The organism is Vibrio sp. 2096, assembly GCF_033339595.1.
Taxonomy (GTDB): Bacteria; Pseudomonadota; Gammaproteobacteria; order Enterobacterales; family Vibrionaceae; genus Vibrio; species Vibrio alginolyticus.
Genome location: NZ_JAWOUX010000002.1, coordinates 634,388 through 691,870, shown reverse-complemented (window position 1 = coordinate 691,870; position 57,483 = coordinate 634,388). Strand labels below are relative to the sequence as shown.

At 44.0% G+C, this 57,483-nt stretch carries 54 protein-coding genes (1 of these 54 running past the window's edge); 25 read left to right on the top strand and 29 right to left on the bottom strand.

What is annotated here, in order from left to right; translation table 11 throughout:
• Positions 1-187: 187 nt before the first annotated feature.
• Complete coding sequence (locus tag R7Q41_RS06375; RefSeq protein ID WP_031817143.1) at positions 188-556, top strand: DUF3693 domain-containing protein; 369 nt, start codon at positions 188-190, stop codon at positions 554-556.
• Positions 557-729: 173 nt separating this feature from the next.
• Here the strand turns inward: R7Q41_RS06375 and R7Q41_RS06370 are convergent, their stop codons facing one another.
• From R7Q41_RS06370 to R7Q41_RS06360, 3 genes are all read right to left on the bottom strand, one after another.
• The gene (locus R7Q41_RS06370; RefSeq protein WP_064377240.1) at positions 730-2,451 is read right to left on the bottom strand and encodes an ATP-binding protein; all 1,722 of its coding nucleotides are present in this window, start codon (positions 2,449-2,451) and stop codon (positions 730-732) included.
• Complete coding sequence (locus tag R7Q41_RS06365; protein ID WP_206959236.1) at positions 2,441-3,622, bottom strand: FIST signal transduction protein; 1,182 nt, start codon at positions 3,620-3,622, stop codon at positions 2,441-2,443. The genes R7Q41_RS06370 and R7Q41_RS06365 overlap by 11 nt, the downstream gene beginning before the upstream one ends.
• Before the next feature lie 113 nt (positions 3,623-3,735).
• Positions 3,736-4,092, bottom strand: a complete 357-nt coding sequence (locus R7Q41_RS06360; RefSeq protein ID WP_206959234.1) for a hypothetical protein — start codon at positions 4,090-4,092, stop codon at positions 3,736-3,738.
• Positions 4,093-4,349: 257 nt separating this feature from the next.
• On the opposite strand from R7Q41_RS06360, the gene ccoN reads away from it, so the two are divergent.
• The 10 genes from ccoN to uspE all read left to right on the top strand — a co-directional run bounded on the left by ccoN (position 4,350) and on the right by uspE (position 13,351).
• Positions 4,350-5,777, top strand: coding sequence for a cytochrome-c oxidase, cbb3-type subunit I (gene ccoN, locus R7Q41_RS06355; RefSeq protein WP_005396488.1), 1,428 nt, complete (start codon positions 4,350-4,352; stop codon positions 5,775-5,777).
• Between the two features lie 12 nt (positions 5,778-5,789).
• The gene (gene ccoO, locus R7Q41_RS06350; RefSeq protein ID WP_005377475.1) at positions 5,790-6,410 is read left to right on the top strand and encodes a cytochrome-c oxidase, cbb3-type subunit II; all 621 of its coding nucleotides are present in this window, start codon (positions 5,790-5,792) and stop codon (positions 6,408-6,410) included.
• A 9-nt stretch (positions 6,411-6,419) separates the two neighbouring features.
• Positions 6,420-6,593, top strand: coding sequence for a cbb3-type cytochrome oxidase subunit 3 (locus R7Q41_RS06345; protein WP_005377485.1), 174 nt, complete (start codon positions 6,420-6,422; stop codon positions 6,591-6,593).
• Positions 6,593-7,567 (top strand): cytochrome-c oxidase, cbb3-type subunit III, encoded by a 975-nt coding sequence (ccoP, locus tag R7Q41_RS06340; protein WP_005377487.1) that lies wholly within the window; start codon positions 6,593-6,595, stop codon positions 7,565-7,567. The genes R7Q41_RS06345 and ccoP overlap by 1 nt, the downstream gene beginning before the upstream one ends.
• A 105-nt stretch (positions 7,568-7,672) precedes the next feature.
• A complete protein-coding gene (locus tag R7Q41_RS06335) occupies positions 7,673-8,149 on the top strand; it encodes a FixH family protein (RefSeq protein WP_005377489.1) in 477 nt (158 codons plus the stop codon).
• 4 nt (positions 8,150-8,153) lie between these two features.
• Entirely contained in the window at positions 8,154-10,517 is a 2,364-nt protein-coding gene (locus R7Q41_RS06330; RefSeq protein WP_318144422.1) for a heavy metal translocating P-type ATPase, read from the top strand.
• A 15-nt stretch (positions 10,518-10,532) separates the two neighbouring features.
• Positions 10,533-10,697: a cbb3-type cytochrome oxidase assembly protein CcoS gene (gene ccoS / locus R7Q41_RS06325; protein ID WP_005377493.1), complete on the top strand. Its 165-nt coding sequence runs from the start codon at positions 10,533-10,535 to the stop codon at positions 10,695-10,697.
• Between the two features lie 8 nt (positions 10,698-10,705).
• Complete coding sequence (locus R7Q41_RS06320) at positions 10,706-11,386, top strand: sulfite exporter TauE/SafE family protein (protein WP_017634899.1); 681 nt, start codon at positions 10,706-10,708, stop codon at positions 11,384-11,386.
• Between the two features lie 90 nt (positions 11,387-11,476).
• On the top strand, positions 11,477-12,223 hold the full coding sequence (locus tag R7Q41_RS06315; protein WP_005377497.1) for an FNR family transcription factor: 747 nt from the start codon (positions 11,477-11,479) through the stop codon (positions 12,221-12,223).
• Between the two features lie 180 nt (positions 12,224-12,403).
• A complete protein-coding gene (gene uspE / locus R7Q41_RS06310) occupies positions 12,404-13,351 on the top strand; it encodes a universal stress protein UspE (protein ID WP_005377500.1) in 948 nt (315 codons plus the stop codon).
• Positions 13,352-13,491: 140 nt separating this feature from the next.
• Here the strand turns inward: uspE and ttcA are convergent, their stop codons facing one another.
• The 4 genes from ttcA to R7Q41_RS06290 form a co-directional block, all read right to left on the bottom strand.
• On the bottom strand, positions 13,492-14,385 hold the full coding sequence (ttcA, locus tag R7Q41_RS06305; protein WP_005377502.1) for a tRNA 2-thiocytidine(32) synthetase TtcA: 894 nt from the start codon (positions 14,383-14,385) through the stop codon (positions 13,492-13,494).
• A gap of 199 nt (positions 14,386-14,584) precedes the next feature.
• Positions 14,585-15,247, bottom strand: coding sequence for a DUF2987 domain-containing protein (locus R7Q41_RS06300; protein ID WP_042522976.1), 663 nt, complete (start codon positions 15,245-15,247; stop codon positions 14,585-14,587).
• Positions 15,248-15,260: 13 nt separating this feature from the next.
• Positions 15,261-16,097, bottom strand: a complete 837-nt coding sequence (locus R7Q41_RS06295; protein WP_017634900.1) for a glucosaminidase domain-containing protein — start codon at positions 16,095-16,097, stop codon at positions 15,261-15,263.
• Positions 16,090-16,887, bottom strand: a complete 798-nt coding sequence (locus tag R7Q41_RS06290; RefSeq protein WP_005389175.1) for a hypothetical protein — start codon at positions 16,885-16,887, stop codon at positions 16,090-16,092. The genes R7Q41_RS06295 and R7Q41_RS06290 overlap by 8 nt, the downstream gene beginning before the upstream one ends.
• Before the next feature lie 400 nt (positions 16,888-17,287).
• On the opposite strand from R7Q41_RS06290, the gene potA reads away from it, so the two are divergent.
• From potA to R7Q41_RS06265, 5 genes are all read left to right on the top strand, one after another.
• Entirely contained in the window at positions 17,288-18,403 is a 1,116-nt protein-coding gene (gene potA / locus R7Q41_RS06285) for a spermidine/putrescine ABC transporter ATP-binding protein PotA (protein WP_047102297.1), read from the top strand.
• A complete protein-coding gene (potB, locus tag R7Q41_RS06280) occupies positions 18,384-19,244 on the top strand; it encodes a spermidine/putrescine ABC transporter permease PotB (protein WP_005377512.1) in 861 nt (286 codons plus the stop codon). Before potA ends, potB begins: the two co-directional genes overlap by 20 nt.
• Positions 19,244-20,014 carry a spermidine/putrescine ABC transporter permease PotC gene (gene potC, locus R7Q41_RS06275; RefSeq protein WP_005389180.1) on the top strand — a complete coding sequence of 257 codons (771 nt, stop codon included), beginning with the start codon at positions 19,244-19,246 and terminating at the stop codon, positions 20,012-20,014. The genes potB and potC overlap by 1 nt, the downstream gene beginning before the upstream one ends.
• A gap of 102 nt (positions 20,015-20,116) precedes the next feature.
• Positions 20,117-21,148, top strand: a complete 1,032-nt coding sequence (locus R7Q41_RS06270) for an extracellular solute-binding protein (protein ID WP_017634902.1) — start codon at positions 20,117-20,119, stop codon at positions 21,146-21,148.
• A gap of 249 nt (positions 21,149-21,397) precedes the next feature.
• Positions 21,398-22,435, top strand: a complete 1,038-nt coding sequence (locus R7Q41_RS06265; RefSeq protein WP_033905298.1) for an extracellular solute-binding protein — start codon at positions 21,398-21,400, stop codon at positions 22,433-22,435.
• An 88-nt stretch (positions 22,436-22,523) separates the two neighbouring features.
• On the opposite strand, the gene cobB is transcribed toward R7Q41_RS06265, so the two are convergent.
• Complete coding sequence (gene cobB, locus R7Q41_RS06260; RefSeq protein WP_005377522.1) at positions 22,524-23,255, bottom strand: Sir2 family NAD+-dependent deacetylase; 732 nt, start codon at positions 23,253-23,255, stop codon at positions 22,524-22,526.
• A 118-nt stretch (positions 23,256-23,373) separates the two neighbouring features.
• Here cobB and R7Q41_RS06255 point away from each other — a divergent pair, with 118 nt between their 5' ends.
• Complete coding sequence (locus tag R7Q41_RS06255; protein ID WP_005377524.1) at positions 23,374-23,547, top strand: hypothetical protein; 174 nt, start codon at positions 23,374-23,376, stop codon at positions 23,545-23,547.
• A 32-nt stretch (positions 23,548-23,579) separates the two neighbouring features.
• Here R7Q41_RS06255 and R7Q41_RS06250 read toward each other — a convergent pair whose 3' ends face one another.
• From R7Q41_RS06250 to R7Q41_RS06195, 12 genes are all read right to left on the bottom strand, one after another.
• Positions 23,580-24,800: an ammonium transporter gene (locus R7Q41_RS06250; protein ID WP_258476649.1), complete on the bottom strand. Its 1,221-nt coding sequence runs from the start codon at positions 24,798-24,800 to the stop codon at positions 23,580-23,582.
• A 342-nt stretch (positions 24,801-25,142) separates the two neighbouring features.
• Positions 25,143-26,024: an immunity 49 family protein gene (locus tag R7Q41_RS06245; protein WP_318144421.1), complete on the bottom strand. Its 882-nt coding sequence runs from the start codon at positions 26,022-26,024 to the stop codon at positions 25,143-25,145.
• A 16-nt stretch (positions 26,025-26,040) separates the two neighbouring features.
• Positions 26,041-30,420, bottom strand: a complete 4,380-nt coding sequence (locus R7Q41_RS06240) for an RHS repeat-associated core domain-containing protein (RefSeq protein ID WP_318144420.1) — start codon at positions 30,418-30,420, stop codon at positions 26,041-26,043.
• A 423-nt stretch (positions 30,421-30,843) separates the two neighbouring features.
• Positions 30,844-31,260 carry a membrane protein gene (locus R7Q41_RS06235; protein WP_005377532.1) on the bottom strand — a complete coding sequence of 139 codons (417 nt, stop codon included), beginning with the start codon at positions 31,258-31,260 and terminating at the stop codon, positions 30,844-30,846.
• On the bottom strand, positions 31,244-32,296 hold the full coding sequence (locus R7Q41_RS06230) for a formate dehydrogenase subunit gamma (RefSeq protein ID WP_086046761.1): 1,053 nt from the start codon (positions 32,294-32,296) through the stop codon (positions 31,244-31,246). Before R7Q41_RS06230 ends, R7Q41_RS06235 begins: the two co-directional genes overlap by 17 nt.
• Before the next feature lie 14 nt (positions 32,297-32,310).
• On the bottom strand, positions 32,311-32,919 hold the full coding sequence (gene fdh3B / locus R7Q41_RS06225) for a formate dehydrogenase FDH3 subunit beta (protein WP_005377536.1): 609 nt from the start codon (positions 32,917-32,919) through the stop codon (positions 32,311-32,313).
• A gap of 11 nt (positions 32,920-32,930) precedes the next feature.
• Positions 32,931-35,786, bottom strand: a complete 2,856-nt coding sequence (locus R7Q41_RS06220; RefSeq protein ID WP_005377539.1) for a formate dehydrogenase subunit alpha — start codon at positions 35,784-35,786, stop codon at positions 32,931-32,933.
• A 10-nt stretch (positions 35,787-35,796) separates the two neighbouring features.
• Positions 35,797-35,997 carry a twin-arginine translocation signal domain-containing protein gene (locus tag R7Q41_RS06215; protein ID WP_005377542.1) on the bottom strand — a complete coding sequence of 67 codons (201 nt, stop codon included), beginning with the start codon at positions 35,995-35,997 and terminating at the stop codon, positions 35,797-35,799.
• 73 nt (positions 35,998-36,070) lie between these two features.
• Complete coding sequence (locus tag R7Q41_RS06210; RefSeq protein WP_017820684.1) at positions 36,071-36,697, bottom strand: molecular chaperone; 627 nt, start codon at positions 36,695-36,697, stop codon at positions 36,071-36,073.
• Positions 36,698-36,706: 9 nt separating this feature from the next.
• The gene (locus R7Q41_RS06205) at positions 36,707-38,368 is read right to left on the bottom strand and encodes a 4Fe-4S dicluster domain-containing protein (protein ID WP_017634908.1); all 1,662 of its coding nucleotides are present in this window, start codon (positions 38,366-38,368) and stop codon (positions 36,707-36,709) included.
• Between the two features lie 308 nt (positions 38,369-38,676).
• On the bottom strand, positions 38,677-39,306 hold the full coding sequence (locus R7Q41_RS06200) for a DUF3306 domain-containing protein (protein ID WP_318144419.1): 630 nt from the start codon (positions 39,304-39,306) through the stop codon (positions 38,677-38,679).
• Positions 39,296-39,760, bottom strand: coding sequence for a DUF3305 domain-containing protein (locus tag R7Q41_RS06195; RefSeq protein WP_005389514.1), 465 nt, complete (start codon positions 39,758-39,760; stop codon positions 39,296-39,298). Before R7Q41_RS06195 ends, R7Q41_RS06200 begins: the two co-directional genes overlap by 11 nt.
• Before the next feature lie 323 nt (positions 39,761-40,083).
• Between R7Q41_RS06195 and R7Q41_RS06190 the strand changes: the two genes are divergently transcribed.
• The gene (locus R7Q41_RS06190; protein ID WP_005377552.1) at positions 40,084-40,908 is read left to right on the top strand and encodes a formate dehydrogenase accessory sulfurtransferase FdhD; all 825 of its coding nucleotides are present in this window, start codon (positions 40,084-40,086) and stop codon (positions 40,906-40,908) included.
• 240 nt (positions 40,909-41,148) lie between these two features.
• Here R7Q41_RS06190 and R7Q41_RS06185 read toward each other — a convergent pair whose 3' ends face one another.
• From R7Q41_RS06185 to R7Q41_RS06175, 3 genes are all read right to left on the bottom strand, one after another.
• The gene (locus R7Q41_RS06185; protein ID WP_222716689.1) at positions 41,149-42,741 is read right to left on the bottom strand and encodes an ABC-F family ATPase; all 1,593 of its coding nucleotides are present in this window, start codon (positions 42,739-42,741) and stop codon (positions 41,149-41,151) included.
• Positions 42,742-42,957: 216 nt separating this feature from the next.
• A complete protein-coding gene (locus R7Q41_RS06180; protein ID WP_005377562.1) occupies positions 42,958-44,997 on the bottom strand; it encodes a cache domain-containing protein in 2,040 nt (679 codons plus the stop codon).
• On the bottom strand, positions 44,987-46,438 hold the full coding sequence (locus R7Q41_RS06175; RefSeq protein WP_017820677.1) for a sigma-54-dependent transcriptional regulator: 1,452 nt from the start codon (positions 46,436-46,438) through the stop codon (positions 44,987-44,989). Before R7Q41_RS06175 ends, R7Q41_RS06180 begins: the two co-directional genes overlap by 11 nt.
• A 334-nt stretch (positions 46,439-46,772) precedes the next feature.
• On the opposite strand from R7Q41_RS06175, the gene R7Q41_RS06170 reads away from it, so the two are divergent.
• The 6 genes from R7Q41_RS06170 (at position 46,773) to R7Q41_RS06145 (ending at position 51,747) form a co-directional block, all read left to right on the top strand.
• On the top strand, positions 46,773-47,591 hold the full coding sequence (locus R7Q41_RS06170) for a substrate-binding domain-containing protein (protein ID WP_005389522.1): 819 nt from the start codon (positions 46,773-46,775) through the stop codon (positions 47,589-47,591).
• Between the two features lie 6 nt (positions 47,592-47,597).
• Complete coding sequence (locus R7Q41_RS06165) at positions 47,598-48,296, top strand: ABC transporter permease (RefSeq protein WP_318144418.1); 699 nt, start codon at positions 47,598-47,600, stop codon at positions 48,294-48,296.
• A 50-nt stretch (positions 48,297-48,346) separates the two neighbouring features.
• On the top strand, positions 48,347-49,066 hold the full coding sequence (locus R7Q41_RS06160) for an energy-coupling factor ABC transporter ATP-binding protein (RefSeq protein ID WP_025766658.1): 720 nt from the start codon (positions 48,347-48,349) through the stop codon (positions 49,064-49,066).
• On the top strand, positions 49,044-49,631 hold the full coding sequence (gene mobA, locus R7Q41_RS06155) for a molybdenum cofactor guanylyltransferase MobA (protein ID WP_005389527.1): 588 nt from the start codon (positions 49,044-49,046) through the stop codon (positions 49,629-49,631). Before R7Q41_RS06160 ends, mobA begins: the two co-directional genes overlap by 23 nt.
• Entirely contained in the window at positions 49,628-51,406 is a 1,779-nt protein-coding gene (locus R7Q41_RS06150) for a bifunctional molybdopterin-guanine dinucleotide biosynthesis adaptor protein MobB/molybdopterin molybdotransferase MoeA (RefSeq protein ID WP_086046757.1), read from the top strand. Before mobA ends, R7Q41_RS06150 begins: the two co-directional genes overlap by 4 nt.
• Before the next feature lie 74 nt (positions 51,407-51,480).
• Positions 51,481-51,747, top strand: a complete 267-nt coding sequence (locus R7Q41_RS06145) for a DUF2960 domain-containing protein (protein WP_005377584.1) — start codon at positions 51,481-51,483, stop codon at positions 51,745-51,747.
• 185 nt (positions 51,748-51,932) lie between these two features.
• Here the strand turns inward: R7Q41_RS06145 and nagK are convergent, their stop codons facing one another.
• Together nagK and R7Q41_RS06135 are read right to left on the bottom strand one after the other, a co-directional pair.
• On the bottom strand, positions 51,933-52,841 hold the full coding sequence (gene nagK, locus R7Q41_RS06140) for an N-acetylglucosamine kinase (protein ID WP_005377586.1): 909 nt from the start codon (positions 52,839-52,841) through the stop codon (positions 51,933-51,935).
• A gap of 175 nt (positions 52,842-53,016) precedes the next feature.
• Positions 53,017-53,766 carry a tRNA-uridine aminocarboxypropyltransferase gene (locus R7Q41_RS06135; protein WP_054730066.1) on the bottom strand — a complete coding sequence of 250 codons (750 nt, stop codon included), beginning with the start codon at positions 53,764-53,766 and terminating at the stop codon, positions 53,017-53,019.
• Between the two features lie 136 nt (positions 53,767-53,902).
• Here R7Q41_RS06135 and R7Q41_RS06130 point away from each other — a divergent pair, with 136 nt between their 5' ends.
• The gene (locus R7Q41_RS06130) at positions 53,903-54,718 is read left to right on the top strand and encodes a sterol desaturase family protein (protein WP_031781345.1); all 816 of its coding nucleotides are present in this window, start codon (positions 53,903-53,905) and stop codon (positions 54,716-54,718) included.
• 103 nt (positions 54,719-54,821) lie between these two features.
• Here the strand turns inward: R7Q41_RS06130 and R7Q41_RS06125 are convergent, their stop codons facing one another.
• From R7Q41_RS06125 to R7Q41_RS06110, 4 genes are all read right to left on the bottom strand, one after another.
• Positions 54,822-55,040 (bottom strand): hypothetical protein, encoded by a 219-nt coding sequence (locus R7Q41_RS06125; protein WP_005389537.1) that lies wholly within the window; start codon positions 55,038-55,040, stop codon positions 54,822-54,824.
• A 48-nt stretch (positions 55,041-55,088) separates the two neighbouring features.
• A complete protein-coding gene (locus tag R7Q41_RS06120) occupies positions 55,089-55,469 on the bottom strand; it encodes a hypothetical protein (RefSeq protein ID WP_005377611.1) in 381 nt (126 codons plus the stop codon).
• Positions 55,470-55,667: 198 nt separating this feature from the next.
• Positions 55,668-56,081 carry an NUDIX hydrolase gene (locus R7Q41_RS06115; protein WP_053307087.1) on the bottom strand — a complete coding sequence of 138 codons (414 nt, stop codon included), beginning with the start codon at positions 56,079-56,081 and terminating at the stop codon, positions 55,668-55,670.
• 270 nt (positions 56,082-56,351) lie between these two features.
• Positions 56,352-57,483, bottom strand: the 3' portion of a protein-coding gene (locus tag R7Q41_RS06110) for a methyl-accepting chemotaxis protein (RefSeq protein ID WP_005377618.1). Its footprint extends 887 nt past the window's final position; only the last 1,132 of its 2,019 coding nucleotides appear in the window; its start codon lies beyond the right edge, outside the window — the gene reads right to left on this strand; it ends in the stop codon at positions 56,352-56,354.

The following is a 57,483-nucleotide window of genomic DNA, read 5'->3' as shown; positions in this document are numbered from 1 at the left end:
GAAGAACACGCCAGTAAGTCGAGGACTAAGCGCACATTCATTTTCGATAAGGGATTTGATTTGTTCCGTAAGCATAATGACACCTGACCAATTGCGATTTATGGCAATCGTAGTTGCGAAGAATGGCAACTGCAAGATGCGATTTATGGCAACTTTGTGGCTACAATGAGAAGAAATGGAGGTTCTTATGTACACAGCTGAACTAATTAACGCCTACAAAAAGGCGAAAAACTACGTACAAGATAAGCAGGTTGCGCACGATTTGAATCTAGACCCGCCGAAGATTAGTAAAATTCGCAAAGGTGTTAGACAACTTACTGATGAAGAAGCAGTTTTTCTAGCACACGGCGCAGGTATAGACCCGGAGATTGCGTTGCTAGGATGTCACGCTGATCGCAATGAAAACCCAGCTATAAAAAGCATGTGGGAAAGCATTGCAAAAAAGTATAACGGACTTGGATTATCAAGCATTTCAATGGTTTGTGCCGGATTGGCTTTAGTGATTGCAAGTCCACAGGAATCACTATTACAGTGCGCATTATATGTGTTATGTTAAATTGTATATCGCCGTACGCCAAATGTTGTCTGAGTATGCTCCTATTCCCCTGCAGATTTTAAATTTAAGGGCCTTACTGTGAGCATTAAACATAATGGTTATTTACCATAAAATACTTAATATAGATCTTAATAATCTATCGATTGTTAAGATCTATATTAACGCCTTTTTACTTATTGAAATGACTGTATAGCTTCAAAGATATCTTGTCTTCTAACTGGCTTGGAAATGAACCCGTCCATACCGGCATCCAGGCATTTATCTCTATCGCTTTCTAACGCATGTGCAGTTAACGCTATAATTGGGGTCCTGAGACCTTTATCTCGAATAAGTCTTGTTGCGGTAATTCCATCCATCACTGGCATCGAGACATCCATGAGAATCAAATCGATTAAATCCTCATTCTCTTCTAAAAATGTTAATGCCTCTGCTCCATGGCTTGCGATATGAACATTATGGCCAAGCTTATTTAAGATAAGCTTTATTACGAACTGATTCGACTCGGTATCTTCTACGACGAGAAGTTCCATTGCTTTTGTCGGTTGATTGGTTTCGATTCTAACTGGACGATTTTGATTACAACGAGTCAAAACTGGAATCGAAATCGTAAAGGTTGAACCAACATGCTCATCACTTTTAACGGCAATCTTTCCACGCATCATTTCAACTAAATGCTTGGTTATTGCGAGCCCCAGTCCTGTACCACCGAAGCGTCTCGTGATGGAACGGTCTCCTTGATGAAATGCCGTAAACAAGTGCTCTTGCTTTGCTTTAGATATACCAATTCCAGTGTCAGATATTGAGATCACAAGTTCAGCATCTTGCTCAGATACAGAAACTTTTACTTCACCTTCGTCTGTAAACTTTATTGCATTCCCTATTAGATTAAACAGAATTTGAGATAACCGCGTGGAGTCAATCCAAAATTGTTTGTCATTAGTGACAGTACAGTTGAGTTTAAATTGGAGATTTTTCTTCTTAGCTATTTGTTTTTGCTGAGAAATGACAAAAGTGACAGTGTCTCTTAAATTAATCCATTGTTCATTGAGCTGAAAGCGACCTGACTCGATTTTAGAGAGATCAAGAATGTCACTGATTATCGCGAGAAGTAACTCTGCAGAGCACTCCATTTGGCTCAACGCATCAATTTGTTCTTCTGACAAGGTTGATTGCTTCAGTATATCTAGCATTCCAAGAACGGAATTTAAAGGGGTTCTTATTTCATGGCTCATCATCGCTAAGAACTCCGACTTAGAGCGGTTCGCAAGCTCTGCTTCTTCTCTTGCTTTAGCGAGCTGAGTTGTTCTTACCTCAACGATACGTTGTAACTTCTCTTTGGTCTCGATATCAATGACCGCCCTTTCAATTAAGGGACGAAACCGCCTCAAGGTTTCCTTATTCTCTATGCTAAAGTGCCCTTTCTGAGCTCCAATAAGTAGGATTACGGTTTGCGTTACTTCTGAACGTATACCAGTTAAAACGACCGAGTTTACATGGCTTTTTATAAAGCTGTTTAAGTTAACAAACTCAGCGAGTTTATCTGGCTCGAACAGTAGAATGCATTCACCATTGAGAGCTCTTTGATAGGTGTTACCGTGTAACCAGGATACATTATCAAATACGCTATTAGTTGATATCAATGTCTTGAAGGGATATCGTTCACCATCACGAGTCAGTACAATAAAATCATCGAAGTTGATGTACTTTTTGAGGACATTGTTTAATCCCGTAAATATCTCATGCCGATTCTTTGCCTCACTCATCGCAGATATCGCGGAAAGAATGGCCTTGTTTTCATCGGCGAGTAGTCGTTCTCTTTGTCTAGCCTGCTTTAGCTCAACTAACGCTTCTTGAAGCGCTTCCTGTTGATATATGTCTAAGTATTTATCTTTCATAAGGTTTATGGAATATAGCCGATGAAATCATCAGGTTTCCATGTCCATTCTCACCACCAATAAATCTACCTTGCTCGCCGAAAGTAAAAGGGCAAATAAAAGGCAAATGTTCTAGTTCTTGGTTAATTTGTTCACAAACGCTATTCATGTCTTGCATTAAGTGCAACATGGGACCTGCGCAAAAGATATTTATCACTCCAATTTTTCGAGACTCTTCTAATTTTTGGTTAAAAGCGGCATTGACGACTTTTGCAGCGCGCGCAACGAGATGCTCACGACTTCCTTTCATTAATGTGAGCTCGTCACCCTCTTCTATTCGTGTAAACAACTCGATTCCACCATCTGGCGTCTCACGGATCGGATGGGATAATTTGTAATATGGGCGATCATAGAGATGACCTGCGATCCGCCCTAATGGATAAGCACTCGAGTTTGTAAACAGCATATTATCTTTACCTACTTGGTTATCCTGGTGATTTGTCCACCTTCTATAAACATTGAGCGCAGGTTCGTTATCAATTTCAAGTAAGCATCTATCGTTGGTCTTGGTTGCAACACCTTTGATATTAGTTGGTGTATGTCCAGCGCTAAAAGCGATATCAACAGGTTGAGAGGAGTAAAAGAGAGTTAAGCTTAAACCTGAAGTTTGAGAGCCTTGGGCGGTTATCACAGACCATTTCCCAGCGATGTTATTATCAGCGGCCGAACCACCAATAATTGGAATTAGAGTTCCAAATCTTTCATCTATAGACGCAATGATTGATTCCTCTTGCCCTGGTGTGGCATGAAGTAGAATTAAGTTTGGTACCTCTCCTACACGGTTAGCGCTCTCAAGGGCCATATCCAAAGCCTTGGTGACGCTGTCACCTGAGTTGTGATTAGAAATACCAGTACCATAAGCATGAGGACCTGTATCATAAACAGCAAGTGCCGCAATTACTGGGCCTGTATGAAAGCCCTGATCTGTCATTACGGCTTGACATGAACTGGCTCCATGAAAAGGCACACCAGGAAAATGCGCAAGAAACGCTTCTCGAATCAACTCGAAATTGTATTCTTCCGTGTAGTAACACATCACGTAAGACAAGTTCTGTTGTGTCAATTCGGACCTGAGCGTTTTTATCGCTGAGTCTTCATCTTTAATATGAGTAAAAACTGATTGGCAATGCATACGATTTTATAATTGGATATCACTCTGCTGTTATACCATTCCAACCAATTTTCTCTAGGTAAGAAGGTGTTAATTTCATTAATAAGTTACGATTATCTCGTGATAGATCGTATTTATAATTGAACTACAACAATGTTTTCACCTTTTTTAAAGGTGATTTTTTTCGATTCAGGCATGATGTCCCATTCTACTGACTTATGCTTCTCGTTGAAGTTGATAAAATTACCAGATTGATTTAGATCAATTTTTAGAGTGCTACTTTCTATCGTTTCGAGCGAAATTCCCATTGAGTCACGATTAATCGTGATTATTTCTCCTTCAATTGTTACATCGCATCGTTCTTTTTGTGAACAGTCAACGCTATTAACACTCTCGTGTGTAAAGGTACGCCAGAAAAATGCGCCTATTAAAACACTGAGCATGATTAAGATTTGTGCAAGTCGCGCCTTTGTTAACTTTTGTGCAGGCATAATTACTAATATCCTTGTTACAAACTTCAAACTTTTTAAATAAAAAATGATTTCCAGAGGTCCAGTAAGGTTACTACCCTGTCATTGAATTGTTAATTCAAGTATAGTGTCACGCTGAAAATGCCACTTTTTATTAAAGTCAGCAATGGAAATAAGGTGATGATAACACTTGAATTCTAGAGTTTACTTGGGTGGTGTTACGACGCAAGTCGTGTTGGAAGTAAAAGTGTAGTTAATTAGAAATTGGAAGCATGCAAATGAGCCAAGTAAAGCAGCTTGAACAAAACTACAACTATACAGTCGTTCGCCAATTTACCCTTGTGACCATTTTATGGGGCATAGTTGGTATGGCTGTTGGTGTTTTGATTGCCGCTCAATTAGTTTGGCCACAGCTAAACTTTGATACGCCGTGGTTGACGTACAGTCGCTTACGTCCACTGCATACTAATGCGGTAATTTTTGCGTTTGGTACCAGTGCTCTGTTCGCAACGTCTTATTATGTTGTACAGCGCACATGTCAAACACGTCTTTTTGGTGGCCCACTCGTTGCCTTCACCTTTTGGGGTTGGCAAGCAATCATCCTGGCAGCAGCCATTACTTTGCCTCTCGGTTTAACATCGGGTAAAGAGTATGCTGAGCTAGAATGGCCTATTGATATCGCAATTGCGCTAGTATGGGTATCATATGCGGTGGTGTTCTTCGGCACACTAGTGAAGCGAAACACGTCACATATTTATGTGGCAAACTGGTTCTTCGGGGCCTTTATTATCACAGTAGCAGTACTTCACATCGTGAACAGCATGGCTATTCCTGTGTCACTTGGTAAATCTTACTCGATTTACTCGGGCGCAGTGGATGCGATGGTTCAGTGGTGGTATGGACACAATGCGGTAGGTTTCCTACTGACCGCCGGTTTCCTAGGTATGATGTACTACTTCGTTCCTAAACAAGCTGAACGTCCTGTTTATTCTTACCGTCTATCTATCGTTCACTTCTGGGCACTTATTTCTCTATATATTTGGGCAGGCCCTCACCACCTTCATTATACAGCGCTACCAGACTGGACTCAGTCTCTAGGTATGGTTATGTCGCTGGTTCTATTTGCTCCTTCTTGGGGTGGTATGATCAACGGTATTATGACGTTATCTGGTGCATGGCATAAGCTTCGTTATGACCCTATCCTACGTTTCCTAATCGTTTCACTGTCGTTCTACGGTATGTCTACCTTTGAAGGCCCGATGATGTCGATTAAGACGGTTAACGCACTTTCTCACTACACCGACTGGACCATTGGTCACGTTCACTCTGGTGCGTTAGGTTGGGTTGCGATGGTTTCTATCGGCTCTGTATATCACTTGGTACCTCGCCTATTTGGCCAAGAGCGTATGTACTCTGTTGGTCTAGTTAATGTGCATTTCTGGCTAGCAACAATCGGTACCGTTCTTTACATCGTTGCGATGTGGATCTCTGGTGTAATGCAAGGTCTTATGTGGCGCGCGGTTAACTCTGACGGTACGCTAACTTACAGCTTTGTTGAGTCTGTAGAAGCGTCTTATCCGTTCTACTTTGTACGTTTCCTAGGCGGATTTATCTTCCTATCTGGTATGTTCCTAATGGCATACAACACGTACAAAACGGTAAGTGCACCTAAAGAAAGCCTAAAAGCTATCCCACATCCGGCATAAGGAGATTTAAGAATGAGTAATAATTCTAATAATCGCCATGAAATCTTAGAACGTAATGTCGGTTTGTTGGCTATTTTTATCGTGTTTGCTATCAGTTGGGGTGCTCTTGTAGAGATCACGCCTCTGATTTTCCAAAAGCAAACGACTGAACCTGTAGAAAATCTGCGCGCTTACACTCCTTTGGAGATGGAAGGCCGTGATATCTACATCCGTGAAGGTTGTAACGTCTGTCACAGCCAGATGGTTCGTCCTTTCCGCTCAGAGACTGAACGTTACGGTCACTACTCTGTTGCTGGTGAGAGTGTTTGGGAACACCCATTCCTTTGGGGCTCTAAGCGTACAGGCCCGGATTTAGCTCGTGTTGGTGGTCGTTATTCTGACGAATGGCACCGTGTTCACCTGTTAGATCCTCGTGAGCTTGTACCTGAGTCAAACATGCCAGGTTTCCCGTGGCTAGCTGAAAACGTTTTAGACGGTAAGCTAACTCAGAAGAAACTTGAGCTATTTCGTGATCAGTTCGGCGTTCCATACACTGATGAAGAGATCGCGAATTCGGCTAAAGAAGTAGAAGGTAAAACAGAGATGGATGCAATCATCGCTTACCTTCAGTCTCTTGGTCATGCAATGAAGTAAGGGGATCATATGGATTTCGGTACAATTCATAGTATTTATACCGTTGTACTCTTCGCTAGTTTTATTGGCATCGTATGGTGGGCATTTAGTAAAAAGCGTAAAGCACGCTTTGAAGAAGATGCCAACTTGGTGTTTGCTGACGAAGAACAAAAGACCCCTAATAACCAAGGAGTGAAGAAGTAATGACTACATTCTGGAGTCTCTGGATTATCGTGATTACTGTCGGTACGCTAGTAGGCTGTGCGATTCTCCTGACTTGGTGCGCTAAAGATAAAATGGGCGTCGAGGAAGGGGAAGACATGGGCCACGAGTACGATGGTATTCGCGAGCTAAACAACCCTCTACCAAAGTGGTGGACTTACCTGTTTGTAAGCACATTTGTGTTCGCAGCAGTTTACCTTGCCCTATTCCCAGGTCTAGGTAGCTTCAAGGGCTTTTTAAACTGGCAGAGTTCGGCTCAAACCGTTCGCTCACTAGAAGAGTCAAAAGAAGCCATCGCTGCAGCACAAGAGAACAAGCAACTAAACCAATATGCAAAAGAACTGGATGATGCCGACGCTTACTTCGGCGAAGCATTCCGTAAACTTGCGCACAATGACAGTGGTCTACGCCCAATTCCTGAAATTGCGCAAGATCCTGAAGCATTAAAAGTTGGTCAGCGTTTGTTTTTGCAAAACTGTTCTCAATGCCATGGCTCTGATGCACGTGGTCAGAAAGGCTTCCCTAACCTGACTGATGATGCATGGCTATATGGTGGCGAGCCAGCAGCGATCGTTACAACCATCATGCACGGCCGTATTGGTCAAATGCCAGCATGGAAAGATGCCCTTGGTGAGCAAGGTGTTCAAGAAGTTGTAAGTTACACACTTAGTTTATCTGGTCGTAAAGTAAATGCTCGTGAAGCCGCGGCAGGTAAAGCACGCTTCGTAGTGTGTGCAGCTTGTCATGGTACCGATGGTAAGGGTAACCCTGCAGTCGGTGCGCCTGACCTTACAGACCAAGACTGGTTATTTGGTGACTCTCGTGCAGCTGTAACAGAAACCGTAATGAACGGACGCTCAGGCGTAATGCCTGCGTGGAAAGACATTTTGGGTGAAGATAAAGTTCAGCTCGTTGCCTCATATGTCTGGAGTTTAAGTAACTCAGAGAGTAAGTAACTGAGATATTACGTAACATAGCAATAACAGCCCCTTTCATAGGGGCTGTCTTTCCTTTAAATTTAACGCCTTACATTTTTTCATTTAGCTGTTGAGAACTTTTTTATGGTAAAGCCTTGGTATAAACAATTTTGGCCGTGGTTCCTAATCATCCTTCCTCTTACTGTCGTAGTTTGGACTGTGATTACTGTGGTCGTTTTCTCGAACAACTCTGTTTCTTTAGTCGCCGAGGATTACTATAAAAAAGGCAAAGGCATTAATATCGACATTAGTAAAATGAATGTCGCTCGTGACCTAGGTCTTAACGCTGAGATTTCCTCTGAAAATAACAATGTTGTGATTGTTTTCGCTAAAGGGAAGCTACCTCATTACCCTGCTCTAACGGCCACTTTCACTCATCGTACTCTTCCTGATCGTGACTTCACAAAGCTTGTAACAGCGGATGCATCTGGTAATTACCGACTAAAAGCTGAGGAATCTATTCAAGGACCATGGTTTGTTGAACTACAACCACACGACAAGCAATGGATGATCCAAGGTAAAGTTGAGTTTCCTGCCTCTTCAACACCGTTAATGAAGTAAGCATATGTGTAAATCCTGTTATCACTGCGGTGAAGATGTACCAGCCAACACGGATTTCAAAGTAGAAATATTGGGTGAAATTCGCGACATGTGTTGTCCGGGCTGCGAAACTGTGGCGCAGACTATTGTAGATAGTGGTCTTGTATCATATTACCAATACCGCACTGCGCCTGCAGAAAAGGCAGACCTAGTACCAGAGCAACTCCAAGCTTTAATTCATTATGACAATGCGGATGTACAATCTGAATTCGTACGAAATCGCGAAAATGTTTCTGAAGTAACCCTTTCTTTGGAAGGCGTTTCATGTGCCGCTTGTGCGTGGTTAATCGAAAAGCAAGTTTCTAATACGGCCGGGTTGGTATCTATCCGTGTTAATACAACCACCAATCGAGCGTTACTAGCCTGGGATAAAACTCAGGTACGGTTAAGCGAGCTCCTTTCCGTTATTCATAAACTTGGTTACAAAGCTGCACCTTTTGAAGCAGATAAGCAAGAAGCCTCTTACCATCGAATGATGAAGCAATATCTATATCGACTAGGTATTGCAGGTTTAGCAACCATGCAGGTCATGATGCTCGCCGTTGCACTGTATCTCGAAGTCTTTGGTGATTTAGAGCCAGAGTTTAAAAGTTACTTTCGTTGGGTAAGTTTGATTTTTGCTACTCCTGTTTTGCTTTATTCCGCTCTTCCATTTTACTTAAACGCATGGCGTAGTATCAAAGGTCGAACCCTTGGTATGGATGTCCCGGTTTCTATCGCGTTGATCTTTGCCTATGTTGCAAGTTTAGTTGCAACAGTAACTGAACAAGGCGAAGTCTTCTTTGAATCTATCTCGATGTTTACCTTCTTTTTGTTAGTAGGTCGATTCTTAGAGATGCGCGCTCGTCGCAAAGCTGCTGCAGCGAGTGGTAACCTTCTTAAGTTGATTCCTGCAATTGCTACAACGCTGGACGGTGATCAGATCCCCGTGAAGACGCTAAAAGTTGGCGATCGTATTCGCGTTCTACCTGGTGAACATATCCCCGCTGACGGTAAAGTTATTTCAGGCCGTATTCATATTGATGAATCCATGTTAACGGGTGAGTCAGTGCACGTTGTGAAACGAGAAGGCTATGTCGTCTATGCGGGAACACTAAACGGAGACGAATCATTTGAACTTGAGGTAGTAAGCTCAAAGGCCGATTCAATGATTTCTAACATCGTGCGTTTACAAGATGAAGCTCAACACTCCAAACCTAAAATTGCGGAAATTGCAGACATTGTCGCCCGTTACTTTGTTGGTGTGATTCTTATTATCTCTGCTGGTACTTGGTTTTACTGGCATCAAACAAAACCAGATGATGCGTTTTGGATCATGCTGTCTGTGTTAGTCGCTACATGCCCATGTGCGCTATCTCTGGCTACTCCGACCGCTCTCACTTGTGCTACCTCTAGAATGGGTAATTTTGGCATTTTGCTTCGTAAAGGCCATGTGTTTGAGACACTATGTAAGATCAACCACTTAGTTGTAGATAAAACAGGCACTCTAACGAAAGGTGATATTGAGATCTGTGAAACAAAGGTACTTAGTGATCTCCCACAGAAAGATTGTCTATCACTAGCTGCAGCTTTAGAGGCTCATGCAAACCACCCTATCGCTCGTTCTTTTGCAACTTACACCAATGATGACTTTATCGTGTCTGACGTGCAAAACGTGATTGGTTCAGGGATTGAGGGTATGTGGAATGGCAAAATCGTTAAGATAGGTAGTGCTGCTTTTGTTCAAGGCAAAGAAAGTGGTGAAAGCCAGGCGGTCTATCTGTCGGTTGATGGCAAGCATGCCGCTAGCTTTTACTACCGCGACCCTATCCGAAAAGAAAGCAAAGCCTTTATTCAACGTTTTGCTGACGCTGGAATTAAGACAACCCTGCTAACTGGTGATTCTCTCTCAAACGCCCAACCAGTGGCGAATGAAATTGGTATCGATCACATCGTCGCGTCAGCAAAGCCAGAAGATAAGCTTGCATACCTTAAGAGCTTGGACGAAAACAGTATCACTATGATGGTTGGTGATGGAATCAATGACGCGCCGACTCTCGCCGGAGCTCACCTTTCTGTCGCAATGGGCGGTGGTACAGATGTCGCTAAAGCTTCTGCAGATATGACGTTACTTGGGGATAATCTCGAAAAGCTACTAGAAGCACGTTTGCTTGCACTGCGTACAAGAAAGATTATTCGAGAAAACTTGGCTTGGTCTTTGGGTTACAACCTGTTAATTTTGCCTTTGGCGGTCGCAGGTTTAGTGGCTCCCTACATTGCAGTAGTTGGCATGTCTGCAAGCTCAATTATCGTTGTATCTAACTCTTTGCGCCTGCTCAAAGAGAAATAAGTAGAGAAAGCAAACATGGAAAGTCTTTATATATTGATTCCCATCGCTATCGTTCTCGTTTGTGTTGCTGTCGCCGTTTTTCTTTGGGCAGTAAGAAGCGATCAGTTTGAAGATCTTGAACGGCAAGGGCACAACATTCTTCTCGACGAAGAAGACCAATCTAATAGTGATAAAAAGTAGCGACCTTTATGACTCCTGATTTTATCGGTGCGTTGATGATCGGCTTAGTAGGAGCCGGTCATTGTATGGGTATGTGTGGTGGTATCGCGTCTCTGCTTACCATGGGCTCTTCTGCTAAAAATAAAACTACCCCTCTTATCCCCCTCTTCTACAACCTCGGACGATTGATCAGTTATACCTTAATAGGAGCATTAGTCGGTGGTGCTATATCAGGTTTATCTGAACTTAGTGGGTTAACGCACTCTCTTGCTTGGTTAAGGCTGATTGCGGCCTTATTCATGATTCTGGTCGCGCTGTATATTGCTAAATGGTGGCAAGGCTTACTTTTAATAGAAAAGCTAGGGCAGTATATCTGGCGCTTTATCTCGCCGGCAGGGAAGAATCTGTTGCCACTAAAGCATCCTCTTCACGCGTTGCCATTTGGCTTTATTTGGGGTTGGTTACCATGTGGCTTAGTTTATTCAGCGCTTACTTGGTCGGCGGTTTCTGGTAGTGCGATGAACGGCGGCCTAATTATGCTTGCGTTTGGGCTCGGAACACTACCTGCAATGCTTATTATTGGATACGGTGCCAATCATTTTCAGAAATTACAAAAATCATTAATATTTAGAAATATTTCAGCATTAATCCTTATTGGCTATGGTACGTATACCGCTGTAGGAGCCTTAGCGTTACTCGGTTTCATATAACGTTAAACTCTATTGAGGTGACATTTTTGCTACCCTTTAAGATTAAGCGATGCTAAAATATTGATGTATATCAAATAGTGAAAGGTTGTTATGATTTCTGAAAAACCTGCAACAAAGCGTATCCAATCAGGCGGTTGCGCCATTCATTGCCAAGATTGTAGCATTAGTCAACTGTGTATCCCGTTCACTCTAAATGAGGCAGAACTTGACCAGCTTGACCAAATCATCGAACGTAAGAAGCCTATTCAAAAAGGACAAGAGCTTTTTAAGGCCGGTGATGAGCTAAAATCGCTATACGCTATCCGCTCTGGTACCATCAAGAGCTATACGATCACAGAGCAAGGTGATGAGCAAATCACAGCGTTTCACTTAGCTGGAGACTTAGTCGGTTTCGATGCTATCACTGGTGACTCCCACCCTAGCTTTGCTCAAGCACTCGAAACGTCAATGGTATGTGAAATCCCATACGAAATTTTAGACGATCTATCGGGTAAAATGCCTAAGCTTCGCCAGCAAATCATGCGTTTGATGAGTAACGAAATTAAAGGTGATCAGGAAATGATTTTGCTTCTTTCTAAAAAGAACGCAGAAGAGCGACTAGCTGCTTTCCTTTACAACCTATCAACGCGTTTTTCTCAGCGTGGCTTCAGCCCTAGAGAGTTTCGTTTAACTATGACTCGTGGTGATATTGGCAACTACCTTGGTCTTACAGTCGAAACGATCAGTCGTTTGTTAGGTCGTTTCCAGAAATCTGAGATCCTAAGCGTAAAAGGTAAATATATCACTATCTTAGACCACGATGCATTGATGGAACTTGCTGGTGTAACTAAAGAATAATACACCCTAATTATTGATGTAGCTCGAAAATGAGCTACATCATATTTCTCATAAATTCCTTTCGAAAGTCCTCAAAAAGTTCTCCAAACTAAGCTACAGTAAAAATGTACGGTGAGTACTCCAAAATACTGATTTAATTTACATTCAGTATCTGGTTTTGCAATAGAAGTGGGCTTAGTTATGAGTATATACAGTAAGATCCTTGTTGTAGCTGACATCAATAATGATGAGCAGCCCGCACTTGCAAGAGCTGTTCAATTAGCTCAGAAAAGTGTATCTAGAAGCCGAATCACTTTCTTTTTATCCATTTACGATTTCTCGTATGACATGACGTCAATGCTATCAGTGGATGAAAGAGATGCTATGCGTCGAGGTGTCATTCATCAGCGTGAGCAGTGGATGCGTAAAATTGCTCAACCATACCTAAACGATGGCTTCGACTTTGATGTTTGTGTTGTCTGGCACAACCGCCCTTATGAGGCGATTATTGCTGAAGTCTATGCAGGCAATCATGACCTAGTCATCAAAGGCACACGTAAGCATGATGTTTTAGAGTCTGTCATTTTCACACCGACAGATTGGCACTTGTTGCGAAAATGCCCTATTCCAGTGCTTCTTATTAAGAATGCTGCTTGGCCGGAACAAGCAAGTATCCTTGCCTCAGTACATGTGGGCTCAGAAAACCCGACTCATATTGATCTCAACGATACGATGGTCGAGCGATTAAAAGAAATCACCACTCGGCTTGAGGCCAAGCCATATCTTGTTAACGCCTACCCCGTTACACCGGCGAACATTACGATTGAACTTCCTGAATTTGACCCAACGACTTATACCGATGCGGTGCGAGGTCATCATTTAACGGCTATGAAAGCACTACGCCAAAAACATGGTCTTGATGAAGAACAAACGATAGTTGAGCAAGGTTTACCTGAAGATGTCATTCCGGCAGCTGCAGAGCGCTTGAACGCAGCAATGGTTATTTTAGGTACCACAGGGCGAACAGGGCTTTCTGCTGTCTTTATTGGTAATACAGCGGAGCACGTAATTGATAAAATAAATTGCGATGTGTTGGCTCTAAAACCAAAAGGCTACATTAGTCCTCTCGATCCAAATACAGCAACCTAATCTCTCTTTAGTATTGTTATGTATTGAGCGCTTTCAAATAAGCGCTAATAAATCCCCCCAATACAGGGGGATTTTTGTTTGGGAACAGTTAAAGCATTGGGTACAAAAAAGGAGGTCTAATTGACCTCCTTTTTTACGAGTTAGATGTTCGTAACATCGATGAACATTGATTCATCAATATTCGTCGAAGAAACGACAGCCTCATTAAATTCATACTCTTCGCGGTTACCTTCACGATCTAGCGGTAAGTTAACAAAGTCGAACAATTCGCGGTCTGCTAGTTGGCTTGGGCTTACGTTTTGAATTGATTTAAAAATTGCTTCCACACGCCCTGGCGTCTTCTTATCCCATTCAATCAACATTGCTTTTATAGATTGACGCTGAAGGTTCTCTTGAGAGCCACAAAGGTTACACGGAATTATTGGGAAATCCTTGTGCTCAGCGTATTTGATCAAATCTTTTTCACGACAGTAAGTCAATGGACGAATGACCACGTTACGACCATCATCAGAGCGTAGCTTTGGTGGCATCGCTTTAAGGCGAGAGCCGTGGAACATGTTCAAGAACATTGTTTCGACGATGTCATCCATGTGATGACCTAGCGCAAGCTTAGTTGCACCAATCTTCTCTGCAAATGAATACAGCGTACCACGTCGCAGGCGTGAACAAAGACCACAAGTGGTTTTGCCTTCTGGTACCTTCTCTTTTACGACGGAATACGTGTCCTTATCGACAATATAGTAAGGGATATTCAGTGTTTCGAAATACTCTGGCAGAATGTGCTCAGGGAAGCCCGGTTGTTTTTGGTCTAGGTTTACTGCAACCACTTCAAATTTGATTGGCGCAGCTTTTTGAAGATTCAACAGGATATCAAGCATCGCGAATGAATCTTTACCACCGCTAATACATGCCATCACAACATCGCCTTCTTCGATCATGTTGTAATCAGTAATGGCATTTCCAACATGTCTTCTCAGGCGTTTCTGAAGCTTGTTGAATTCTAGGGTTTCTTTTCTTGTATCTATTTGGTTCATTGCGGGCTCTCACATCGCCGATAAATCGACTAGGACTTCCTAACATGGGTTTCTTTGGGGCGTGGATTATACGAGCTTTTTACACAGGATTAAATGCTTGTCTTATTGAGTCTTTAAGAAAAGAGTGTGAAAGATACTTTAGTTACGGTCACAAATGAAAAAAGAGCTGCGATTGCAGCCCTTTCTAAACGTTCAGTGTTCATTTCTTTGCGTTAGGTAGATAAGGTAACACTCGCATCGTCGGTTCTGGTAGTGTCATTGTGCCACCTTGCCCTATTTCACTTAGTGCGACTTGTATCTTGCCATTGACAATTGGCTTTTCGGTTCCGTTTGAGAAAATCACTTTATCATTCAGTTGATTTGCAAACTCCATCGTCACACCTTGAACTTCCGGTGTAAACCAACCCGCAAACATACCGCCTAAATCTTCCAGCATCGTCTGCATTTGAGGTAGAAGAGGCTTAAGTTGCTCGTAAGAAACGTTACCCTGTAATGGTTCTTTGGTCATCACGACAAGTGAGTAATCGCAACGTGTATCTTTTGGGGTATCGATAAAAACCAACGGATTCGCTGACTTTAAGTTTTTATCAACAGGTAAAGGCAACTCTTGTGAAGCAGGGATAACAAACTCTTCATAGTGCTCTTCTTTTTCCATCCAAGCTTTTTCTATCGTACAAATTTGTTTAGTTTTTGCGTCCACAAAAAAGACACCAACTTTCACATCGTCATGCCCTTCTTTATTGTTGTTTTTTAGTTGAGTGTATAACTTTGAGTACGTGAACATGTACTCTTGAGCTTGGGTTATCGGCGATACAAGAATTAGCGCCGCACTTCCCAATAGACTTAGGCTTAACTTTTTCATTTTATCCGTTATTTTATTGCGTCCAGTAGGCGTTGTTATGACGAATCATAGCGCGAAGATCGTGTACATAGGCGATGCCACGTTCAGAATAGGCTAGCAACCCATGCGTTAACTCTGACGCGGTTGCAACCGTTAACAAGCCCTTGTTCTTTTCAGCCAGAGATGTTCTGATTTCACGCAGGTCTGCATACGCTGGGTTTCGATTAACATTCATAAAGTAGCCATGAACAGACTGTTGTACAGAATCGAATTTTTCAACTTCATGAACTTTGTTAGCGCCACGTTGCGCTGGAACAATTCCACAGCCCTTTTTATAACACCATTGGCCGAACAAGTTGTTTGCTTGAGTAGCAAAACGAGAAGTGCCCCACGCAGATTCATTTGCCGCTTGAGTTAGAACCAAGGCTTCAGGTAAGACGTTCACTCGCACAAGCATCTCGTCTAGCCATGCTTGATCAATCTTATCGTTACTCAAGGGCAACGAATACAGAGATGATAACCGCTGAGCATACTCTTGTTGTTCTTGCGTCACTTGTCCCACCTTTAAAGAGGTAAGAAAGGCCCGCTCATGACGAATTCGTTGATTCTCAAGAGCAATTTTAGGCCTTAAAAAATCAAAAAAAGCAGCTTTTTTCTCTTTCGTATCTTTTATTGAATTGAAGTCTGGGATATCACCGATGTATGGCAAGTGTGATAAATCGACATGCTTAATCTTGCCAGAGAGTACGTCAGGATTTTCCACATATTTAAACTGTTTCTCGTAGTGTAAATATGGGCCTATAGAAATAAAAGTGGCGGCTATACAGGTTGCCGCCACTCGTAAACTTATTGATTTCAAAGAATTAGGCATCAAACACCTGTGAGTTACCATCGTGATCATTATCGTTTTTCTGTGTTGTAACGATCTTAAGCTTAATTCCAAACATTTCGCGGTAGAGTATGCCTTTCAAATGGAAGAAGAATGGCAGCACAAAAATCAAGCCAATACCGTAGAACATTGCTGCAATAATAAACATTAACATCACGCCTAAGTAAAGCCCCGCGACCACAAAAATCTTCTTGTTGATTGCGCGAAGTGATAACAGCAACGCTTGCATTGGTGGCACCCTTTTCTCACAAATCAACAAAATAGAGTGACTAAATGCCAAGGAAAGATACAGCGACAGTAAAGGAAAAATCATACCAACCACACCTTGTAGCATTAAGCTCATGAGCGTTGCTAGAATAACAGGAATGGTGAACTGCAACCCCTTTCCAACATGGCGCAACTTAGTCTTCAGGCCGGCGACATGGCTCATAGCCATCAAGCTGATCCCCGCATAAATTGGTGCGCTAATCACCTCATAACTGAAATTCGCGACATAAATAGAAGACACAATATCGTTTGTGAACGACTCTGGGTTCTCAAATGCATCAAGAATAACGCTCAAATCGCCCAACTGCAGTTTTAATGCAATATAGAAAATACCTAACTGGACAAAAAGCAATACAATAATGGCAGGAGAAAATGATAAAAAGTGCTGGATGGTTGCTCGCCAAGCTTCGTTAAAAACCGCGCCAGCTTTAAGCTCGTAGTTGCCAGACAAAGCTCGCTCTACACTCCCCCCAAGATTGAAATCTTTCTCAAAATCGTCGTTCATAGTTTATCCAAGACTAACTTGTAAAATTTTGACTGGAATTCCAGTCAATTAATGTAATCGTCATTATAAAGAAATCTTTCCACATCTAACATCACAACTCACCTACAATCCTTGCAATCTCAACTGTATGGTTGATAATTAACCACTTTCAAGGTCATGAAATTGAAACAATTGTTGAACAAAGTTTAGTGCTATCAAACTGTGTCTAGATGCCAATTAATCTCATAAAAACAGTATGGTAAGGAATGATGGCTTTTTCCTGCAAAATTATTTCTGTTTCAAGATAAGAAAATGCTTTAATTTCACACTTTTGGTGATTATGATGCGCGCCTCAAAAGTGAATGGTTAGTGTCACATCAGCTGGGATAATCCCGGCTTGAACGTGGGGGAAATACAGACGTTGAACGCAAAACCGCAAGCAGGAAAGCCAGTTATTCGTTTATCTGGTATTAGTAAAAGTTTCGATGGTAAGGAAATCATCGGTAATTTAAATCTGGATGTTAATCATGGTGAATTTCTGACGATTCTCGGGCCTTCTGGTTGTGGTAAGACAACAGTTTTACGCATGATTGCAGGTTTTGAAACGGCAGATAACGGTCAAATTATTTTGGATGACCAGGATGTAACACAGGTTCCTGCAGAGCAAAGGCACGTCAACACGGTATTTCAGAGTTATGCACTCTTCCCTCATATGACCGTATTTGAAAACGTTGCTTTTGGTCTTCGCATGCAGAAAACACCTGCAGCAGAGATCGAGCCACGAGTTATGGATGCGCTTCGCATGGTTCGCCTAGAAAAAATGGCACAGCGTAAGCCTCACCAACTTTCTGGTGGTCAACAACAACGTATCGCCATTGCGCGTGCGGTTGTGAACAAGCCAAAAGTACTGCTGCTAGATGAATCTCTATCTGCACTTGATTACAAACTACGTAAGCAAATGCAAATCGAGCTTAAACAGCTTCAGCGTCAGCTTGGTATTACCTTTATCTTCGTTACGCACGATCAGGAAGAAGCCCTATCGATGTCTGACCGCATTATTGTAATGCGCGATGGTGTTATCGAGCAGGATGGTTCTCCACGTGAGATTTACGAAGAGCCGAAGAACCTATTTGTTGCTCGCTTTATCGGTGAGATCAACGTATTCAACGCAACCATGCTAGAGCGTATCGACGAGAAACGTATCCGTGCAGAAATCGAAGGTGTCGAGTCTGTTGTTTACTACGATCAGGAAGCGCAAGCAGGTGAAAAACTGCAAGTACTACTTCGCCCAGAAGACTTACGTATCGAAGAGATCAAAGAGTCTGAAGAAAAAGGCATCGTAGGTCACGTAACAGAGCGTACCTATAAAGGTATGACGCTTGATTCAGTTATCCAATTGGATTCAGGCATGCGTGTAATGGTTAGCGAATTCTTTAACGAAGATGATCCTGATGTGGACCACTCACTTGGCCAGAAAGTCGCTATCACTTGGGTTGAGAGCTGGGAGGTAGTCCTCAATGATAAGCAAGAAGATTAATCTTCAAAACGCGATCATTACCTTAATCGTCGGTTGGTTAACACTTTTCGTGTTGGTACCAAATGTGATGATTATCGGTACGAGTTTCTTAACGCGTGATGAAGCAAACTTAATCGAAATGACATTTACTTTCGACAACTACTTACGTCTACTCGATCCCTTGTATGCGAAAGTGCTGATGCACTCGTTCTACATGGCGATTGTGGCGACGTTGTTGTGTTTAGTAATTGGTTACCCATTTGCTTACATCATAGCGAAAATGCCAGAGAAATGGCGCCCATTCATGTTGTTCTTAGTTATCGTACCTTTTTGGACAAACTCTCTTATCCGTACTTACGGCCTGAAGATTGTTCTGGGTACACAAGGTATTTTGAACAAATCATTAATGGCGATGGAAATCATCGATAAGCCATTACGTATTATGTACACCGAAACAGCAGTAATGATTGGTCTTGTGTACATCCTGCTTCCATTTATGATTCTGCCGCTTTACTCGGCAATCGAGAAGTTGGACAACACTTATATCGAGGCGGCGAAAGATCTTGGTGCGAACAAGTTCCAAACCATTACGAAAGTGATTCTACCTCTTACAATGCCTGGCATTATCGGTGGTTGTTTGTTGGTTCTGCTACCAGCACTAGGTATGTTCTACATCTCTGACCTTCTTGGTGGTGCGAAGAACCTACTGATTGGTAACGTTATTAAGAGCCAAGTATTGAACGCTCGTGACTGGCCATTTGGTGCTGCGACCAGTATCGCCCTCACCTTCGCAATGGCTGTGATGCTTTACGCTTACTACAGAGCAGGCAAACTATTGAATAAGAAAGTGGAGCTAGACTAATGGGACGCACAGTTAGATTTAGCTTTATGGCGCTGGTGTATGCATTTTTGTATCTGCCAATCATCGTCTTAATTGTTAACTCATTTAATGCCAACAAATTTGGTATGAAATGGGGTGGTTTCACCACGAAATGGTACGAAACCTTAGTAAATAACGACAGCCTAATGCAAGCTGCATGGCATTCATTGAACGTAGCGGTATTCTCAGCGACAGCAGCAACCATCATTGGTAGCTTAACGGCCGTTGCCCTATTCCGTTACTCGTTCAAAGGTAAAGGTGCGGTAAACGGCATGCTGTTTGTCGTGATGATGTCTCCCGATATTGTAATGGCGATTTCATTACTTGCTCTGTTCCTAGTATTAGGCGCACAGCTTGGCTTCTTTACACTATTGATTGCTCACATCACCTTTTGTCTACCATTCGTTGTGGTAACTGTATACAGCCGCTTAAATGGCTTTGATGTGAAAATGTTGGAAGCAGCAAAAGACCTTGGTGCAAGCGAGTGGGTTATCTTGAAACAGATCATCCTTCCTCTCGCTAAACCAGCGGTTGCCGCAGGTTGGTTATTGAGCTTTACCCTGTCTTTGGACGATGTGATCATCAGCTCGTTTGTAACGGGTCCAACATACGAAATCTTGCCATTGAAGATTTACTCCATGGTTAAGGTGGGCATTTCACCGGAAGTGAACGCCCTAGCAACGGTGATGTTGATTGTTTCTTTGGTCTTGGTAGTAATTTCTCAGTTGCTAGCAAGAGAAAAAGTGAAGTAGAATCCGCACCTGTTAACATCACGAAACAGAATGGTTACATGCCATTCTGTTTTTCTATCTATCGTCCAAAATTGGACAACGTTTGGTTTGGAGCTAACGTCAATGAAAAAATGGGCTACTCTATTAGCTGGTAGTGCATGTGCGCTTTCTCTGTTCTCTGGTACAGCGACAGCGGATGATAAAGAACTAGTATTTATGAACTGGGGTCCTTACATCAACAGTAATATCCTAGAGCAATTTACTAAAGAAACTGGCATCAAAGTGATCTACTCGACTTACGAGTCGAACGAAACTTTGTATGCAAAGCTAAAAACCCATAACCAAGGTTATGACCTAGTAGTACCTTCAACGTACTTCGTGGCGAAGATGCGTGACGAAGGCATGCTACAAAAGATCGATAAGACTAAGCTGAAAAACTTCGGCAACCTAGATAAAAACTACCTAGACAAGCCTTACGATCCAAGTAACGACTACTCTATCCCACACGTTGTTGCGATTACAGGCCTAGCGGTTAACGCAGATATGTACGATCCAAACGACTTCCAAAGCTGGGCTGACCTATGGAAGCCTGAGCTTGAAGGTCAAGTAATGTTGATGGACGACACTCGTGAAGTGTTCCATATCGCTCTGCGTAAACTTGGCTACTCAGGTAACTCAAAAGACCCTAAGCAAATCGATGAAGCGTACGCTGAGCTACAAAAGTTAATGCCTAACGTTTTAGTTTTCAACTCTGACAACCCTGGTGCACCATACATGTCTGGCGAAGTGGGCGTTGGTATGCTTTGGAACGGTAGCGCCGCAGCGGCACAAAGTGAAGGCCTAAACCTTAAACTCGTTTTTCCTAAAGAAGGCGGTATCGGCTGGGTTGATAACTTCGCTATCTCTTCTGGTGCGAAGAACGTAGAAGCCGCTCACAAGATGATCGACTTCCTACTGCGCCCAGAAATCGCAGAGCAAATCTCTCGTGATACTGGCTACCTAACGGCGGTGGAAGAATCGAATGCTAAGTTTAAAGACGTTGCCCCGCTGTTCCCTTCTCAAGAAGACCTTGACCGCGTTGAATGGCAAGATGCGGTTGGTGATCTAACCGTTAAATACGAAGATTACTTCCTAAAGCTGAAAGCGGGACAATAATCTAGCTTGTGTAACAAGTCATCAACCATAGGAAAATAGGCAGCAATACGCTGCCTATTTTTGTCTTAGGCTGATATAATCGCGCGTTGCTAGGTTTATTTGTCTTGGTATCATAGATTTATCGTCTCATAACAAGGAGACAGCGATATTCAAGCTAAATGAACATATTTGTGCTTACTGCGATTTGGCTCAACTTGATAACTCCAGCTAGTATTGACTTGTCCAATCGCGAAACAAAACGGAAAACAAATGAAAAGTAAATTCTACGCAAGCGCTCTATGTGCAGCGACGCTCATCGCTACCCCTGCAATGGCTGCTGATCAAGAACTGTATTTCTACAACTGGTCGGAATACATTCCAAACGAAGTTCTTGAAGACTTTACAAAAGAAACCGGAATCAAAGTTATTTACTCTACATACGAATCTAACGAGAGTATGTACGCAAAACTAAAAACTCAAGGTTCTGGTTACGACTTGGTAGTACCGTCTACCTATTTCGTCTCTAAAATGCGTAAAGAAGGCATGCTACAACAGATCGACAAAGAGAAATTATCTCATTTTGCCGATCTTGATACTAACTTCCTAAACAAACCGTTCGATCCGAACAACAACTACTCTATCCCATACATTTGGGGGGCGACCGGTATTGGTATCAATGCTGACATGCTAGACAAGTCATCGGTTTCTAAATGGGATGATTTCTGGGATAGCAAGTGGGAGGGTCAACTAATGCTGATGGATGATTCTCGCGAAGTATTCCACATTGCATTGACTAAGCTTGGTTACTCACCAAACACGACTAACCCAGAAGAAATCAAAGCCGCTTACGAAGAACTTAAAAAGCTAATGCCAAACGTATTAGTATTTAACTCAGACTTTCCTGCAAACCCTTACCTTGCGGGTGAAGTTTCACTAGGCATGCTTTGGAACGGTTCTGCATACATGGCTCGTCAAGAAGGCGCGAACATCGACATCATCTGGCCAGAAAAAGGCACTATCTTCTGGATGGACAGCTTAGCTATTCCAACTGGCGCGAAGAACGTTGACGCCGCTCATAAGATGATCGATTTCCTACTACGTCCTGAGAATGCAGCTAAAATCGCACTAGAGATTGGTTACCCTACTCCAGTTAAAACGGCACACGATCTGCTACCGAAAGAATTTGCTAATGATCCAAGCATCTTCCCACCACAAGAAGTGATGGACAGCGGTACTTGGCAAGATGAAGTTGGCGAAGCGAGCGTAATGTACGATGAGTACTTCCAAAAGCTAAAAGTGAACAACTAATTCGTTAGTTTTAAAGATATGAAAAAGCGGCTCATGAGCCGCTTTTTTGTTCTTAATGACAAGACAAAAACTCTTCCTGTTGAAGTTATTACGCTCTTTCTTTTCCTTCTAGAGCCAGTATCTCGTCAACTAATTTTGGAACCTCAACGCTTGCTTTTCCGTAGCGTTTTTCCTCAAATTCACTTTCTACCGCACTAGGTTCTAGGTTAATTTCAATGGTATGTGCGCCGTGCATTTTTGCATCATGAACAAAACCTGCTGCGGGATACACAACGCCAGAAGTCCCAATAGAAATAAACAAATCTGCTTCTTCTAATGACGCGTAGATATCACCCATTCGCAGTGGCATTTCACCAAACCAAACAATATGTGGTCGCATTTGTGAAGGGATCTGACAACAGTGACAAAGTTCGCCTGTCTTAATGTCCTCATTGTGCTCTACTACTTGGTTAGATTCACTACAGCGCGCCTTGAGCAACTCACCATGCATGTGAATCACATTCTGACTGCCACCTCTTTCGTGAAGGTTGTCTATATTTTGAGTGATGACCGTCACTTTACCTTCTAACTCAGCCTCTAGCCGACCTAATGCTTCATGCGCTGCATTAGGCTTTATCGCATTATCTTGAAGTTTCTTGCGGCGTTGGTTGTAAAAGTCTTGAACAAGGTCCGGATCGCGAGCAAACCCTTCAGGCGTTGCTACATCTTCGATACGGTGATTCTCCCATAGGCCATCTTGCGCACGAAATGTTTGAATACCAGATTCGGCCGAGATACCTGCACCAGTAAGTACTACAATATTTCTATAAGGGAAATTCATAACTCATCCTTGCTGTTTTTTCATTAGCTTAACACTGAAAGAATAGCAACAGTAGTAATATGGATTAGACCATAGTCGTAATGGTCACTATTAGAATTACAATTTAAGAGGAACAGCAATGAGACAAGTATCTCTAACGTTTACATTGCTTCTGACTTTGGCAGGCTGTCAACTTACCAATGTTGAAGGCGAAGTCGATGATGTAAAGGTAAGAGTCAGCACCAATGATGATGACCATCGAGGTAATGGTAATTTCTGTCCTCCGGGCCAAGCCAAGAAAGACAATTGCTAAAAGAGCGGCTTTATGCCGCTCCCATATTCGCCTCAATCCTCGTTGGTCGAAGATATTTTATGAATGGCTAGGTCAGCGCCATTGAATTCGTCTTCTTCTGAAAGCCTTAGTCCCATACTGGTATTAATCGCGCCGTAGACTGCAAGCGCCCCAAGCACTGCGATGGAAAGGCCCAAAAGCGTTCCTAGAAGCTGAACGATAATGCTCACGCCACCTAGCCCACCCAATGCGCTTTGACCAAAAATCCCAGCGGCAATACCACCCCAAGCGCCACATACACCGTGTAAAGGCCAGACACCTAGCACATCATCAATCTTGGTTTTGTTTTGTAGGTGGGTAAAAAGATAAACAAATAGCACGCCAGCAATCGCACCTGTCACTAAAGCACCGATAGGATGCATTAAGTCTGAGCCCGCACATACAGCAACCAAGCCAGCTAGTGGGCCGTTATGAATAAAGCCAGGGTCATCCTTACCAGCCAACAGTGACGCGACAATACCCCCGACCATTGCCATCAATGAGTTCATAGCCACCAAGCCACTTATGCCTGACACGGTTTGAGCTGACATGACGTTGAAGCCAAACCACCCCACACATAAGATCCAAGCTCCCAAAGCCAAAAACGGAATATTCGAAGGTGCAAAGTTGGTATGCTTTCCTGCTCGAACTCTGCCTTTTCTCATGCCCAAAAACACAACGGCAACCAACGCTATCCAGCCGCCAACACCATGCACAACAACTGAACCTGCAAAGTCGTGAAAGCCATAACCAAAGGTATTTTCAAACCAAGCTTGAACACCAAAATTTCCGTTCCAGATCATTCCCTCAAATAACGGGTATACGATGCCGACAGTGAAAAATGTTGCGATTAGAATCGGATAAAAACGAGCTCGTTCTGCGATACCACCAGAAACAATAGCAGGAATCGCTGCAGCGAAGGTCAGCAAGAAAAAGAACTTCACCAACTCGTAACCATTGCCTTGAGATAATGTCTCTGCATCAGCAAAGAAGGTGCCGCCATAAGCGACCCAGTATCCAATAAAAAAATACGCGATGGCGGATATACCGAAATCAGCCAATATTTTAACTAAAGCATTAACTTGGTTCTTTTGGCGCACGGTTCCTACTTCAAGGAAAGCAAAACCAGCGTGCATCAAAAAAACCATGATTGCACCAAGTAGTAAGAAAAGTGTGTCGGAACTTTGCGTGAGAGTTTGTACAGCGCCGTGTACCTGATTGGCAGTTACACTCATTATGATTGTCTCCGTTGATCTGTAGCGCACTTATCCTGTGCATCAAAGTTAGGCTCATCACCAATTTGGTGAACTTAATTTATAGAGCGTCTAACAGAGCAATTCTCATTCCACAATTTACATTTCTAACACTTACACTTTAATTTATTGTTTTGTATGAACTTTAATAAAACTACGCATTCTTGAAATGGTGCTTAACACGCTAATAAGTGCACCAATATGGTTTTAGTGCACCAACATAATGCGCACTATATGGTCCAACAAACAGCAAACTCTCTACCATAAACGTAAAAGCCACCCCATGAGAGGTGGCTCATATACGGAATTGCTAACTAAAGGGGTTTATCGAGTGATCTTCCCTGCTTTTACATCTTCTAACCAACGTCCTTCGACAAGATAGGGAGGAAGCCAACCAGTTTCAACAGATAGACGGTTGCCTTTGTCGTACCACATACATGCCATGCCAAGCAGAGGGAAATTAATGAACGTGCGGATCCCTACTCTATCTGGTCCCAATTCTCTAAGATGATATTTCTCTTGAAACTGTAGGTTTTTAACGAGCACTTCCTCAAAATCATAACCAATGTTAGTAGTGAGCGCTGCGAAGGTTTCTAGAATCCCCATCGCAATTTCCAACGCCCAGTTATCCCCTTGAGCTACCGCTGCGTCCATTGCTGCAACCAGCTTATCAGGGTAGTCCGATGTGCGGTTATGGAACGACTGAATTACGTCTACTAGCATATAAGACAGCTCACCCGCTTTGGTAGAGCTCTGTCTCATCAAAGAAATAGGAAAGTTTGCCAATACGTCCATGCTAGCTTTGTCACGAACGATGACAGAGGTAAAATACGCATCTAGCCACATTGAGGGGCAAATGAAACCTGTTTTTAAAATACCTTCGCCTTTCCAAGTTATTTCAGGATGATCAGGTACCTTAACCGTCAAAGAGCTTTCAGGTTTTTGAGCCAGTCGATGATAGCTAGCTTGCATTATCGAGGCTTCAAATAGACGCAGCGTTCCTATTCGGTCATTTAGTTCAGACACTGGAAATAAAGTATATAACCTAACTTGCTCCCAAACCCCGTCTGTTAGATATATCAAGTTTTCTCGCTTTATTGTGATACGATGTTTTCTTTTCTCTAAGTTTTTTTCTATTTGTTTTGTATAGTAATTAAGTTCCTCAGTATTCAACTCGTAGGCTGCTTTTCTATTTATCTTTTTCATACTAACTTTACTTCCCTTAACCTAATTCTTCGAGGCTAATATCAAACTCTTTTACATTCACTTTAGATACGCCATCTGAAGCATCAATTTCTGCTTGGGTATGTAAATACCTGACTGGAATATCATCTTGCACTGCTGATGTAATTTCGTCTGCAGCAGCTCTTTCTGTTGTACCAGCTTTTTGTTCAGACATTAATTTAACGATTTCCGCCGCATATTTGCTTGTCCCTTGTTGATATGCTTCATTGCCAATTTTACGGCTACCGAGCGAACTGCTGCCACCTTTAGCCTCAACAATTATAATTTCGCCTGGTGGTGGCTCTTCCACCTTGTAAACCATATCAAAGTCGCCCGGCTTCGAAATTGAGGTTCCAATATCTTTGGGATGAAGCAGCTTAGCATTAGGACGTTTACTCCGGACAAAGTCATCCGCGGCCAACTCACCTATTTTTGCAGACTGTTGGTTAATATTACCAATTTGAGCGTTATATCCCTCTTCGCCAGATCGAGCGTCCATTGCCTCTTGACGCTCTTTCAAGCATTCATCAATTTTTGCTTTGTTTCTTTCTGTTAGCTCATAATCACTCATATTGAGTTCTGAGTTTTCTTTATACTCTGCTTTATTCAGCACAAGATCTTCAGTGAAGATCGTGCAACCTTCCTCTCCACCAACTTTCTCTGAGTCAAAAACATGCGCATTTACAAACTCCTCAATCCCAACAACATACTGCACTTCGTGTCTGGTGCCATCTGAATGATTGATATGACGATAAAAAGTAATCTCGTTTCTCTCGCAATCAATATGGTCTAAATCGTATTCATATCGAATATGATTTTTACCTTTGGGTTTTCGGATTTTGACTTGCGATCGAACGCCATCTTCTCCGACGGATGACTCTTTTGCTGCTTCTAAAATCTGATCGCAAACCTCTTGGGGAACATCGCTTTGCGCCTGATACTCTGCCAACATTTGACCCAAGCGTTTTAGCCCTTCTTCACAAAGGAAACCTGTTGGATCAATCCACTGGATAGGGTTGACTGCATATTGGTAATGATTAATACCACCAGCAATAGATATCGGATCTTGTTGGATAAAACGTCCTAGTTTAGGATCGTAATACCGAGCGAGGTTGTAATGTAAGTTGGTTTCTTGATCGAAGTACTGTCCTTGAAAACGCAGTGGATTTGCTACATTTTCAATATGTACATGAGCAAAGCCGTTAGCATCGTAGCTGGCACTCCATACAACATTCCCTTCGCAATCGATCAGTCGCTCTGGTTTACCAACTTGATCGCACTGGTACCAATAAATAACGTCATTTTCTAGCAGTGCCACTGGCGTGTAAGTTTCGGGTTGATATAGGTACCAACGGAAAGCACCTGAAGAGCGTTCACCAATTAAACGTTCACCGTCCCACAGGAACTCCGTAACGCCTTTTTGTGTAATTTTTTTCGTTCTGCGCCCTAATGCATCATATTCATATTGACTGATACCATCGTCGGTGTGAACTTCAATGAGCTGATTTAACGCATCAAATACGCGAGTCTGAACGTGTCCTTGCCCCTCACGTTTTGTCTGGTTTCCTTGCGCGTCATATTTGAACCTGACACCATCGTGTACTTCAATACGATCAGCGAATACCTCTGAAGTTGGCAAAGTAGGATTGCCAAAACTATCGTATTCAAATTTAGTCACATCTCCGGAAGCATTGACTCGTTTAAGTTGCCCTAAGGCATCGTACTGATAGTGTGTTGCTCCTGCCGTATTATCAATGATTGATGAAATACGGTTTTGCGCATTGTAAACGTACTTTTTCTCTCTATCTGGCCAATGCTGTTCAACCAAACGACCAACACCATCATAAATGATGCGCTCATTAAAATATGCCGTTTCAATTTGGGAAACTCGTCCCATTTCATCGTAATGAAATTTGATTTGAGGTAAATCTAGGTTTCCAAACCGAATCGCTGAAAAACGCCCATATCGATCATAAGAGAAGTTCAGCTCCGTATTATCTGGCAGTACCTGAGATACGCGTTGGCCAACTCTGTTAAACTCCTGCGTTATCTCAAACTGGCCTTGAATGCGCTTTGTTAAATGCCCGAATGAAGAGTATTGGTATTGCAATGTGTGATGGCGATTGGATGCGAAAGTAAGTCGCCCACCAAGCGTATAATTGAAGTGGTTCTCTACAATACTGCTACCATTTCCTGCTTTGACGTGCTTGAGATAACCCGCAGCGTCATAGCGATACAGCACCGTCCTATCGGCGACTTGCTTACGATGGATTCGCCCCATATGATCATAATCAAATTGGCTTTGTAGATTATCAAACCCGACAGTTCCTGACAGCTGGCCTTCATCGTCATACAGGAATTCGAACTCTAAGCCGTCACTCCGAACTAATTTAGTCAGGTTACGTTGTTGATCGTATTCGTAAGAAATATGGCTGCCATCGGGAAAGATGACTGCTTCTTGTTGCGCGAGTGCTCCCCATTGATACGAGGTAATGCCTGCTGGCGTTCGAATCTGAGCAACACGGCTGTGCTCATCGTAAGAATATTCTTCGCTATAACCGACTTTGTCTTCGTCGTTAAAATAACGAACTGATGTACGCCTGCCAAATTGATCATAAGCGAGTTGAGCAATACACCCATCGGGATAAGCAACGCCATTCACTAAATCTTCTTCATTGTAGCTATAACGAAGTAATGTACCGTCTATTTCATTCGCGATAAGTCTTTGTTGTTCATCCCACCACCACTGACTTTTCTTACCATCTTCAGACTCTTTTTTGACGACTTGACCGTGTTTATCGTAATCATATTCCGTGACACAGCCGAACTGATCGGTATCCCAAACTCTTTGACCGAGGCTATTGTAGTAAGCCTTCTCGATATCCCCGTCAGGTGAAACCGTTTTAACTAACTTACCTAAGCCGTCATAACCATATTGAATTTCTTTGCCAGAGGAATGAAACTTAGAAACTAATTGACCATGCTGATTATATTGATAATTGACCGTTGACTGATCAGGATAGATAGCTTGCGCTTTTCGCCCTAATTCATCATATTGCCATCGCCAAGTTCTACCTGTGGGGCTTATTTTCTCGAGTAAGTTACCCTGCTCGTCATGCAAGAAAGACCATTGATGATCTAACGAGTCAGAATAAGAAGAGTGATTTCCTTGATAATGGAAGCGATAGTCATAAATTCCTGCGTCCCCAACGTTTCTGATGCATTTCGCTTTTGCACCTTCGCCATCCCATTCAAAATAATGAGTAAAGCCAGTTGGTCGTACACGTTTAACAATTAAATGCCCGCGGTATTGATACTGTTCCTTTAAGCCTAAATGATTAGTTGCACTGACCAAATCATCGTGCTCATCATAGGTATAAGTTGTCAGAACTTTTTGGGACTTTGCATTTAGCAGTTCTACAAGGCGTCCTTGCTTATCATATTGACATTCAAGAACCGGACGCTTGTTGTATGCAATCTCGATCAATCGATGGTTTCGAGAATACTGCAGTTGAAACGTTGAAAACGTGCCATTTCTGACTTGTTTAACAACCCAACGATCATCTTTCTGTTCAAATCGATATTGATGCCCACTAGCGAGCGTCACGATCCGAGTTGCTGAATTTAGGAAATAACAGCTCGCACCAGCGTATATCTGGTAACTTGTTGCTCCAATATCTACTGGCTCAAATTCTGTGATATCGGCCTTATCGTCAACAAACTCCCAAGCGATAACATTGTCTTTCTCGTCCGTCTTTTCGCGTAATTCAAACTGAAATGCATGTCGCCAACCAAAGCCCATTCCATGATTTACATCCGACTGCGAAGAGCGGTAAGTACGCTGCCAAGTAGTACCTTGTTGTAGCTCGATATCATAGAGTTCGAGAATTTCTTCACCCGTCACAAGTGATACAGGATCACCGGCTTTCTCATGTTTTTCGCTGCTTTGTTGCTGAGGCTTGGCGGATGCGGCACTTCTGCCACTCTTTTTATTCGACTTCCCCTTTCCCTTCGATGGTTTTGCATTGACGGTATTTTGAGTCGGTGGAGGCGTAACCGCTGACGAGAGTGCGTAGTTTTCGCCGGTAGGTACAATTCGAGCGACATGCAAATCACCGTTCACCAAAGCATTGGCAAACGTTGAATTATAGTGTTGGGAAGTAAGCTCACCGTCAGGTATGTTTGGCTTGAATTGACCAATCGTATAGAACAAGTCCTCGACAGAGCGAAGGTCAAGCTCACCAAAGCTCTCAAGAAACTCTATTGCCTCTTGTTTGGTCACGAATGTTTTAGGTTCGCCGCTAGTAAGTAACTGACCAGAGAAGTGATAACTTTCGCCAAAGCGATTCGTGATAGGAATGACGAATTGAGGGATCATAGCCGTAACGTGTTTGTCCTTTTCTTACCTTGCCGCATCATTTAATGCTCGTTTCGCTCTTTTTATTTGTGAGAGCAAGATGCCTTAATCAAACATCCTCCGATAGAGATTCCTCTGTATGCGTAGACTGAATGTATTGATGGCAATTTTCACGTATGCAACTCTTTGAATTTCTGAGCGCAGCGTACTTTAACGGGACGATGAATCCTGAGTAAATGAACAATAGCGTGAGTGAGACTAATGTCTCATCGTGACGCGATTTTTTTACATGTTTCTTACTTAACTATGATTTTCTGCCCAGTTACGTAAATTCACTCAATAAGTTGCATCAAGTATCACCACTGCGACTCAACGCTTCATATTTGAGACAAAACAGCAACAAAAAAACCGCCTATTACGGCGGTTTTGCTTAAAGAATACTGATTAAAGGTTTGGACCTGTCGATGGTCTGTGTGGTTGGTTATTGAGCAGTTGCTGCATCCCTTGAAACATTCGCATAAACCACACCAAGATGGCTAATGCAGCAAACACCATCCCTACCCAAGGAATAAAGTAAGCGATGGTTTCAAGCAAAGTACTATGCAACCAATAATCACTCACGCCAACGAGTACACCGTTAGAAGTCGCGACGGTGACGATCAACACAACAAAAAACGTCAGGTAGAGAAAGAAGGTGCGAATTAAACCGTAGTAATGAGAAATCACTACGTCGCTGTCTTCTCCCTTATCTAATCGGTAACCCGCATAGATAATTGCGATAACGCCTGAGATCAGAAACGTAAACGGGGTCAGACAGCTCAGGATGTACGCAACCCAAATCCCGTTATGAGGTTTGTTCATTCGCTTTCGCTCCTTTTACTTCCGTTTGTGCCGTATCTGTTTCACCCATCGCTTCTTTGGACTTCACTTCCTCATACCAAAGATCGTGATGCTCTTTCGCCCATGTTTCATCAACTTCACCTGTCACCATGCCTTCTAGCGCACCTTCCATACCGAATAGACCAATATAGATGTGGAAGATAAAGCCACAGATTAGAATCAGCGCCGAAATCGCATGAACTAAGTTAGAAAGCTCCATGTCACGGCGAGTTTGGCCAAAGATAGGAAAGTCCAGAACTAAGCCACTCACTGCCGCGATAGCACCAAAGAAGATTAACAACCAATAAATTGCCTTCTCACCACCGTTTGAGAAACCAGCTGACGGATGTGTGCCTTTGTGTTTACCAACCATGCCGCCCATTTTCATAAACCAACGAACATCTGTCATGTTTGGAATCGACTTGCGCCACCATTTAAAGAGCACGAGCATCAGTAAAATGAAGAACAATGGTCCCATGTAATTGTGGTACTGCTTCGCCAACATGACGATAAAGCCCCAGAACTCAGTAGGAACGTACGGTTTTAAGAAGTGCTTACCGTAAACCAGCATCAAACCACTGAATGCCAGCGTTAAGAATGTAAACGCCATACTCCAGTGAAGCGCGCGGTCTAAACGAGACCAACGCTTCATTTTTTTACCAGTACGCGGCTTGCTAAGCATCAAAGGACCAACGAATACGTAAGCCATGATTACCATTGCAATACTGCCGAAAATCGCGACAGCACCAGCAGGAGACATCCATTTTTCTTTTAGAATGTACCAAGTCTCACCAGGTTTACTGATCAATACGCCATGTTCTGGCGATTGAGACGTGGTGTAGCCTTCTTGCCCCTCTCTGACTTCGCGCCAATAGTCTGCCCCGGCGAGTTGCGTGATCTCCTGTTGAATAACTTTAGAAGATTGTCCCTCTGCTGAAGCAGGCATTGCAAAAGTCAGCAGCAATGCCGTCATCATTGACAACATTGCTAGAGATGCACGTTTAAGCGTGTTTAACATGTGCCTCTCCTTACTTAGCTTTTCGTCGCATCGTAAGAAAGATCGTTTCCGTCTGTCCAACCTGCGTTTTTCGCGCCGCGTTCTACCACACGTTGACGGAAAATGTCAGAGACTTTCTCTGCGTCACCCGCAAGCAGCGCTTTGGTTGAACAAAGCGATGCACACATCGGTAACTTGCCTTCTGCGATACGGTTCGCACCGTACTTTTGGCGTTCTTCCTCAGAGCCAGGCTCTGTTTCTGGGCCGCCCGCGCAGAAAGTACATTTATCCATTTTGCCACGTTCACCAAACGCTTCTTGTTTAGGAAATTGAGGTGCGCCAAACGGACAAGCAAACAAACAGTAACCACAACCGATACACAGATCTTTATTGTGAAGAACGATGCCGTCTTCGGTATGTTCGAAACAGTCTGCTGGACAAACTGCCATACAAGGTGCATCGGTACAGTGCATACAAGCAACAGAGATAGAGTTTTCACCAGCTTCACCGTCGTTTAGTGTTACCACGCGACGACGTTGAATGCCCCATTCAAGCGCATCGTCGTTTTCGTTCTTACATGCAGTAACACAGCCGTTACACTCGATACAGCGCTTGGTGTCACATAGAAATTTCATTCGTGCCATTGTCAGACTCCTTACGCTTTACGAATGTTACATAGAGTTACTTTGGTTTCCTGCATCAAGGTAACCGGGTCGTAACCGTAAGTGGTTGCCGTGTTAGCCGATTCGCCAACAACGTAAGGCTGTGTACCTTCTGGGTATTTAGGACGTAGGTCTTCACCTTCGAACTTACCGCCAAAGTGGAACGGAATGAACGCCAAACCAGGTTTCACACGACGTGTTACCATCGCTTTCACCTTGATTCGTCCCTTCTCTGCACCTTCAACCCAAACATCATCACCATCTCTGAAGCCAAGATCGTTCGCGTCTTTCGGGTTCACTTCAACAAACATTTCTTGTTGAAGCTCGGCAAGCCAAGGGTTTGAACGCGTCTCTTCACCACCACCTTCGTATTCAACCAGACGGCCAGAAGTCAGAACGATTGGGTACTCGCCCGATTTGTCTTGTTCTTGAATGGATTTATACAACGTAGGTACACGGAAGATGGCATCTTTGTCTTCCCAAGTCGGGTAATCCGTTACAAGGTCACGACGTGGTGTGTAAAGTGGTTCACGATGCAGTGGCACACGGTCTGGGAACGTCCAAACAATCGCACGCGCTTTCGCGTTACCAAATGGAATACAACCGTGCTTTATCGCGACACGCTGAATACCGCCAGAAAGGTCAGTCTTCCAGTTTTTACCCTCTGCTGCCACTTTCTCTTCAGCAGTTAGATCGTCCCACCAACCAAGTTGTTTCAATAACTTGTCAGTGAACTCTGGGTAACCGTCTTTGATCTCACAGCCTTTCGAGTAACTGTCTTCAGCAAGTAGGCTCTTGCCTTCAAATTCCACACCAAAGCGCGTACGGAAGTTACCGCCACCTTCTGCAACCGTCTTAGACGTATCGTACAGAATGTGCGTGCCTGGGTGTTTCATTTCTGGTGTACCCCAACATGGCCAAGGTAGACCGTAGGTTTCACCGTTGACAGGGCCACCTTCCGCTTCCAATGTGGTTTTGTGGAACGTATGCCAGTTTTGTTGGTGCGCTTTCAAACGCTCTGGGCTTTGGCCTGTGTAACCAATCGTCCACATGCCTTTGTTGAATTCACGCGTTAGGTCTTCAATCACCGGCTGGTTGTTTTCAACACGGATGTTTTTGAACAGAAGATCGGAATAGCCCAGTTTCTTCGAAAGCAGGTACATGATTTCGTGGTCTGGTTTTGATTCAAACAAAGGTTCAATCACCTGATCACGCCATTGTAGAGAGCGGTTAGATGCGGTAACGCTGCCGTGTGTTTCAAACTGTGTTGTTGCAGGAAGCAGGTAAACGCCGTCGGTACGGTCGTTCATTACCGCAGCAACCGTTGGGTATGGGTCCACAATCACCATCATGTCCAACTTCTGCATCGCTTTTTTCATCTCAACACCACGTGTTTGAGAGTTCACTGCGTGTCCCCAGTAGAACATTGCACGGATGTTTTCGCGTTGACGAATGTTGTCTTTGTTTTCCAGTACACCATCAACCCAACGAGATACAGGAATACCTGCACTGTGCATTGGTTTCTGACCGCTATAAGCGTTGTCATCGAAACGACCTTTGATCCATTCGTAATCGATTTCCCACACTTTTGACCAATGACGCCAAGCGCCTTCAGAAAGGCCGTAGTAGCCCGGTAGCGTGTCAGAGAGCACGCCAAGGTCGGTTGCGCCTTGTACGTTATCGTGACCACGGAAGATGTTTGCACCGCCGCCTGATTTACCAATGTTTCCAAGCGCTAGCTCAAGCACACAGTAAGCACGTGTGTTGTTGTTACCAGTAGTATGCTGAGTACCACCCATACACCAAACAATACAGCCCGGGCGATTTTCAGAAAGCAGTTTTGCTGTTTGGTAAACGTCTTCTTCGCTTACGCCTGTTACGCGCTCAACTTCTGCTGGCGTCCATTTCGCCACTTCAGCACGGATCTCATCCATACCGAATACACGTTGACGGATGAACTCTTTATCTTCCCATTGGTTTTCGAAGATGTGCCACAACACACCCCAAATGAATGCTACGTCAGAACCAGGACGAAGTGAGACATAGTGATCCGATTTTGCTGCCGTACGTGTACGACGAGGATCCGCTACGACGATCTTACAGTTGTTCTTCTCTTTTGCGATCAGAATGTGCTGCATCGCTACTGGGTGTGCTTCAGCTGGGTTTGAACCAATGAATAGCATCGACTTACAGTTGTGCATGTCATTGAAAGAGTTGGTCATCGCACCGTAACCCCAAGTATTCGCTACACCCGCCACGGTTGTTGAGTGACAAATACGCGCTTGGTGGTCAACGTTGTTCGTACCCCAAAGTGATGCCATTTTTCGGAACAAATACGCTTGTTCGTTGCTGTGCTTTGCGCTTCCCAAGAAGTAAACCGAATCAGGGCCGGACTCTTTACGGATGTCCATCACCTTGTTACCGATTTCTTCGATCGCTTGATCCCAAGAAAGCTTTTTCCACTTACCGTTTTCAAGCTTCATTGGGTATTTAAGACGGCGCTCACCGTGGCCATGTTCACGCAGTGCTGCACCTTTTGCACAGTGACCACCGGCGTTAAATGGGTGGTCGAATGCAGGCTCTTGACCCGTCCAAACACCATTTTGAACTTCTGCGTAAATACCACAACCCACTGAACAGTGAGAACAGATAGTACGTTTTACTTCTGTTTTCGCTTCTGGATCGACTGATTTTGCTTGCGCTTTTTTCATCATTCCCGGTGCGAATAGACTAGCACCAACCACTGCGCCACCAGCGGCAAGCGAAGTGTTTTTCATGAATGCACGACGAGATACGCCAAGCTGGTTCGTTTCTTTGCTCACACTGTCGGAGCGTTTGACAAGTTTCATCCGTTATCTCCTAAAGTGTGTCGTAGTAATCGCGAATGTGTTGAGTTTCACGATACCCTTTCTTCTTCACGTCGTTTTCAGAAGGCTCAACCGTTTCTGAAGCAACGGCCACTTTCGTGGTTCCCGCAACAACAGCACCGGCAACGGCAGCGGTTGTGAAGCCTTTTAGGAGATCCCTACGGCTTGTGTTTATTTCTTTATTATCTTTCATCATTGCTTCCTTACCTTACGGTAGATCTTTGGAGACTCATGCCTCTCTATCGATATGACCAAGTACTGCTCGATTACTCGTAATCAGTGACGTTTTTCACATCAATTTTTAATTTGTTCTTACTGCTTTTGGTGTTCACGCTAAAGCGGACTTGCTCTAACGTTAAAAATGCATCGCAAAGCTGTGCAGCTGGCTTGTAGAAGTTCACGCTTTCGGCGCTCTCTAGTTGGCGCGTAAAAGATTGGAACCAAGGAGCAATGTGTTTGTTAAACACCGCTTGTTGAAGTTCTTCCTCTTCACCTGTCAGCATTGCCATCACTTCGCACAGTGCAGAAATATGGTCTTCAGGCTCTTTCACGTTCTCTTCTCGTTCGATGCCTAAAAGATCCAAATCGCGACGAATTTCCGCTAACGGTTTTTCCATCATCGAGCCAGTGCGATGCCAAGATCCGAATGGCACAACTTCACCACGTCCAATGCCAATAAACAGATCTTGATATTCTTCTTCTAACGCTTCTCGCTGCGCTTCGTTCGCGGCTTGTTGCAGTGCGAGCCAAGCTTTTTGCATCGCGCTCTCAGACGGTTCAATTTCTAGCGATTTCAGGAACGCCAGCATTTCATCACTAGGCGCACTACGAAAAAGTGCAGATAGAACGAGATAAATGTCTGTTCTCAGTGTTTGTTCTTGTTGTGTGTCCACTGCGAGCTCCTAGTATTTTAATTGTTTCATTGGGTCTTCTGCCATCGACTCAAACATGTCGATCACACGGCAGTCTTCACACATCGCGATACGATTGATCGCCGCTTCATCAGAGAAATGAGAGTGACCGCGTAACTTATTTTGTAGCATGTCGATCATCGATTGCGGAGCAAAGGGCTTGTGACAACGAATGCACTCGGCTGCCTTTTCTTCATGAATCACAACCGCTTTCTGGCGTTCTTCTTTCACCCAGTTCATACGAGGAGTAAGCGTCAGCACTTTCTCTGGACACGCTTTCTCGCACAGCCCACATTGAATGCAGTCTTGCTCGACGAATTTAAGCGACGGAGATCGACCGTCCGTATGCAATGCACGTGTTGGACACACCGCCACACAGCTCATACACAACGTACAACCTTTACTTTCACAAGAGACTGTGCCGTAAGGTGCGTTCGCTGGAAGTTCAACAATGTTCTCAACTGGAATACGTGATGCGGACAACGCATCCAACGCCGTAAATAGACGCTGACGTTTGTTGCCTTGCAAGTCTCCTAATGCCAAATCAAAAGACTCGGTACAAAGTGTCGGAGCACCTTCACGTAGTGACTCTAGATACAGAATGTCGATGGTTTCTTTGGCGATACCAAGCTGACCGAGCAGCTCTTGAGCAATACCTACTTCGCTATTAAGCACACGAATAATGGTTTGAGGCATAAAACGTGAAGCCGCAAACAGCACCTGAGTAGCACCATTCACAAGCGCGGCGAACCAAGTATCAATACCAACCGAAGGCAGTTCTTCCACCACAATTGGAATCACATTATCTGGCAGTGCTTTTAGTGCCATCACGTTGTAGCTCTCGTGGCGAGAACTGCAAATCAATACGATAGGATCTAAACCACCCGCTTGCTCATAGTTGGCGAGCGTACGTTCAATAAACTTTTGCGTATCTTCAGGGTTTGGCAGTGCGTAATGAATCGCTTCTGTCGGACACGCTGTAGCACAAGTACCCACGCCTTGACATAGGTATGGGTTGATCTCGATGCGATGGCCCGTTTTGTCGCTGCCTTCACTCGATAGTGCCCCTGCCGGACAAGCATCCACACACCGTTCGCAACCTTTTACGCCACGAGAGCTGTGTGCACATAAATCGGTATCTAAACGGAAAAATTTCGGTTTATCGAACGTCCCCATTAAGGTTGGAATCTCTTCCAACGCTTCAGCCAGTTTCGGATAGCCACGACCTACTGGGTAGTAGCCCGGTACTGGGACTTCTTCCGACATGCAGCTGTTAAGGCAAAGATCGAGTACGATATCGAAACAATCGCTATTGATCGCGACCTTGGCAAGATTGTTGGTCGAACCATGATTTTCAATCAGAACTTCAAACGTACCTAAGAACCCTGAAACCTGAACCGAATTGGCGTAATAAAGCTCGGGATTTGTGCCCTTTTCGCCATCGGTAGAAAGCAGCGTTAGGCTGTTCATTTGCGACAATTGCGCTGCCGCACTTTCGATGATTGCTGTTGGGCCCACAATCAAAGTATTACCGCCGCTTTCATAGCTTACGGTTGGTGGAATAAGATTGGTCAACTCTACGGTATTTTCGAAAGCGTACAGCCTCGCTTTACCGTTATTGGAAGTTGCTTGTTCTAATAATTGTTTCAGCATTGCTCAATTCCATTTATGAACATGGATAGTCTTTTCCATCTCTTAGTGTAGTTAGCGCCGGAGATTCTGCTGATTAACTTATCAATGAGCATTCTTATTCCGCCATCTATAGGCGATGAATACTACGCAGTGCGTCCGTACTAACTTCAACCAGATTGGTATTGAGCAACAGATAGCAAGCGTCATGCCAATAAAATATCAACTAAAAATCAATAGGTTATCAATTTTACTGGCAAATAGTAGGGATAAAAAAACCGGTTGAGACATTTTGTCTCAGCCGGCTCATTGAGTGTTTAGTCAAAATGTACCTATTCTTTGTGTGGTATATTTTGTCTCACCTCGTTAGGCTGTGATTCTTCAGCAAAAGTATCACCTTCGCCAGGAACTGTATTTATATACAGTTTATTTTCATCTTGAGTAATTTGGCCACTTTTGTCGGTGTTTGACTCTGCGTCTTCAACTACCTTAGATGCGATATCGTTAGCGTTAAGCTCAGACCCTTGCGCAGTTTCAGCGTCTGGTTCGTCTTCCACTTTGTCTTTAACCCAATCACGCAGCGTCTCAGCGACGTCTTGAGAAAGTGACTTTAAGTTACTGTAATCATCATCGTAATCGTCTAGGCCGTCACGCACGTTAAATTCTTCGGACAAGAACATTTTGCGCAGCGCGGCTTTCTTAACGCTTTCTGAAGCTTCAGAAACCAGCAGTTGCGCCACAGACATTTCTTCGGTTTTTTCAGTCTCTACACTCGCGGTAATGTCTGGAGCCTGACTATCCTCATCGATGTTCAAAGCATCTGAGCTTTCGTCAGCGTTTGAAAGCGCTGTGACATTATCTTCGGATTGCTCCGTCTCTGCTATCGGCGTAATCTCTTCATCATGTTGGGAAGATTCTTCTAGTTTACGTTTCGACCAACGGCTTAAAAAACTAGTTGCCATTTGCTCTGCCTGCTCCTTTGCGTTTCTTGCGTCTTACTTCTAACAACTCACCGTGACGACCAATAAAGGCTTCCATCCAAGCCTGAACGGCTAACGGCATATCGTTAGATAGTACAAGGTTATCACCATCCATATATTGCGCCGCAACAGATTGTGAGGCCGTCAGTAGCTGTATCGCTGGTTTTTCACCAGACTCGACGTTATCCATCACTAAAAAGAGTTTAGGTTGCTGAGAGCTTAAGTTAAAACGGTAGTCTGTACGCTCGTCTTTATGTAATTGCAACAGACAAACATCTGGAGTCTCTTCCGTCGGATTCAGCGCAAATCCTGTCAACTGCCATTGGGTTGTCACCCAAATCCCTGTACTGATCTCATGCTCAACAAGCTCTACGCCGATTGGCCATGTATCCTCAGTCTTTTCGTAATTTTTTTCGAAATCTTTCTTATCCGACATAACTCACCCAGTCTTTCTATTTTTGGTCTGAAAACACACAGGACATTTTGCCCCCGTTTTCGACCATTTTTATTGTCTTCGAAGCAATAAACGCGCCAAGCTGATATAACTTAGTCTATATACTCCCTCAGGCTATAAGTACCAAACTAGACGAAACTCAAATGTATTGATGTGTCATTACTGCGAACTCGCAGTTTTAATGCATTGTTGACATAAAACCTCGCAATTTCTGTGGGAACCGCTATTTTGGAATGAGATTTGCTAGCCACTTAAAAAGCTAAAATGCGTAGCAACCTAACGCTCTTAATCACTAGGACACGACTGTGCTGAAACCAAACATTATTAAAACCAGTGAAAATCCCCTGCAAACCATTGAAGTCGATGTGTACGACGAGTACGGCGAAAAACTGACAAAGCAAATCGCGTGCGAGCGTCCTCTTACGGTCATGCTGAACTGGAAAGAAGTGGTCACGCTCATGACGCTAGGTTCGCGTCCAGAAGCACTAGTACTGGGTTATTTAAAAAACCAAAGCTTCCTGTCCGATCCAGCCGCGATTGAATCCGTTATTATTGACTGGGAAACGCATTCCGCAGCGGTGATTACTAAAGAAAACACTGAACACTTAGAAGGCGCCCTGAAAAAGAAAACCGTCACCTCAGGTTGTGGCCAAGGCACTATGTATGGCAACGTGATGAAGCAGCTTGAAAATTATCAAGTGCCTCAAGTTTCTCTTAAGCAGTCAGAGATTTATTCTGCGCTGGAAGCGTTAACTCATTACAACGACACCTACAAAAAAGCGGGCGCAGTACACGGCTGTGCGGTTTGCAAAGGTAATGAAGTGTTGTCATTTGTGGAAGATGTCGGCCGTCACAACGCAGTGGATACACTTGCAGGTGAGATGTGGCTCAAAGAAGAAACAGGTGAAGATAAAATTTTCTACACAACTGGTCGCCTTACATCAGAGATGGTGATTAAAGTGGCTCAAATGGGCATTCCTGTTCTGCTTTCTCGCTCTGGCGTTACTCAAATGGGGTTAGATCTAGCGAAGCAATTTGGTATTACGACCATTGCGCGTGCGAAAGGTTTGCGCTTCCAAGTTTTTACAGGAGCCGACAAGGTTGAATTTGATGTAAAAGGCAACCAATAACACCTTTTCAGTGTAAACTAAAACCAATAATGCGGATTCACAGAGGATGTGGACTATGAATAATGACCAATTGTGGAATTTTCTGCTTACGCCCAGCGGTATCATGCTTTCTATGATTATTACCTTTGGCGTAGTCGGGCTCTATGCGTATATAACCGGTCAGTTTAAGGATTAAGGCCAAATATCAAAAAAGCCTCGCTAAATAGCGAGGCTTTTGCTTTTTAAACGCTTTGCGAGTAATTACGCGTCAACACCACGAGATTTTAGGAACTCAGAGTAAGTGCCTTTAAAGTCTGTGATTTTACCATCGCGGATTTCGATAATACGCGTTGCTAGTGAGTCTACGAATACACGGTCGTGAGATACGAAGAACAACGTGCCTTTGTATTGCTCAAGCGCAGTGTTCAAAGATTCGATCGATTCCATATCCATGTGGTTGGTTGGTTCGTCCATTAGCAACATGTTTGGCTTGTGCATCATCAGCTTGCCAAGCAGCATACGACCTTGTTCACCACCAGACAGTACTTTTACTGACTTCTTAATGTCGTCTTGGCCAAACAGCATACGACCTAGGAAACCACGAACGACTTGCTCGTCATCACCTTCTTGACGCCATTGACCCATCCAATCCGTTAGGTTCATGTCTTCTGCAAAGTCATGCGCGTGGTCTTGCGAGTAGTAACCGATGTTTGAGTTTTCAGACCATTTGTACTCACCCGCACGCGGTTCAAGCACACCAGCAAGCGTGTTTAGAAGTGTTGTTTTACCCACACCGTTCTCACCGATGATCGCAACGCGCTCACCCACTTCAAAAATTGCATTGAAGTCTGAGAACAAGTCCTCTTCGAATCCTTGGCTTAGGTTTTCAACAATCAGAGCGTTACGGAACAGCTCTTTCGACTGTTCGAAACGAATGAATGGGTTTTGACGGCTAGACGCTTTAACTTCATCCAGTTTGATCTTGTCGATTTGCTTAGCACGAGATGTCGCTTGTTTTGCTTTCGATGCGTTTGCAGAGAAACGAGCAACGAACGTTTGTAGCTCAGCGATTTGTGCTTTCTTCTTCGCGTTGTCGTTTAGTAGACGTTCGCGAGCTTGAGAAGCCGCAGTCATGTACTCATCGTAGTTACCTGGGTAAACACGTAGCTCACCGTAATCCAAATCAGCCATGTGCGTACATACTGAGTTTAGGAAGTGACGGTCGTGCGAGATGATGATCATTGTGCAGTTACGTGCGTTTAGCGTGTCTTCCAACCAACGGATAGTGTCCATGTCCAAGTTGTTGGTAGGTTCGTCAAGAAGCATCACATCTGGGTCTGCGAATAGAACCTGCGCTAGAAGCACACGAAGTTTCCAACCTGGTGCTACTTCACTCATTAGACCGAAGTGTTGCTCCATTGGGATACCTACAGCAAGAAGAAGCTCGCCCGCTTTGGCTTCTGCCATGTAGCCGTCCATTTCAGCAAACTGAACTTCTAAGTCAGCCACTTTCATGCCGTCTTCTTCGCTCATCTCAGCAAGTGAGTAGATGCGGTCACGCTCTTTCTTCACTTCCCATAGCTCTTTATGACCCATGATAACGGTATCGATTACCGTAAATTCTTCGTAAGCGAACTGGTCCTGGTTCAGTTTTGCAACGCGCTCGTTTGGATCGTAGCTTACGTTACCACTGGTTTGCTCAAGCTCGCCGCTGAGGATCTTCATAAAGGTTGATTTACCACAACCGTTAGCTCCAATTAAGCCATAGCGATTGCCTTCGCCGAACTTAACTGAAATGTTTTCGAATAGCGGCTTAGCGCCGAATTGTTGAGTAATATTCGCTGTGGAGATCAAAACCTTTACCTTAGCAATTGGGGTGTATTTAGAAAAACCGGGCAACGGTACTTGTTCATGCTACATACTGCAAGTGTTGTTTTTATTAATTCACTCCAAGTGAAATCATTGTAAGGTTTCTAAGAAGCAAAAGCGTAAACATAAATGCGTCATTAAATACAAAAAAGAGCCACTATCGTCAGTGGCTCTTTTTCCATTAATACTTCAAAAAAGTGACTAAGCGATGTTCGTCACCTCTAGGATCAGTTCGGCTTTTTTAGGTAAATAAATACTGAATTTACTGCCTTTTCCCCATTCAGACTCTGCTTTTAACTCACCACCCGTTTGGCTGAGAATACTTTGGGAGACCGATAGCCCTAACCCTGTGCCTTCTCGTTTAGTTGTGTAAAATGGCGAGAAGATTCGACTCAAGTTTTCTGGTTTAATACCGCAGCCCTCATCGATAACATGAATCGCGGCTCCTTTCACTTCGCCCTCTTCAATCCAGTCTTCACTGACTACTGTTAAAGTTCCTTTACCGCTCATTGCGTGAATGGCGTTCATTTGCAAATTAACTAAGATTTGTAGCAAGTGGTGACGGTTTATCTCAACGGACGTATGCGCTTGTAGGTCAGTCACAAACTCAACGTCGCGTTTCTTGGTGCCAGTTTTAACCAAGGTGATGCTTTCATCAATGATAGGATTGACATGTTGCCAAGTGATTTCATCTTGAACACCGCCTTGGCGACTGTATTGCAATAAACTGCGCGTGATATTGCGGATACGATCAATTTGCGCGTGAATCGCATCAATCTCCTCTTGTACTCGACTTGCATCGTCACCCAATTCAAAATGGATCAATTCTACGTTGCCAAGAATCACGGCGGTTGGGTTATTAATTTCGTGAGCAATCCCCGCGGTGAGTTCTCCCAATGCTGCCAGTTTTTCATGAACAACGAGTTTGTCGCGAGTTTGGTTAAGCAATTGAATATGCAGCTCAAGATCTTGGGTTTTTTCTCTCAGGCTTGCCGTACGCTCTTGAACTTTGCATTCAAGTTGAGCTGCGGAGTTTTTCAATTCAATTTTGCGCTCTTCTAGCGCGTCTAACATATCATCAAACTGTCTGGCTAACTGCGCAAGTTCATGATCGGCATCTAATCCTAACGGGCCAATCCGTTTTTCTTTACCTTGTTGGACCTGCTTCACCACTTTATGAATGCGTTCGATCGGTCGAAACAGATCATAAGAACCGCGATATACCATCACGCCGGAAACCAGCAATAACATAACCGTAATCAAGCTGATTTCGGCAATGTTCGTCATGTAGGCTTTAACGAATGGCCACATGAGGTAACCCGTATAAAGCATACCAATAACATTGTCGTATTGGTCTTTGATTGGTTGATACGCCGTAATATACCAAGCGTCATACACATAAGCGCGATCAACCCACTGTTCACCCTTCGAAAGTACTTGGTTATACACTTCTGCACTCACGCGAGTGCCTATGGCGCGCCCTAGCCTATGATCGCTGTCTAAAGGAACGTTGGTGCTCACACGCAAATCATCGAGAAATACCGTCAACGTACCCACAGGGCGAAGGCGGTCATTATCACTTAAGTAAATGAGATCGCGGATTTGATCCACCAACACTGTACTGTTGTTAAGGAGCAAACCACCATCAAGAAAGCCGATCAAATCGTTCGCTTGGCTGTATACCGGAATCACGGTTCGACTGACTAACCCACGCGCCTCCCTGTCACCATCAGCAAGAATAGGCACTTCTGCTCGTTTGGCGAGTTCAGGATCGAGGCGTTCGAGTTCTTCTTTATTGAGTACATCAAAAAACGATTCGCGCTTGGTGAGATCCATAAAGCGGAATTTGTTTTCCATGGAATTAACGCGTTGGAAAGAGAGAAAATCTAAAGCATATCTTTTCTTCTGCTCTGTGACCCACTTTTGCAGGTCACCTTGTGGCGTTCCTTGATTAATGCGAATACGGAAATCGTACGAATCGGCAAACGCCCGCACGTAATTGGCTTGCTTTTGCTGTAACAACGTTACGCTGTTATTTGCAACACCAAGACGCTCCGAGACATCAAGCAGCGCATTTTGCCACGTGTAATGAATAGACCAATAAATGGTAATGCCGATCAGAGCTAACAACGTGAGGAAAATCGGCGCAGAGGTTAAGAATAACAAACGATAACGCACCATGGTTTTAAAACGGTGCGTCCATTTTGACAATCCTTTGTGCTGTGGGCCGTTAGTCGGCATATTCCTCATCCTCAGAATCCCATTCTTTGTATTTACGTTCTAAGGTCTTGCGAGCTACGCCCAAGTCGCGAGCAGCGGCTGATTTGTTGCCTTCGTGCAAGTTAACGACTTGTTTAATATGTGCTTTCTCGACTTCTTTTAACGTCCAGCTGTTTGGATAGCCTTCGCCAGTAAATTCTTTGCCTTCTCTAAAGGTTGGTAACTCAGCAGAGTGAGAAACAGTAATCGATACATTAGGCAGTGAATGCCCGCCATTCAGCTCTCGCCAATAGTGTGCAGGTGGTTTGCCAAGCAAGATACAACGCTCAATCAAGTTTTTGAGCTCACGAATGTTTCCCGGCCAATCGTACTCACTCATGGCTTCCATATCCTCGTGAGCCCATTTGGGCGCAGGCATACCGAGCTCGCGCGTCAGCATGTTGCTGAAAAATGGCACCAACTCAAATAAGTCGGTTTTGCGCTCTCGCAGCGGACACACTTCAATTTTCAGAACGTTTAAACGGTAATAGAGGTCACTGCGGAAATTACCTTGATTGACCTCTTCTTGCAGATTACGGTTGGTGGCGGCAACAATACGGACATCAATACTGATCTCTCTTTCTGAACCGACAGGGCGAATCGTACGCTGCTCTAACACACGTAATAATGATGCCTGCATTGCAAGTGGCATCTCCCCGATTTCGTCAAGAAATAAGGTGCCACCGTTCGCAACACGGAACAAACCTTCACGCGATTTTTTTGCACCGGTAAACGCGCCCGATGTATGACCAAATAACTCACTTTCTAAAAGCTCTGGTGCAATCGCACCGCAGTTGATTGGCACAAACGGGCCCGTTCGCCCACTCGCCTGGTGGATACCTCGTGCAACTAGCTCTTTACCCGTACCCGACTCACCTTCCACCAAAACAGAAGCACGTGATGGTGCAAATTGGTTAATAAGTTGCTTAAGCAGACGCGTTTTTTCTGAGCCGCCGATGATCTCTGAGGTATTGTGACGTTGGTAATCGCGTGTCATGGCGTACTGCATGCGTTCGTTCAAACGGCGATCCATACAGCGACTGACCGCTTTTAACATCTGCTCAAGGTTGAATGGTTTGAGGATAAAGTCGGAAGCACCGAGCTGTAGCGCTCGAATGGCAATTTCTAAATCCGCATAACCCGTCATAAAAATCACATCGGCACGTTTGTCATCATCTTCAAACGCTTCTTCCCACTCAATTCCAGAACGCCCTGGCAGATTAATATCCAGTAAGATCAGATCATAATGTCGAGAATTACGCAGTTGTTCTGCTTCTTCGATGCTACCAGCTGTATCGACATGTGAAAAAAGCTTACCCAATGCCTTTTTCAAGATGGCTTGCATGCCTAATTCATCATCGACGACCAGTACGGAAAAGGCGCTATATTGTTGGTTTGTACTAAGATGGGATTGAGTAGACATATTTACCCCAGATGGATTTCGATGGGACAGAGTGTACCAAGTTTAAACAGAGATACCCTACAAAAAGTGCGACATTTTGTACCAACGCAAACTTTTATGCAAATAACCCCATGATTTAGTGCATAAACCAAGCACTTTAAGCTTGTAAAAGGTTGGCATCTTGTTTGCTATAAGGTGGATACGGAGCGCATTTAAGTGATCTCAGGATGTTGATGTTTGCTTATTCCAACACCCTGAGACAACTTGCGTATTACGCTAATCGCTCTCGTCCAAAAAGGCTTCTCCCTAAAACCTGGAGAGATTCCAAAGAATCATTGGAAAGGAACACATAAAAATGAAAAAAATTGCGCTAACTCTGGCTGCAACGTCAATCACGCTTGTAAGTTACTCTGCGTTTTCTGCTCAAGACGGAGAACACGTTCGCCTTGCAACCACAACCAGTACTTACCATTCAGGTTTACTTGATTACCTACTTCCACAATTTGAAAAAGACACGGGCTACAAAGTCGATGTTATTGCTGCAGGTACGGGTAAAGCCTTAAAAATGGGCGAAAACGGTGACGTAGATTTGGTGATGACACATGCACCAAAAGCTGAAGGCGCATTTGTTGAGAAAGGCTACGGCGTTTTACCTCGCAAGCTAATGTACAACGACTTTGTGATTGTAGGCCCGAAAGCTGACCCAGCAACAATCAAAAATGACGAAGGCGTGTTAGATGTATTCAAAGAGATCGCAAACAAAAACGCAACGTTCATCTCTCGCGGCGATGATTCTGGTACGCACAAAAAAGAAATGGGCTTCTGGGCTCAAACTAAAATCGAACCGAACTTTGGTGGCTACCGTAGCGTAGGTCAAGGTATGGGCCCAACTCTAAACATGGCGTCTGAAATGCAAGGCTACACCATGACGGATCGCGGCACATGGCTGGCTTACCAAAACAAATTGGATCTAGAAATTCTGTTCCAAGGCGATGAAAAACTGTTTAACCCGTACCAAGTTATTCTTGTTAACCCTGAGCGTTACCCAACGATTAACTACCAAGGTGCGAAGGCATTCAGTGACTGGTTGGTAAACCCTCGCGGACAGGAACTTATCAATGGTTTCCGACTAAACGGTAAACAACTATTTGTTGCGAATGCTGAGAGCAAATAACGCAATATGAATCTTGCTGATACAACACTGGAAGCGCTTCGCTTACTGGTGAATTTTGATGCAGACCTATGGGAGATCGTTGCGGTCTCCTTTAGTGTTTCTATCACGGCAATATCCCTAGTGGTATTGCCGGCTATTTTGATGTCCTTTGTACTGGCGTATACCGACTTTCGCGGTAAATGGTTTTTGTTGTCGATCGTAAATACGCTGCAAGCGGTCCCTACCGTGGTGATTGGCCTGTTGCTGTACATGTTGCTGTCGCGTGCTGGCCCTTGGGGAGACTGGCAAATGCTGTTCACTCAGAAGGCAATGATCTTCGGCCAAATGGTGATCTGCTTCCCTGTTTTGGTATCGATGATGCATGGTGCATTACAATCTAGCGACCGTCGTGCAGTGGAAACTGCCATCACGCTGGGCGTCTCCATTCCGCGCTTGGCAGCTACGATGATTTGGGAAACCCGCTTTCCTCTACTTGCGGCTATCATTGCAGGGTTTTCACGTATCGTGACCGAGGTGGGCTGCTCAATGATGGTTGGTGGGAACATTATGGGCGTGACGCGAAATATTCCCACGGCTATCGCAATGGAAAGCAGTAAAGGTGCTTTTACACAAGGAGTTGCATTAGGAATTGTATTACTATCTTTAGCGTTGGCTCTAAACTTCTTCTTATCAAGCATGAGAGGCAAAGGCTACCTCAGAACATAGAACATGAAGCAAACAAACGACTCACCATTAACCCCATGTCGAGGCGAATTATGACTATAAAAATCACCGCCGAACAGTTATCCATGCGCTTTAAAGAGCGTGTGCTTTTCCACATCCCTGAGTTAGCCATCGGCCCAAATGATGCCATTTATCTCAAGGGTGACAATGGTGTGGGCAAAACTACCCTACTCAAAATCCTTGCTGGCTTGCTCAAACCCTCTACTGGTGATGTTGTTGCGCCAAAAGATACGTGGCTAAAAAGACTGACGCGTCGCAATGGTCGTGTCGATGTGATTTATCTCCACCAATCCCCTTACCTTTTTGACGGCACTGTATATGAAAACGTAGTCTATGGAGTGAAATATCAACAAGACACGCAAAAAGATAAGCGAGCTCAAGTTATTCACGCGCTGCGCATGGTAGGTTTAGAAACCTTAGCGGACGAACATATTTCCGTGTTGTCCGGCGGTGAAAAACAGCGCGTTGCCATGGCAAGAGCTTGGATCTTAAAACCGTCGATTTTGTTGATGGATGAGCCAAGTGCGTCTTTAGACCAAGAATCCATTGAACGATTGGTGGTGATGGCGAAAGATCTTTTGGATCGTGGTTCCAGTATCGTGGTGACAAGCCATCAGGCCAACGCACTGACCGACTTATGTAAAAAACAGTGGTGGATTAAAGACAAGACTTTGATAGAGTCTCCTCTGTTGTATGTCATACCAAAAGAAACATCCCAAGAGAATGCATATGCTTCAACCAACACAAACTAGTTGGGTCATTTTGGCTGGTGGCCAAGCCAGCCGTATGGGTGGAAAAGATAAAGGTCTGATTGAGTTAAATCAGAAGCCACTCATCGAGCACGTTATTGAACGTTTATCTCCACAAACTCCACGCATTTTAATTAATGCCAACCGAAACCAAGATGCGTACAGCAAATTTGGTTTCGTATTTAGTGATCAATTCAAAGATTTCCCTGGGCCTATGGGCGGTATTCACGCGGGTTTGATGCATTCTGAAACCGACTGGGTCGGATTTGTACCTTGCGATAGTCCACAAATTAACACCGACCTTGTCGAGCGTTTCTGCCAGGCCGTCAAAGAAGACAGCGATATTTTGGTCGCGCATGATGGTGACCATCAGCAACCTGTTTTTACGCTCTACCACAAGCGCGTACTGCCAAAACTCACCGCGTTTTTAGAACGTGGCGACCGCAAAATCATTCTGCTCTACAAAGAGTGCAACACCAGTTACGTTGACTTTAGCGACTCACCAAACTGTTTCGTCAACTTGAACACTCCGGAAGAACTGGCGCAATTTGGACAATTAGAATCATGAAACACACGCTAAACATTCCTATTCTTGGTTTTGCAGCTTATTCAGGCACAGGCAAAACCACGCTACTTGAAGCCCTATTGCCAAAGCTGACCGAAGCAGGTTTACGCATTGGCATGCTAAAACATGCGCACCACAACTTCGATGTCGATAAGCCGGGTAAAGACAGCTACCGTTTACGCAAAGCTGGTGCATCTCAAATGCTGATTGCTTCTCGCAACCGTTTTGCGTTAATGACAGAAACGCCAGAAGCCGAAGCGGAGTTTGAATTCCTATTAACACGTTTTGATGAAGACATGCTTGATGTGGTTTTGGTCGAAGGCTGCAAAAACATCGCGTTTCCTAAAATCGAATTGCACCGTGAAGAAGTCGGCAAGCCTTGGCTTTATCCAAACGATGAAAACATCATCGCTATCGCTTCAGACGGCGGCGAGTTGGACTCTGAACTGCCACAAATGAACATCAATGATCTTGAAGCGATTGCTCAGTTCGTTATTCAGTATGTTCAAGAAGCGAAAGCACCAAAAAACAAAGAGAAAGAAGCCGCATGTTGCGACACACTTTCTCCTGCTTTCCTTTCTGTGGTTCAAGGCCAAGAGAAAATCCTTTCTTTGGTGAACACGGTTTCGGAAATAGAAGCATGCAAGATTGAAAACGCCTATGGCCGCGTTCTTGCGGAACATATCGTTTCACCAGTAAATGTGCCGCAATACACCAACTCCGCGATGGACGGTTATGCCATCCGCAGTGATGATGTTGACCGTGATAGCTACCAAGTGGTTGTTGAAGTGATGGCGGGCCATGCTTACGATCAACCTCTGGACGTTGGTCAAGCGGTGAAGATCATGACTGGCGCACCAACACCACGTAACGGCGACACAGTGGTCATGCGTGAGCAAGCCTCTCAAGAAGGTGACAAGGTCACCTTTGACGGTGCGAATATCAAAGCAGGCCAAAACGTTCGTCAAGCAGGTGAAGATCTCGCTATCGGCAGTGACGTCTTTACCGCAGGCACTCGCCTAGCCTCTCCAGAAATGGGCATGATCGCTTCGCTTGGTTTTGGTGAAGCGAATGTGTTCCGCAAAGTGAAAGTTGCCGTGTTCTCCACCGGTGACGAAGTACAAGCGCCGGGAACCGAGCAAAAAGCGAATTCTATCTACGATTCCAACCGTTTTACCATCATGGGCATGCTTGAAAAGCTCGGCTGCGAGATCTTGGACTTCGGTATTCTGGAAGACAACGAAAAGTTAATGATTGAAGCGTTGGAAAACGCATCGGCGCAAGCGGACGTGGTTATGACTTCTGGTGGCGTATCTGTTGGTGATGCGGATTACATCAAACTTGCCTTGGATAAACTTGGTCAAATAGATTTTTGGCGAATCAACATGCGTCCGGGACGTCCATTAGCGTTTGGTCAAATCAACAACAAGCCGTTCTTTGGTCTGCCGGGCAACCCTGTTGCCGTGATGGTTTCATTCATCAACTTTGTCGAGCCTGCACTGCGTAAGATGCAAGGCGAACAAGGCTGGAAGCCTCTGAAAGTGAATGCCATCGCGACTGAAAACCTTCGCTCTCGACAAGGTCGTACCGAGTTTAGCCGTGGCGTCTATGAACTGGATGCAACTGGCCGTTTAACCGTTCGTACAACAGGCAAGCAAGGATCTGGTATTTTGCGTTCAATGAGTGAGGCGAACTGTTTGATCGAAATCTCCCCAGCTATTGATACAGTTAAAGCGGGAGAAAGCGTGACAATTATCCCACTTCAAGGCAGAATCTAGCTCAAACTAGAAATTCAAAGGTCAGCGAGTCTGGCCTTTTTGTTTAATACCGAAACCTTTTCAGAGAGACAGCTATGGCTCGCACCATTCTTTACACTTACAAAGACCAAGACAAAGAACTGACGTTCTCATACCAGCAACACCGCAACATTCAAGAAGCAGTTGCAGAAGCCGAAGGTATCGATATCACTGAGTTCCTAAAGATGGAGCAACAAATCGAAGCAGTGTCTGACACTAAAGCAGTGCGAAACTACCGCGACAACTACTTCAGAAAATTAGGCTTTAGCAAAATCACCCTAGCTCAAAAAGAAAACCTGGGTGTAGGCAAAAAGAACAAATAAGCTTAGCTGCAAACAGAAAACTCACGATTCGTCGTGAGTTTTTTATGCATGCTACTTTTGTTCATGATCTATACCCGAGCATACCGAAATTACTTAGGTATATAAGTAAAAGCCCCGTTTAACCTTGAAAGTCTAAACGGGGCTTTAAATTTCTTCTTACTTTATATCGAGTAAGGTTTAAGTCATTACTTGATGTTTAAGAACGCAGCGCCGCGTACACCACCTGAATCACCGTGTTTTGCTTTGATGATCTTAGGACACTTAGCCACAGACAATAAGTGTTTAGGGATGCGTTTTGGCATCTCTTCGTAAATCAATTCGAAGTTAGATAAGCCGCCACCAAGTACAACGGTGTGTGGGTCTGTTGCAGTAAACAGGTTTGCAAAGCAGATCGCTAGCAGCTCCATAAAGCGCTCGACGTGCTCTACTGCTTTCTCCTCACCCTCTGCGTGCGCTTTAATAATGTCGATCGCTTTCTTCTCTTCGCCGTAGTAATGCGCGTAAAGAAGCTCGAAACCACGACCAGATAGGTAACTATCTAAACAGCCTTTGTTGCCACAGCCACAACCCAGTAATGGTGCGTTTTCGCCTAGGTGGAACCATGCGTCGATAGGAAGACGTGTGTGACCCACCTCACCCGCTACGTGGTTGCGGCCAGAGAATACTTTGCCTTCGTAGATAAAGCCGCCACCAAAACCAGTACCAAGGATCAAACCTAGTACAGATGGTTCATCTTGAAGATCTTCGTCCCAGGCTTCAGAAAGCGCGAAACAGTTTGCATCGTTTTCAATTTTTACGCTGCGACCGATTTTAGCTTCTAGATCAGCACGAAGTGGTTTGCCTTTTGCCGCAGGAACGTTAACTGTTAGTACCGTTGCATCATCGGCGTCTTCCATACCTGGTAGGCCAAGACCAATCGTACCTTCACAGCCAAACTCTGTATCGTATTTATTCACCAATTCCGCAATGGTATCAACCAGCAGCTCGTAGTTGTCTGTTGGTGTAGGTACACGTTCCGTCGCTACACGCTCAAGCTTCTCGTTAAATGCACCAAATTCAATTTTAGTGCCACCGACATCAAAGCCGTAATACATGTATTTCTCTCCTAAAAAATGCTTCAAACGACTCTCAAAAATGGCTAGAGTCAAAAGTATAAACTGATGGCATTATCCATATCTGTACGCCTGCAAACCGTGACCGAATGCAGATTTATCCCCTCACCGAAGCCAGTTGAACAACATACCATCAACAAAAGCTCATTCCTTAGAGTCAGCTCTCGGTTTTCATCCACTCTTTGAAACGTTTCAAGTGTGGCTGGTTAGGGTCGCTTTTGACTCGAGTCTTGCTCAGCATGTAAGTTTCTCTGAAGGCTTCAAACCACAATTGAAGGCATTCCGCAGCTTTAGGCTCACCAGCTTGTTTTAAAACTAATGTCGCGACTTCGGCGGTTGAAAGATGCTGATCATTCTCGGAGCGGCGCATGATGTATTCAGACAGAGATTCCGGCTCAATGGAAAGCACAGGCAAAGATTTAAGAAAATCAGAACGACGGAATATCTTTCGTGCCTCACGCCAGCTACCATCAATAAAGATCAGCAACAATTTTTTGTTCTCGACATCTTCTTTTACCAATCGCCCTGGCTCTAGATCTTCAATTAAACGAGAGGGATCATCCACATAGTCTGCAGGAAATACAATCACCGGTTGATAACTGTCATCCTGTAGTAGCGCTAGCATCTCTTCAGACGGTTCTGTTCGGTTCCATTGATACACGTAAGTCTCTTGAATCGTATCAGCGATTAGACGACCGGTATTACTTGGCTTAAACACTTCGTTTTCAGAAACAATCAACATACATGCAATATTGGCCTTGATGTTTGGCTGAAGGTCGCACAAACAGTGTTGCTCAGAAACCTGGCAATATTGGCAACGAACCACTTTACATCCACGCGCGTTGAAAGGCTTGGTTGAGATAGATTGTCGGTACTGATATAAACGGTGGAAAGCGTGAATTCTCATGGTAAGTAATGCCAAGTAAAAAGTAGAGCGCGATTCTACTGATATTATGGCTTCGCCTCAAGATAAGCCCATCAGCAGTGTGTTGAAATAATTTCACTCTTATCTCGGTCATAGATAAAGAAATAAGGGAATGACAGTGACAGAAACGACATTTCAAGAACCCTCATGGCTCAGATTAGGCTTTTTCCTTGGCGTATTATTGCTTTGTGCCATTTGGGAAAACAAATTGCCTAGAAAAACACTGACCGCTTCGCGCAGGTTTCGCTGGGTCAATAACTTGTCATTGGTCGCTTTTAACAGCCTAGTTATTGCTTTAATCATGCCTATCGCCGCCTTTCAAGCTGCGGTCATAGCTCAGGAGCAACAGTGGGGGCTGCTCAATATTCTGTCCCTCCCCGCTTGGTTAAATATTTTTCTAACCGTCATTTTGCTTGATTTCGTCATTTACGCTCAGCATGTTGTCTTTCATCATGTAAAGCCGCTGTGGAAGATTCACCGAATGCATCACGCCGATCTCGACATAGACGTCACTACAGGCGCACGCTTTCATCCCTTCGAAATAATCATTTCAATGGGAGTAAAAATTGCAGCCGTGTTTATCTTAGGTGTTTCACCTATCGGAATTGTGGTATTTGAAATTGTGCTTAATGCGAGCGCGATGTTTAATCACAGTAATGCAAAACTGGCTTTATCCATAGACCAAAAACTGCGAAACGTCATCGTTACACCAGACATGCATCGCGTGCACCATTCAGTGATAGTAAAAGAGACCCACTCAAACTTTGGTTTTTTCCTTTCAGTTTGGGACCGCTTTTTTGGGACATACCGAGCTCAGCCTAAGTTGGGTCATGATGATGTTGTTATTGGTGTGCCGGAAATTAGAGACGAAGAAGAGCAAAGATTAGATAAGCTTTTAACGCAGCCCTTTCGCTACAATAAAGAGAAGAAGTAATGGTTGAAAAAATATTGTTGGATGAAGTATGTCAACAAAACGAATAGACCAAGCCTAAACCCCTGTTAAACACTACTTCATCCTCATGATGTGTAAGAACAGATTAGTTTTCTGCTAGCTGACGCTTTTTGTTTAACTGAGTAATACCAACAAATAAACCAACAACACCAAGCACTGCACATGCCAAAGCATTGGTGTTCATTACTTGCTGTGCCTCTATTGAGCTGTATAGAAAAGCAAGGCTGAAGAAAGTGGTGGCAAAGCTCAAACCTGTCAGTACGCTGAAACCAGCAAAACTGGCCAAGTCTTTAAAATCGTTCATAACGAGTCCCTGTTTACAATCCTTAATCGAGTGTTGTGAAAATAATAATTAACGAAATATTTGGCGCGATTGACTATGTTTTCGCGCATTCCATAACCAGATAGATACCCCAAATGAGAACCCTAAAAACAGTGTCTTCATTTGTAGGGCGACGTTGTTATCTAATATTTCTAATGTATAGTGAGCGTGGGAACTAAAGATAACATTGGTTATAAGAATCAATAACATAACGACTAGGCCAGAGCGGCGATGCTTGACCAATAGATACGCTGCTAATAAGTCCAATAGTCCCAAAGCGCTCCAATACATATTCAACCAGCGTGGCGCAAAATCGTAAGGTAAAAAGCCACCAACAATGTTGTCATAAAGATGAACCACTCCGCCAACTGTCATAAAAAGGCATAAGAGAAACACGACGAATTTATCCATTACCGTTTCCTTATCTGAATGAATGAGCAAAGCATATAGAAGTCACTTAAACATTTGTAATCCCATCGCCATTTTTGAGATCGACAGTGCCATTATCAACACGATGAGAACAGTAACGGCTGCTCTACCTTCTTTATTTAGCATAGTGTTTGCTTTGTCATTGTCCCAAATCCGCCAATGCAACGACAGAATCCTCCTTTAAATCACGCCTTGGTTTATCAACTCTCGTACCTTTTCCAGCCCGCGCTGAAACACAGTATGTGCATTCGCGGGAAGGCCGCTCTCGACATCGTGCCAGAAGAACGCGAAATCATGTCCACCATCGTCTTGCGTATGAAACAGCCATGAATTAGCGAGGTCAGCACACTCACACAAAACAAAATGCCATACTTGATTTTGAAAGCCACTGTCCCATGAGCATAAATATCGTGCGGAACGAACATGTGTGATACCAGACTCCTCAGCGAGCTCCCGCTTGGCCGCTATGATGTAACTTTCATCAAACACTTCAACAGTGCCCTTGACGAGCTGAACACCCGCCAACGGATGTTTAAAAAGTAGGATCTCTTGATTTTGATTACGTAGAACGACGGGGCAAACTTTATCGATCACAAAACCACTCCTTCTTATGGCTTTAGCTTTCTCTGGATATAAAAAAATCGCATGAAGCTGCATGATTCATTCCTTTGAATTCTGGCGACATTCTAGTCAACGAGTCCCTCGAACAAAGCATTAACATCACGTTGTGATAACTAAACCCTTTAGAAATGAACGAGATGAGATGTAACTCACTTTTGCGATGCAAATAGGAGCCATTAAATGAGTAGCCGTAACAAAAAAGCAGAACCTCGGTTCTGCTTTTAGTCGGTGGAAACATCTCATTTACTTGGTCTGATGAAGCTCATACTTGTGCAGCATTGCTTGCTGGTGCCCAGCAATTTCCGCCACTTGCTCAGAACTCTCAACCATAGACTCAAGCTGCAGCTTTGTGCGTTCGCCAAGATCAGAAATATGTGTGATGGATTGAGATACATCTGCCGTCGCTCGTTCTTGTTCTTCTGTAGCAACTGAGATTTGCTCAACACGTTCTTGAATGTGCTTAACCGCGAGGTTGATATCAGAGAATGTCGATTTCACTTCATTGCTGGACTGTAGCGCGTGGGTCATTTCTTCTCTTGAATCATTAACTGCTTGGCGCGAGCGCTCTGCGGCAGTAATAAGCTCGCTCATCATTTCTCGGATGTTCGTAGTTTGTTGAGAGGTATCACTTGCAAGTTTGCGAACTTCATCAGCGACAACCGCAAATCCACGCCCTTGCTCACCAGCACGGGCAGCCTCTATTGCCGCGTTGAGAGCAAGTAAGTTGGTGTTGTCCGCGATCCCACTGATCATATCCACCATTTCACGAATCTGTTTAACACGCTGGTCTAGCTCTAACATTGACTGTTCATTTACATCCAAAGAGCTTTCTAATGACTCCAAACGTTCGCGGTTTTGTTCCACGACTTGAACCCCTTTTTCAGTGTGTTGGGTTGCAAGGAGCGAGTCCTGTGAAGATGCATTTGTCACCATTGCTATTTCACGAATAGAGGCTTCAAGCTGCGTTATGGTCGTGATCATACTCGACAACGCTTCATTTTGTGTTGCCAACCCATCACTTGTTTGTTCGGCTGCACTGTGACTTACTTCTGCCGTCTGATAAAGCGTTTCACAATTGCGCGTCACCGTTTGAATGGAGTCATGTGTGGAATCGATTACTTGATTCAACTTTCGTGCTACTTCTTTCAGCTCATAGGGGCCAACTTCTTCTGCCTTGTCACGAAAATCATGTTCGGTAAGTGCTGAAAGACGCGTTAGTACATTCCTTAACCCTCGGTTTGTCCATGACTTGAGACTAAACCAAGTAACAAGAATAATAAAAGAAATCACACACGCCGCAAACACGAGCACAACGCTCACCGATTCAATGGTCTCGTTGACCACCCGCTCCTTTTCATCGATCAACTGACCAGCG

What these genes read in the sequence shown, in the direction of transcription:
- R7Q41_RS06375 (WP_031817143.1), top strand. Translation starts at nt 188, where the DNA reads ATGTACACAGCTGAACTAATTAACGCCTACAAAAAGGCGAAAAACTAC.
- R7Q41_RS06370 (WP_064377240.1), bottom strand. Translation starts at nt 2,451, where the DNA reads ATGAAAGATAAATACTTAGACATATATCAACAGGAAGCGCTTCAAGAA.
- R7Q41_RS06365 (WP_206959236.1), bottom strand. Translation starts at nt 3,622, where the DNA reads ATGCATTGCCAATCAGTTTTTACTCATATTAAAGATGAAGACTCAGCG.
- R7Q41_RS06360 (WP_206959234.1), bottom strand. Translation starts at nt 4,092, where the DNA reads ATGCCTGCACAAAAGTTAACAAAGGCGCGACTTGCACAAATCTTAATC.
- ccoN (WP_005396488.1), top strand. Translation starts at nt 4,350, where the DNA reads ATGAGCCAAGTAAAGCAGCTTGAACAAAACTACAACTATACAGTCGTT.
- ccoO (WP_005377475.1), top strand. Translation starts at nt 5,790, where the DNA reads ATGAGTAATAATTCTAATAATCGCCATGAAATCTTAGAACGTAATGTC.
- R7Q41_RS06345 (WP_005377485.1), top strand. Translation starts at nt 6,420, where the DNA reads ATGGATTTCGGTACAATTCATAGTATTTATACCGTTGTACTCTTCGCT.
- ccoP (WP_005377487.1), top strand. Translation starts at nt 6,593, where the DNA reads ATGACTACATTCTGGAGTCTCTGGATTATCGTGATTACTGTCGGTACG.
- R7Q41_RS06335 (WP_005377489.1), top strand. Translation starts at nt 7,673, where the DNA reads ATGGTAAAGCCTTGGTATAAACAATTTTGGCCGTGGTTCCTAATCATC.
- R7Q41_RS06330 (WP_318144422.1), top strand. Translation starts at nt 8,154, where the DNA reads ATGTGTAAATCCTGTTATCACTGCGGTGAAGATGTACCAGCCAACACG.
- ccoS (WP_005377493.1), top strand. Translation starts at nt 10,533, where the DNA reads ATGGAAAGTCTTTATATATTGATTCCCATCGCTATCGTTCTCGTTTGT.
- R7Q41_RS06320 (WP_017634899.1), top strand. Translation starts at nt 10,706, where the DNA reads ATGACTCCTGATTTTATCGGTGCGTTGATGATCGGCTTAGTAGGAGCC.
- R7Q41_RS06315 (WP_005377497.1), top strand. Translation starts at nt 11,477, where the DNA reads ATGATTTCTGAAAAACCTGCAACAAAGCGTATCCAATCAGGCGGTTGC.
- uspE (WP_005377500.1), top strand. Translation starts at nt 12,404, where the DNA reads ATGAGTATATACAGTAAGATCCTTGTTGTAGCTGACATCAATAATGAT.
- ttcA (WP_005377502.1), bottom strand. Translation starts at nt 14,385, where the DNA reads ATGAACCAAATAGATACAAGAAAAGAAACCCTAGAATTCAACAAGCTT.
- R7Q41_RS06300 (WP_042522976.1), bottom strand. Translation starts at nt 15,247, where the DNA reads ATGAAAAAGTTAAGCCTAAGTCTATTGGGAAGTGCGGCGCTAATTCTT.
- R7Q41_RS06295 (WP_017634900.1), bottom strand. Translation starts at nt 16,097, where the DNA reads ATGCCTAATTCTTTGAAATCAATAAGTTTACGAGTGGCGGCAACCTGT.
- R7Q41_RS06290 (WP_005389175.1), bottom strand. Translation starts at nt 16,887, where the DNA reads ATGAACGACGATTTTGAGAAAGATTTCAATCTTGGGGGGAGTGTAGAG.
- potB (WP_005377512.1), top strand. Translation starts at nt 18,384, where the DNA reads ATGATAAGCAAGAAGATTAATCTTCAAAACGCGATCATTACCTTAATC.
- potC (WP_005389180.1), top strand. Translation starts at nt 19,244, where the DNA reads ATGGGACGCACAGTTAGATTTAGCTTTATGGCGCTGGTGTATGCATTT.
- R7Q41_RS06270 (WP_017634902.1), top strand. Translation starts at nt 20,117, where the DNA reads ATGAAAAAATGGGCTACTCTATTAGCTGGTAGTGCATGTGCGCTTTCT.
- R7Q41_RS06265 (WP_033905298.1), top strand. Translation starts at nt 21,398, where the DNA reads ATGAAAAGTAAATTCTACGCAAGCGCTCTATGTGCAGCGACGCTCATC.
- cobB (WP_005377522.1), bottom strand. Translation starts at nt 23,255, where the DNA reads ATGAATTTCCCTTATAGAAATATTGTAGTACTTACTGGTGCAGGTATC.
- R7Q41_RS06255 (WP_005377524.1), top strand. Translation starts at nt 23,374, where the DNA reads ATGAGACAAGTATCTCTAACGTTTACATTGCTTCTGACTTTGGCAGGC.
- R7Q41_RS06250 (WP_258476649.1), bottom strand. Translation starts at nt 24,800, where the DNA reads ATGAGTGTAACTGCCAATCAGGTACACGGCGCTGTACAAACTCTCACG.
- R7Q41_RS06245 (WP_318144421.1), bottom strand. Translation starts at nt 26,024, where the DNA reads ATGAAAAAGATAAATAGAAAAGCAGCCTACGAGTTGAATACTGAGGAA.
- R7Q41_RS06240 (WP_318144420.1), bottom strand. Translation starts at nt 30,420, where the DNA reads ATGATCCCTCAATTCGTCATTCCTATCACGAATCGCTTTGGCGAAAGT.
- R7Q41_RS06235 (WP_005377532.1), bottom strand. Translation starts at nt 31,260, where the DNA reads ATGAACAAACCTCATAACGGGATTTGGGTTGCGTACATCCTGAGCTGT.
- R7Q41_RS06230 (WP_086046761.1), bottom strand. Translation starts at nt 32,296, where the DNA reads ATGTTAAACACGCTTAAACGTGCATCTCTAGCAATGTTGTCAATGATG.
- fdh3B (WP_005377536.1), bottom strand. Translation starts at nt 32,919, where the DNA reads ATGGCACGAATGAAATTTCTATGTGACACCAAGCGCTGTATCGAGTGT.
- R7Q41_RS06220 (WP_005377539.1), bottom strand. Translation starts at nt 35,786, where the DNA reads ATGAAACTTGTCAAACGCTCCGACAGTGTGAGCAAAGAAACGAACCAG.
- R7Q41_RS06215 (WP_005377542.1), bottom strand. Translation starts at nt 35,997, where the DNA reads ATGAAAGATAATAAAGAAATAAACACAAGCCGTAGGGATCTCCTAAAA.
- R7Q41_RS06205 (WP_017634908.1), bottom strand. Translation starts at nt 38,368, where the DNA reads ATGCTGAAACAATTATTAGAACAAGCAACTTCCAATAACGGTAAAGCG.
- R7Q41_RS06200 (WP_318144419.1), bottom strand. Translation starts at nt 39,306, where the DNA reads ATGGCAACTAGTTTTTTAAGCCGTTGGTCGAAACGTAAACTAGAAGAA.
- R7Q41_RS06195 (WP_005389514.1), bottom strand. Translation starts at nt 39,760, where the DNA reads ATGTCGGATAAGAAAGATTTCGAAAAAAATTACGAAAAGACTGAGGAT.
- R7Q41_RS06180 (WP_005377562.1), bottom strand. Translation starts at nt 44,997, where the DNA reads ATGCCGACTAACGGCCCACAGCACAAAGGATTGTCAAAATGGACGCAC.
- R7Q41_RS06175 (WP_017820677.1), bottom strand. Translation starts at nt 46,438, where the DNA reads ATGTCTACTCAATCCCATCTTAGTACAAACCAACAATATAGCGCCTTT.
- R7Q41_RS06170 (WP_005389522.1), top strand. Translation starts at nt 46,773, where the DNA reads ATGAAAAAAATTGCGCTAACTCTGGCTGCAACGTCAATCACGCTTGTA.
- R7Q41_RS06165 (WP_318144418.1), top strand. Translation starts at nt 47,598, where the DNA reads ATGAATCTTGCTGATACAACACTGGAAGCGCTTCGCTTACTGGTGAAT.
- R7Q41_RS06160 (WP_025766658.1), top strand. Translation starts at nt 48,347, where the DNA reads ATGACTATAAAAATCACCGCCGAACAGTTATCCATGCGCTTTAAAGAG.
- mobA (WP_005389527.1), top strand. Translation starts at nt 49,044, where the DNA reads ATGCTTCAACCAACACAAACTAGTTGGGTCATTTTGGCTGGTGGCCAA.
- R7Q41_RS06150 (WP_086046757.1), top strand. Translation starts at nt 49,628, where the DNA reads ATGAAACACACGCTAAACATTCCTATTCTTGGTTTTGCAGCTTATTCA.
- R7Q41_RS06145 (WP_005377584.1), top strand. Translation starts at nt 51,481, where the DNA reads ATGGCTCGCACCATTCTTTACACTTACAAAGACCAAGACAAAGAACTG.
- nagK (WP_005377586.1), bottom strand. Translation starts at nt 52,841, where the DNA reads ATGTATTACGGCTTTGATGTCGGTGGCACTAAAATTGAATTTGGTGCA.
- R7Q41_RS06135 (WP_054730066.1), bottom strand. Translation starts at nt 53,766, where the DNA reads ATGAGAATTCACGCTTTCCACCGTTTATATCAGTACCGACAATCTATC.
- R7Q41_RS06125 (WP_005389537.1), bottom strand. Translation starts at nt 55,040, where the DNA reads ATGAACGATTTTAAAGACTTGGCCAGTTTTGCTGGTTTCAGCGTACTG.
- R7Q41_RS06120 (WP_005377611.1), bottom strand. Translation starts at nt 55,469, where the DNA reads ATGGATAAATTCGTCGTGTTTCTCTTATGCCTTTTTATGACAGTTGGC.